This window comes from Nitrosomonas sp., from assembly GCF_019752095.1.
Lineage (GTDB): Bacteria > Pseudomonadota > Gammaproteobacteria > Burkholderiales > Nitrosomonadaceae > Nitrosomonas.
Window position 1 is genome coordinate 1 of record NZ_JAIEMO010000005.1, and the last position, 53117, is coordinate 53117.

48 protein-coding genes and 1 tRNA gene are annotated in these 53117 nt (G+C 43.9%); 15 read left to right on the top strand and 34 right to left on the bottom strand.

The features are described 5' to 3' along the window. Window position 1: 1 nt before the first annotated feature. Both K2Q13_RS02265 and dnaE read right to left on the bottom strand, forming a co-directional pair. A tRNA-Gly gene (locus K2Q13_RS02265) sits at window positions 2-76 on the bottom strand. A gap of 178 nt (window positions 77-254) precedes the next feature. After that, complete coding sequence (dnaE, locus tag K2Q13_RS02270) at window positions 255-3743, bottom strand: DNA polymerase III subunit alpha (protein ID WP_292919035.1); 3489 nt, start codon at window positions 3741-3743, stop codon at window positions 255-257. 62 nt (window positions 3744-3805) lie between these two features. On the opposite strand from dnaE, the gene yegQ reads away from it, so the two are divergent. Next, window positions 3806-5173, top strand: coding sequence for a tRNA 5-hydroxyuridine modification protein YegQ (yegQ, locus tag K2Q13_RS02275; RefSeq protein ID WP_365725068.1), 1368 nt, complete (start codon window positions 3806-3808; stop codon window positions 5171-5173). Here the strand turns inward: yegQ and K2Q13_RS02280 are convergent. Then, a complete protein-coding gene (locus K2Q13_RS02280) occupies window positions 5129-6178 on the bottom strand; it encodes a hydrolase (protein ID WP_292919036.1) in 1050 nt (349 codons plus the stop codon). The genes yegQ and K2Q13_RS02280 overlap by 45 nt on opposite strands. 526 nt (window positions 6179-6704) lie before the next feature. Between K2Q13_RS02280 and K2Q13_RS02285 the strand changes: the two genes are divergently transcribed. Both K2Q13_RS02285 and K2Q13_RS02290 read left to right on the top strand, forming a co-directional pair. Then, window positions 6705-7475 (top strand): MBL fold metallo-hydrolase, encoded by a 771-nt coding sequence (locus K2Q13_RS02285; protein ID WP_292919037.1) that lies wholly within the window; start codon window positions 6705-6707, stop codon window positions 7473-7475. 103 nt (window positions 7476-7578) lie between these two features. Continuing rightward, window positions 7579-8541, top strand: a complete 963-nt coding sequence (locus K2Q13_RS02290) for a helix-turn-helix domain-containing protein (protein WP_292919038.1) — start codon at window positions 7579-7581, stop codon at window positions 8539-8541. Between the two features lie 62 nt (window positions 8542-8603). Here the strand turns inward: K2Q13_RS02290 and K2Q13_RS02295 are convergent, their stop codons facing one another. Next, window positions 8604-9818 (bottom strand): AAA family ATPase, encoded by a 1215-nt coding sequence (locus K2Q13_RS02295; RefSeq protein WP_292919039.1) that lies wholly within the window; start codon window positions 9816-9818, stop codon window positions 8604-8606. Further along, window positions 9818-10528: an OmpA family protein gene (locus tag K2Q13_RS02300; RefSeq protein WP_292919040.1), complete on the bottom strand. Its 711-nt coding sequence runs from the start codon at window positions 10526-10528 to the stop codon at window positions 9818-9820. Before K2Q13_RS02300 ends, K2Q13_RS02295 begins: the two co-directional genes overlap by 1 nt. Before the next feature lie 700 nt (window positions 10529-11228). On the opposite strand from K2Q13_RS02300, the gene K2Q13_RS02305 reads away from it, so the two are divergent. Both K2Q13_RS02305 and K2Q13_RS02310 read left to right on the top strand, forming a co-directional pair. Beyond that, the gene (locus K2Q13_RS02305; protein WP_292919041.1) at window positions 11229-12503 is read left to right on the top strand and encodes a hypothetical protein; all 1275 of its coding nucleotides are present in this window, start codon (window positions 11229-11231) and stop codon (window positions 12501-12503) included. 258 nt (window positions 12504-12761) lie between these two features. Then, window positions 12762-13658, top strand: coding sequence for an SPFH domain-containing protein (locus K2Q13_RS02310; RefSeq protein ID WP_292919042.1), 897 nt, complete (start codon window positions 12762-12764; stop codon window positions 13656-13658). Between the two features lie 87 nt (window positions 13659-13745). On the opposite strand, the gene K2Q13_RS02315 is transcribed toward K2Q13_RS02310, so the two are convergent. The 5 genes from K2Q13_RS02315 to K2Q13_RS02335 form a co-directional block, all read right to left on the bottom strand. Continuing rightward, window positions 13746-15158 carry a dihydrolipoyl dehydrogenase gene (locus tag K2Q13_RS02315; protein WP_292919043.1) on the bottom strand — a complete coding sequence of 471 codons (1413 nt, stop codon included), beginning with the start codon at window positions 15156-15158 and terminating at the stop codon, window positions 13746-13748. A 228-nt stretch (window positions 15159-15386) separates the two neighbouring features. After that, complete coding sequence (gene ggt / locus K2Q13_RS02320; RefSeq protein ID WP_292919044.1) at window positions 15387-17135, bottom strand: gamma-glutamyltransferase; 1749 nt, start codon at window positions 17133-17135, stop codon at window positions 15387-15389. 294 nt (window positions 17136-17429) lie between these two features. Next, complete coding sequence (locus K2Q13_RS02325) at window positions 17430-18920, bottom strand: tyrosinase family protein (RefSeq protein ID WP_292919045.1); 1491 nt, start codon at window positions 18918-18920, stop codon at window positions 17430-17432. A gap of 32 nt (window positions 18921-18952) precedes the next feature. Continuing rightward, on the bottom strand, window positions 18953-19168 hold the full coding sequence (locus K2Q13_RS02330; protein ID WP_292919046.1) for a hypothetical protein: 216 nt from the start codon (window positions 19166-19168) through the stop codon (window positions 18953-18955). A 122-nt stretch (window positions 19169-19290) separates the two neighbouring features. Further along, a complete protein-coding gene (locus K2Q13_RS02335) occupies window positions 19291-19767 on the bottom strand; it encodes a hypothetical protein (protein ID WP_292919047.1) in 477 nt (158 codons plus the stop codon). 273 nt (window positions 19768-20040) lie between these two features. On the opposite strand from K2Q13_RS02335, the gene K2Q13_RS02340 reads away from it, so the two are divergent. Beyond that, window positions 20041-20514 (top strand): BON domain-containing protein, encoded by a 474-nt coding sequence (locus K2Q13_RS02340; protein ID WP_292919048.1) that lies wholly within the window; start codon window positions 20041-20043, stop codon window positions 20512-20514. A 10-nt stretch (window positions 20515-20524) separates the two neighbouring features. Continuing rightward, a complete protein-coding gene (locus K2Q13_RS02345) occupies window positions 20525-21667 on the top strand; it encodes a DUF1207 domain-containing protein (RefSeq protein ID WP_292919049.1) in 1143 nt (380 codons plus the stop codon). Window positions 21668-21856: 189 nt separating this feature from the next. Here the strand turns inward: K2Q13_RS02345 and K2Q13_RS02350 are convergent, their stop codons facing one another. Beyond that, complete coding sequence (locus tag K2Q13_RS02350; RefSeq protein ID WP_292919050.1) at window positions 21857-22822, bottom strand: methyltransferase domain-containing protein; 966 nt, start codon at window positions 22820-22822, stop codon at window positions 21857-21859. Window positions 22823-23371: 549 nt separating this feature from the next. Between K2Q13_RS02350 and K2Q13_RS02355 the strand changes: the two genes are divergently transcribed. Continuing rightward, entirely contained in the window at window positions 23372-24619 is a 1248-nt protein-coding gene (locus tag K2Q13_RS02355; protein ID WP_292919051.1) for a D-alanyl-D-alanine carboxypeptidase, read from the top strand. Between the two features lie 150 nt (window positions 24620-24769). On the opposite strand, the gene K2Q13_RS02360 is transcribed toward K2Q13_RS02355, so the two are convergent. From K2Q13_RS02360 to K2Q13_RS02390, 7 genes are all read right to left on the bottom strand, one after another. Further along, a complete protein-coding gene (locus K2Q13_RS02360) occupies window positions 24770-25441 on the bottom strand; it encodes an ATP-binding cassette domain-containing protein (RefSeq protein WP_292919052.1) in 672 nt (223 codons plus the stop codon). Beyond that, on the bottom strand, window positions 25441-26610 hold the full coding sequence (gene devC / locus K2Q13_RS02365) for an ABC transporter permease DevC (protein ID WP_292919053.1): 1170 nt from the start codon (window positions 26608-26610) through the stop codon (window positions 25441-25443). Before devC ends, K2Q13_RS02360 begins: the two co-directional genes overlap by 1 nt. Beyond that, window positions 26607-27506 carry an efflux RND transporter periplasmic adaptor subunit gene (locus tag K2Q13_RS02370; protein ID WP_292919054.1) on the bottom strand — a complete coding sequence of 300 codons (900 nt, stop codon included), beginning with the start codon at window positions 27504-27506 and terminating at the stop codon, window positions 26607-26609. Before K2Q13_RS02370 ends, devC begins: the two co-directional genes overlap by 4 nt. Before the next feature lie 205 nt (window positions 27507-27711). Continuing rightward, window positions 27712-28377 carry a tRNA (guanosine(46)-N7)-methyltransferase TrmB gene (trmB, locus tag K2Q13_RS02375; RefSeq protein WP_292919055.1) on the bottom strand — a complete coding sequence of 222 codons (666 nt, stop codon included), beginning with the start codon at window positions 28375-28377 and terminating at the stop codon, window positions 27712-27714. Between the two features lie 32 nt (window positions 28378-28409). Then, on the bottom strand, window positions 28410-29234 hold the full coding sequence (locus K2Q13_RS02380; RefSeq protein WP_292919056.1) for a thiazole synthase: 825 nt from the start codon (window positions 29232-29234) through the stop codon (window positions 28410-28412). A 41-nt stretch (window positions 29235-29275) separates the two neighbouring features. Then, on the bottom strand, window positions 29276-29479 hold the full coding sequence (gene thiS / locus K2Q13_RS02385; RefSeq protein WP_292919057.1) for a sulfur carrier protein ThiS: 204 nt from the start codon (window positions 29477-29479) through the stop codon (window positions 29276-29278). A 106-nt stretch (window positions 29480-29585) separates the two neighbouring features. Then, window positions 29586-30533, bottom strand: a complete 948-nt coding sequence (locus K2Q13_RS02390; protein WP_292919058.1) for a LysR family transcriptional regulator — start codon at window positions 30531-30533, stop codon at window positions 29586-29588. 126 nt (window positions 30534-30659) lie between these two features. Here K2Q13_RS02390 and K2Q13_RS02395 point away from each other — a divergent pair, with 126 nt between their 5' ends. Both K2Q13_RS02395 and K2Q13_RS02400 read left to right on the top strand, forming a co-directional pair. Then, window positions 30660-31526: a pirin family protein gene (locus K2Q13_RS02395; protein WP_292919059.1), complete on the top strand. Its 867-nt coding sequence runs from the start codon at window positions 30660-30662 to the stop codon at window positions 31524-31526. 22 nt (window positions 31527-31548) lie between these two features. Continuing rightward, window positions 31549-31929: a DoxX family protein gene (locus tag K2Q13_RS02400; RefSeq protein WP_292919060.1), complete on the top strand. Its 381-nt coding sequence runs from the start codon at window positions 31549-31551 to the stop codon at window positions 31927-31929. A gap of 157 nt (window positions 31930-32086) precedes the next feature. Here the strand turns inward: K2Q13_RS02400 and K2Q13_RS02405 are convergent, their stop codons facing one another. Next, window positions 32087-32410 carry a BON domain-containing protein gene (locus tag K2Q13_RS02405; protein ID WP_292919061.1) on the bottom strand — a complete coding sequence of 108 codons (324 nt, stop codon included), beginning with the start codon at window positions 32408-32410 and terminating at the stop codon, window positions 32087-32089. 295 nt (window positions 32411-32705) lie between these two features. Between K2Q13_RS02405 and K2Q13_RS02410 the strand changes: the two genes are divergently transcribed. After that, a complete protein-coding gene (locus tag K2Q13_RS02410) occupies window positions 32706-33047 on the top strand; it encodes a hypothetical protein (protein ID WP_292919062.1) in 342 nt (113 codons plus the stop codon). 177 nt (window positions 33048-33224) lie between these two features. On the opposite strand, the gene egtB is transcribed toward K2Q13_RS02410, so the two are convergent. The 4 genes from egtB to K2Q13_RS02430 form a co-directional block, all read right to left on the bottom strand. Further along, window positions 33225-34517, bottom strand: a complete 1293-nt coding sequence (egtB, locus tag K2Q13_RS02415; RefSeq protein ID WP_292919063.1) for an ergothioneine biosynthesis protein EgtB — start codon at window positions 34515-34517, stop codon at window positions 33225-33227. 120 nt (window positions 34518-34637) lie between these two features. Then, a complete protein-coding gene (locus K2Q13_RS02420) occupies window positions 34638-34952 on the bottom strand; it encodes a BON domain-containing protein (RefSeq protein ID WP_292919064.1) in 315 nt (104 codons plus the stop codon). Between the two features lie 37 nt (window positions 34953-34989). Next, on the bottom strand, window positions 34990-36942 hold the full coding sequence (locus tag K2Q13_RS02425; RefSeq protein WP_292919065.1) for an AsmA family protein: 1953 nt from the start codon (window positions 36940-36942) through the stop codon (window positions 34990-34992). A gap of 53 nt (window positions 36943-36995) precedes the next feature. Beyond that, entirely contained in the window at window positions 36996-38522 is a 1527-nt protein-coding gene (locus K2Q13_RS02430) for a cytochrome B6 (protein ID WP_292919066.1), read from the bottom strand. 697 nt (window positions 38523-39219) lie between these two features. Between K2Q13_RS02430 and K2Q13_RS02435 the strand changes: the two genes are divergently transcribed. Beyond that, window positions 39220-40071, top strand: a complete 852-nt coding sequence (locus K2Q13_RS02435) for a carotenoid biosynthesis protein (protein WP_292919067.1) — start codon at window positions 39220-39222, stop codon at window positions 40069-40071. Between the two features lie 46 nt (window positions 40072-40117). On the opposite strand, the gene K2Q13_RS02440 is transcribed toward K2Q13_RS02435, so the two are convergent. The 5 genes from K2Q13_RS02440 to K2Q13_RS02460 form a co-directional block, all read right to left on the bottom strand. Continuing rightward, window positions 40118-40555, bottom strand: coding sequence for a hydrogenase maturation protease (locus K2Q13_RS02440; RefSeq protein WP_292919068.1), 438 nt, complete (start codon window positions 40553-40555; stop codon window positions 40118-40120). Further along, window positions 40555-41055, bottom strand: coding sequence for a TPM domain-containing protein (locus tag K2Q13_RS02445; protein ID WP_292919069.1), 501 nt, complete (start codon window positions 41053-41055; stop codon window positions 40555-40557). The genes K2Q13_RS02440 and K2Q13_RS02445 overlap by 1 nt, the downstream gene beginning before the upstream one ends. Then, on the bottom strand, window positions 41056-41964 hold the full coding sequence (locus tag K2Q13_RS02450; RefSeq protein ID WP_292919070.1) for a YgcG family protein: 909 nt from the start codon (window positions 41962-41964) through the stop codon (window positions 41056-41058). It abuts the gene before it with no gap. A gap of 17 nt (window positions 41965-41981) precedes the next feature. Beyond that, complete coding sequence (locus K2Q13_RS02455) at window positions 41982-42590, bottom strand: LemA family protein (RefSeq protein ID WP_292919071.1); 609 nt, start codon at window positions 42588-42590, stop codon at window positions 41982-41984. 249 nt (window positions 42591-42839) lie between these two features. Next, on the bottom strand, window positions 42840-44981 hold the full coding sequence (locus tag K2Q13_RS02460; RefSeq protein ID WP_292919072.1) for a hypothetical protein: 2142 nt from the start codon (window positions 44979-44981) through the stop codon (window positions 42840-42842). Window positions 44982-46204: 1223 nt separating this feature from the next. Between K2Q13_RS02460 and K2Q13_RS02465 the strand changes: the two genes are divergently transcribed. Next, a complete protein-coding gene (locus K2Q13_RS02465; protein ID WP_292919073.1) occupies window positions 46205-46636 on the top strand; it encodes a class I SAM-dependent methyltransferase in 432 nt (143 codons plus the stop codon). Window positions 46637-46647: 11 nt separating this feature from the next. On the opposite strand, the gene K2Q13_RS02470 is transcribed toward K2Q13_RS02465, so the two are convergent. Further along, window positions 46648-47871, bottom strand: coding sequence for an NAD(P)/FAD-dependent oxidoreductase (locus tag K2Q13_RS02470; RefSeq protein ID WP_292919074.1), 1224 nt, complete (start codon window positions 47869-47871; stop codon window positions 46648-46650). Between the two features lie 33 nt (window positions 47872-47904). After that, on the bottom strand, window positions 47905-48093 hold the full coding sequence (locus K2Q13_RS02475) for a twin transmembrane helix small protein (protein WP_292919075.1): 189 nt from the start codon (window positions 48091-48093) through the stop codon (window positions 47905-47907). A 163-nt stretch (window positions 48094-48256) separates the two neighbouring features. Here K2Q13_RS02475 and miaA point away from each other — a divergent pair, with 163 nt between their 5' ends. Together miaA and K2Q13_RS02485 are read left to right on the top strand one after the other, a co-directional pair. Next, window positions 48257-49225, top strand: coding sequence for a tRNA (adenosine(37)-N6)-dimethylallyltransferase MiaA (miaA, locus tag K2Q13_RS02480; protein WP_292919076.1), 969 nt, complete (start codon window positions 48257-48259; stop codon window positions 49223-49225). A gap of 165 nt (window positions 49226-49390) precedes the next feature. Next, window positions 49391-49729, top strand: coding sequence for a BON domain-containing protein (locus K2Q13_RS02485; protein WP_292919077.1), 339 nt, complete (start codon window positions 49391-49393; stop codon window positions 49727-49729). A 56-nt stretch (window positions 49730-49785) separates the two neighbouring features. On the opposite strand, the gene dapD is transcribed toward K2Q13_RS02485, so the two are convergent. The 4 genes from dapD to K2Q13_RS02505 form a co-directional block, all read right to left on the bottom strand. After that, window positions 49786-50607, bottom strand: a complete 822-nt coding sequence (gene dapD, locus K2Q13_RS02490; protein ID WP_292919078.1) for a 2,3,4,5-tetrahydropyridine-2,6-dicarboxylate N-succinyltransferase — start codon at window positions 50605-50607, stop codon at window positions 49786-49788. 32 nt (window positions 50608-50639) lie between these two features. Further along, entirely contained in the window at window positions 50640-51836 is a 1197-nt protein-coding gene (dapC, locus tag K2Q13_RS02495; RefSeq protein ID WP_292919079.1) for a succinyldiaminopimelate transaminase, read from the bottom strand. A 73-nt stretch (window positions 51837-51909) separates the two neighbouring features. After that, on the bottom strand, window positions 51910-52056 hold the full coding sequence (locus K2Q13_RS02500) for a hypothetical protein (protein WP_292919080.1): 147 nt from the start codon (window positions 52054-52056) through the stop codon (window positions 51910-51912). Between the two features lie 153 nt (window positions 52057-52209). After that, window positions 52210-53117, bottom strand: a 908-nt coding sequence (locus K2Q13_RS02505; protein ID WP_292919081.1) for an integrin alpha, incomplete at its 5' end; no start/stop codon positions are given.

The following is a 53117-nucleotide window of genomic DNA, read 5'->3' on the forward strand; positions in this document are numbered from 1 at the left end:
ATGGAGCGGGAAACGAGGCTCGAACTCGCGACCCCAACCTTGGCAAGGTTGTGCTCTACCACTGAGCTATTCCCGCACTATGAAGCTACTGTATGACTTGAAGCACTTCAGAAACAAAGGGTGGATTATAGAGATGCTGCGCGTTTTGTCAAGAAAATGCAGGTGATCGCAATGGGCAAATCGATTGTTTATTATTTTCTACAATGCCAAGCTTGGCACTTGCATAAAATTAACAATCGGTATTTACCTTATCTTCAATAAATAATCTCAATATTTTCGGTTTTGAAATGCGTGTTTAGTAATTGTAGTAAATCATCGTGCAGATAGACTCGCCAATCACTTCCTAACTCCAGTTCGCCGCTGGCTAAACCATTGCAATAGACGACAGTAATCGGACAGAAATTTGCATCGGATTTTTGTATTTGTGTCGAGAACGGAGTCAACAGTTTTTTGAGACTGGATACCTGGTCGAATGTAGAGGGATTGCAGTGAATCTTGATTTGTTTAGCGAAGCGCGAGCGAATTCCAGCGAGATCATACAATTGCTCGGCGCTAATTCTTAATCCATCGTCTTCATCCCCGTTGTAGCCGCGCGTGCTTATTTTTGCTTCCGCAATCAGAAGTTGGTCTTCTTTTAACCAAGAGCGATTGGCGTCGAGCAACTCACTGAAGACCACCAGCTCAACACGTGCTTTGCCATCGTCTAGGTTGATGATTCCCATTTTGCCGCGGCGCGTCATTTGTATGCGAATCGAGTGAATGATTCCGGCGAGTAGTTGTGGCTCGCGCTGCGGATTCAGTCGGTCGAGTCGAGTGCGAATGAAGCGCTTTAATTCCGACGCATAGGTGTCAAATGGATGACCGCTGAAATAATAGCCCAAGCCGATTTTTTCCTGGTGCAGTTTTTCCCGATCAGACCATGGTTCGGTCTGAATCAGTTGCAACTGCATCTGGGAGTCGTTACTCGTTTCGCCGAATAAATTAATTTGATTGGAAGATTGGCTCGTTTGTTCGGCGGATTCGATGGCTAAGCCGACTGAAGCCATCAAACTGGCGCGATTGAGGTTGATAGTATCAAACGCACCGACGCGGATTAGCGATTCCATCACGCGGCGATTGGCGATGCGACGGTCAACACGGTGGCAGAAATCGAATAAATCAGTGAATGGTCCAGCTTGTTTGCGCACCGCGATGATCGAATTGACTGCGGATTCTCCGGTACCCTTGATCGCGCCAAGACCGAAGCGGATGTTTTTACTGTCGATCGGGACAAAACGGTAGTCGGAAAGATTGATATCGGGAGGCAGAATTTTTAATTTGTTGGCAACGCTGTCTTCAACGAAAATGTGCACTTTATCCGTGTCATCCATATCCGCTGACAAGCACGCAGCCATAAATTCAGCCGGATAGTGCGCTTTCAAATAGGCCGTTTGGAAGGCAATGAGCGCATAAGCGGCGGCATGCGATTTGTTGAAACCATAGCCGGCGAATTTTTCCATCAAACCGAATAATTCGGTGGCTTTAACTTCGCTCAAACCGTTATTGACTGCGCCGGATACGAAGATGTCGCGTTGCTGCGCCATTTCCTCGACCTTTTTCTTACCCATCGCACGGCGCAGTAAATCGGCACTGCCAAGACTGTAGCCGCCGATGACCTGCGCAATTTGCATGACTTGTTCCTGATAAATCATGATGCCATAAGTCGGCCCCAGAATCGTTTCTAGGCGCGAATCAAGATATTCAATCTGTTTTCTGCCATGCTTGCGGTCGATAAATTCTGGAATCAGATCCATCGGGCCGGGGCGGTATAAAGCGACCAGTGCGATAATGTCTTCAAAGCGGTCTGGTTTTGCCTTTTGCAGCAGATCGATCATGCCGCGCGACTCAAACTGAAAGATGCCTACCGCATTTCCTTTACGCATCAATGCATAGGTTGCTGCGTCATCCAATGGCAACGTTTCCAGTGAAAAAAGGCGAATATTCGGAGATTCGTCGTCTGGATGTAACTGACGGATATATTCGACGGCACGATCCAAGATTGTCAATGTGCGCAATCCAAGAAAATCAAATTTCACCAAACCGATTTTTTCGACATCATCTTTATCCAGCTGGCTGACAACAGAATCGCCCGATTCCGTGCAGTAAATCGGGCAAAAATCGGTAATCTCGCTCGAGGCGATGAGTACGCCTCCGGCGTGCATGCCGACATTGCGCGTGATGCCTTCGAGACTTTCCGCCAGTTCCAGTAAATTGTGGACATCTTCTTCTTCCTCGGCGCGTTGATTGAGTTGCGGTTCGAGTTGACGCGCTTTTTTTAATGTCATGCCAATTTCGAACGGGACCAGTTTGGCGAGCTGATCGACAAAGTTATACGGTAAATCCATGACCCGACCAATATCGCGAATTACGGCTTTGGCTGCCATCGTGCCAAATGTGGCGATTTGAGAGACTTTTCCAGTTCCGTAGCGCTGTTTGACATACTCGATGACCAATTCGCGTCGATCCTGACAAAAGTCGATATCAAAATCGGGCATTGAAATACGTTCGGGGTTCAGGAAACGTTCAAACAACAGATCATAACGCAATGGATCAAGATCGGTGATTCCCAGAGAATAAGCCACTAATGAGCCCGCTCCGGAACCACGCCCTGGCCCTACCGGGACATTATTATGTTTGGCCCAGTTGATAAAATCGGCCACAATCAGAAAATATCCGGCAAATCCCATCTGGATAATGGTGTTGACCTCAAATGCAAGGCGGGATTGGTACTCGCCCATTTTGCTATGACGTATTTCTGCCTCGGGAAACAAGCTGGTCATGCGCATTATCAGACCTGCTTCAGCCTGGCTGCGCAGATATTGATCCAGGCCTTCGTTGTTAGGCGTAGGAAATAATGGAAGCCGGTTCACACCCAATTCCAATACCAGATTGCAGCGTTTGGCAATTTCGATTGTATTCGCCAGTGCGGCAGGAATATCGGCGAACAGTTGCGCCATTTCAGCTTGAGTTTTAAAGTATTGCTGTTCAGTGAAGCTTCTTGGACGGCGTTTGTCCTCTAAAACATAGCCCTCGGCGATACAGACACGCGCTTCATGCGCCCGATAATCGTCTGCATTGAGAAATTGCACGGCTTGCGTTGCCACGATTGGTAAATTGAATTTCCTGGCTAGCGTTAGCGAGTGCTGAATTAGTCCTGCTTCATTGGCATGCCCATCACGCTGGATTTCAAGATAAAAACGGCTAGGAAACAGATTAGCCCATTTTTGCGTCTGAATTTCAGCTTGCGATACGTTACTTTGTAATAGGGATAACCCGATGTCGCCTAAACGGCCACCCGATAAAGCAATCAATCCTTCCGTGCCCCACTCATTGGAATGCAACCACGATTCCTTGATCTCGGCTCTACCTTGCAACTGGTTTTCCCGGTAAGCGCGTGACAACAGACGGGACAGCAGCAAATAACCGGCGTGTGTTTGGCATAGTAATAGCAGTCGAATCGGCTTACTTCGATCGGATTCATTGGCGATCCAGACATCACACCCGAGGATCGGTTTAATCCCGTTTTTGGATGCAGTTTGGTAAAATTTTACTAATCCGAAAAGATTGCTAAGATCGGTCAATGCCAGGGCTGGCATTTGGTCGGCCACCGCTTTTGTAACGACATCATGAATGCGAATTGTGCTATCCAGAATGGAATATTCGCTGTGCATCCGTAAATGAATAAAAGCTGGTTTGATGGGCATGATGTTACAATTAAGGCCTGTGATAACTTTGTCATTAATACAGTCGAGCGCTATTTTACATTATGTTGAAATCACCTGAACTTTTACTTCCTGCTGGTTCCTTGGACAAAATGCGCATTGCTTATGCGTTTGGCGCCGATGCGGTGTATGCAGGACAGCCGCGTTATTCTTTGCGTGCGCGTAACAATGATTTTGCCTTGGAGCAAATTAAAACTGGGATCACGGAAGCGCATGCTTTAGGGAAGAAGTTTCTGGTAGCCAGCAATGCCATGCCGCATAACGCCAAGATTAAAACTTACCTGGATGATATGGCGCCTATTATTGCAATGAAACCAGACGCGCTGATAATGGCTGATCCCGGACTGATCATGATGGTGCGAGAAAAATGGCCGGATGTGCCGATTCATCTATCAGTACAAGCTAATACGGTCAATTATATGGGCGTTAAGTTTTGGCAGAAAATAGGATTGACGCGGGTGATTTTGTCGCGTGAATTATCGTTGGACGAAGTGGCGCAAATTCGTGATTACTGCCCTGATATGGAACTTGAGGTTTTCGTGCATGGCGCGCTGTGCATTGCGTATTCCGGGCGTTGCTTGCTGTCAGGATATTTTAATCACCGTGATCCGAATCAAGGCACCTGCACGAATTCATGCCGCTGGGATTATAAAGTGAAATCCGCTGAGGAAAATTCTAGCGGTGATATTCAGGAAGTTGGCAAAATTGATTTTGATTTTGGCCAAGCGATGCAACAATCTGAACAATCGAGTATGACGAGTGGATGCAGCTCGATTACGCGCCATCCTGCTGCCGATCAAGTGTATCTGATTGAAGAAAAGGAGCGGCCTGGTCAACTAATGCCGATCATGGAAGACGAGCACGGTACGTATATTATGAATTCCAAAGACTTGCGTGCAGTTGAGCATGTCGAGCGCTTGGTCAAAATTGGCGTTGATTCATTGAAGATCGAAGGGCGCACCAAATCTTTGTATTATGTGGCGCGCACAGCGCAGGTTTATCGCAAGGCGATTGATGATGCTGTAGCGAGCAAACCGTTTGATCCCGCATTATTGGGGGAGCTGGAAGGATTGGCCAACCGTGGCTACACCAGCGGTTTTTATCAGCGCCATAACACGCATGAGACCCAAAATTATTTGCGCGGACATTCTGAATCCAATCGCAGTCAGTATGTTGGCGATATCACTGGTTTTGATACAGCTAGTGGCATGGCTGAAATACTGGTGAAAAACCGTTTTCAGGTGGGTGATCGCCTTGAGATTCTTCACCCCACAGGTAACCAAGTGGTTGAACTGTCACACATGTTGGATTCAGCCGGGCGTCCGGTGCAGGTCGCACCGGGCAGCGGTCATCGGGTCAAAATACCGCTAACCGGGAATGTAGATAACGCTTTCGTCACTCGTTTCTTCTGAAAAATGATGCTGGCACTGATAATAATAGAAACTGAGTATTTTATTGGGTAGCCAATCCAATTTCCCCGGAAACGGGCCTTGCATGAATCCGGCGTGACCGCCTTGTTCGGGAAATTCCAATGTCACAGCCGAAGATACCTCGTTTTGATCCGGTAGCACCGATGCTGGCATGAAAGGATCGTTGCGAGCATTAATCACCAAAGTAGGTACTCTAATATGACGCAGCCATTGTTTGCTGCTGGACTGCTGCCAATAATCGTCAGTATCTCGGAAACCATGTAATGGTGCCGTGACCAAGTTATCAAAATCATAAATTGAAGCGCATTTTTTGAGTGCTTTGGCATCAAATAGATCAGGAAATTGTTCCAATTTATCAAACGCTTTATTTTTTAGGGTATCCAGGAAGTGGCGCGTATAAACTTGATTGAAACCCTTATCCAGAGCCGAACCGGCCGCAGCCAGATCCAGCGGCACAGAGACGGTTGCAGCGCCTGTCACGAGTTCGCGTGCACGTTCGCCTTGCTCGCCCAGCCACTTCAATAGCGCATTGCCACCCAAAGAGACACCCATCACGTAAACTGGGCGCATTGAGTTTGTTGCTTGTGTTTGATGGGTAATACGCCGCATCATCCAGTCGATTTCAGTGGAATCACCGGCGTGGTAGGCACGGGACAACCGGTTTGGCATGCCGGAACAGCCACGAAAATGAATGACGGCGCTGTGCCAGCCGTGGCTTTTTAAGCTGTTGATCATACTTAGAATATAATGACTCGAAGATCCACCCTCAAGACCGTGGAAAAATATGACCAAAGGGGAGTCCGCAGATCCATCGGTCCAATCGACATCCACGAAATCCCCATCATCAAGCTCCCAGCGTTCACGCCGGTATGCAAACACCGGTGCTGGTTTGATAAAGTAAGGATAAAGCGTTTGTATATTTCCACCCGGCAGCCATGACGGCGCTTTGTAGTGCTTTGTGTACAAAGGAATCGTTGTTTTTAACATTGTTATTTTTGCTTGTTGCTCACTTGACTATTGTAATCGATAACGCTATTGGCATGATTGATGCAATATGGAAACAGGCTACAATTTACATTCAACAAGCGATTACTAGTCAATTCAATATGTAGGGTGGCTGCGCCGCCAGTCTGCGCCTCAAGACGATTACTGTTGGCATCATAGCTCCAGAGTTTGAATCCGGTGTTGTCCGATTGGCTGATGATGCGGTCACAAAAAATCAGGATAAATCATTGGTAATATTCTTAATTCGTGACCTGACCCCCATGCTTTAGACCCCATGCTTTATGCTTCTTGTGACCCCGTGCTTCTTCGTTCTTGACAAAATAGGTGTAGCAACGTTGCAAACATAATTCGCAGAACCTACAAACATAGTTATTTCCAGCTCAGATTATTTGCAAGCTGTTACATATATCTTTGGCCCAAATATTTTGATAAATGTCCCGCAGGCCACTGATAATTTTTTATTAGATTCCTCATAATATTTGCACACAAATCTTAAAGGAGCACTGAAATGCAATTCACGCAAATTAGAAATGCCACACTTAAAATTAATTATGGTGGTAAAAAGATACTGATTGATCCTTGGCTCGCAAAAAAAGACGCATTACCTGGGTTTGGGGGAACGATCAACGAGCACATACGCAATCCTACGTCTGAATTACCTATGCCGGTTAATGAAATAATTGATGTGGATGCAGTTATATTAACGCATGATCATCCAGATCATTGGGACGATGCAGCGAAAGAGGCGATTCCTAAAGACATGTTGATTTTTACCCAACATGAAAAAGATGCAAAAGCCGTAAAATCAGCCGGATTTAACAATGTTAAAATATTAAATGAAGTCACTGATTATGAAGGAATTACTCTCATTAAAACTTCGGGACAACACGGCCACCCTAAAGTAGTAGAAGATATGAAAGAGTTGTTAGGTGAAGTAAGCGGAGTCATTTTTAAACATCCCAATGAAAAGACATTCTATATCGCAGGTGATACGGTATGGTGTGGAGAGGTTGAGCAAAGCCTGAAAGAATATCATCCTGATATAGTCGTATTAAATAGCTGTGATGCACAAGTTATCGGTAATGAATCTATTATCATGGGCAAGGAAGATATTTACGAAGTCTATAAATCGGTTCCCGATGCAACTATTATCGCTAGCCATATGGAAGCGGTTAATCATGCTACTTTAACTAGGAAGGAATTGGGTGAATTTCTTAGAGCTAACGAAATGACGGAACGCGTATTAGTACCAGCGGATGGTGAATCGTATACCTTTTGAATTAGATCAGAATAATGCATAAAAGGGGACTGATGCATTATTTTGTATAGATGGTTTCTGAAATCAGTTGAACGAAAAAAGAGTTTAACCGGCGAGGTTATATATGGCTGTTCCTATAGTTGCGGTTGTTGCTTTTAATCACTTCAGTCCTTTTCATTTATCGGTGCCATGCATTATTTTTGGTGATCTTTTGCACGATCAGAAATTGTTTGAACTCAAAATCTATGCAGAGGAGTCTGGACCGATACAATCACATGAGGGATTGAGTGTTCAATCGTCCCTTAGTGTTGAAGAACTGGCGCAAGCTGACATCATTATCGTGCCTTCCTGGCGTGATCCAGCAGAAAAGCCAAACCAAGCAATGCTCGATGCAATGGTTGAAGCTCATGCGCGCGGGAATCAAGTTGTAGGGCTGTGTTTGGGCACTTATGTACTTGCGTATGCAGGATTACTGAAAAACCATAAGGCGGCTACGCATTGGGAGTTTGAGCAGGATTTCATTAGTCGCTTTCCGGATGTAGACTTGGATTGTAATGCGCTATATGTTGATGATGATCGTCTTATTACTTCTGCAGGAACCGCCGCGGGTCTAGACTGTTGTTTATATCTTGTTCGACAGCGTTACGGTAGTGCGATTGCTAATAAGCTAGCCAGGCGCATGGTAATTCCCCCTTATAGAGAAGGCGGGCAGGCTCAATTTATTGAGCGACCTATACCCTTTACAACCAAGGATGCCAGAATCAATACACTTTTGGATTATTTGAGGAATAATCTAAATAAAATACATGGTTTAGACGAACTTGCGGAGCATAGCAAGATGAGTCGTCGAACATTTACACGACAGTTTTACAAGGCAACGGGAATGTCTGTTGGCGGATGGATTTTAAGTGAGCGTCTCCAACGAAGCCAGGAATTATTAGAATCTACTTCGCTAGCAATTGATGCTATTGCAGAGCAGATCGGCTTTCAATCTACTGCGTCCCTCCGTCAACATTTCAAAGATAGATTTAATGTAACTCCAAGTGAATGGCGAAGAACTTTCAGAGGGCATCAAAAACTACGTTGAATGATTAACGCGCACTATTCTGTGAGAAATTACCCCGCTCTGTGTGCGGCGGGGTTCTTTTTTTAGAAACCGAACAAATTTGCAAGGCAGTCTAGCAATCCGTCCGAGTCTGAGCGATGGCAAAAATAAAAAATGCTGATGATGAATGTGATGATCGACAATAGGAGTAAAACGACAGAGAATTTTAAATTCTTTTGTTCATATTTTGCTTTTATTGCATCTGCAATTTCGTCATAGGATTTGTTCGATAGATCTACTTTGGCTCTTGGAATAACAGGAATTTCATTCACGGTTGGATTGTTTTTCTGTTCTGAGTTCTTTGTGCTAGGTGGCGCAGACTGCTCATAACTGGGAGCAGCTTTAGGTGCAGCTGATTCCTGGATTGGTTTATTAGCCGTTTCTAACGATTCCTGTTTTTTTCTTTCTTCATTGTTGAGCATAATGATGTAATGAAACACATCGGTTATCAGTCCCATTCGCTGCGTAGCTTCATAAACATCTTTTGCATCGATTGTAGATTTATTACGTTCATAGGCCACGTTGAACGATCTGTCACACAATGAATTAATGGTTCGCGGTGTTCCACCGGCGTTAAATGCAATTGAGATGGCTTCCCACCCAGTGTCCGAAATTAAATTGGGATTACCTCCAGCAACTTGAATACGATGGGTAATATATTCCAATACGCCATCGGTGGTCATTTTTCCTAACGATTCAAGTGCGGCAATGCGTTGCTTAAATGGAATCATTTCGGGCTTGTTGATTTTCTCCATCAACTCATCCTGACCGAGGAGCAACAACTGAATAAGCTTGATGGATCCTTCTTCAAGATTGTTTAACAAGCGAATGCCATTAAGAACGTCATCTGACATCAAATGGGATTCATCGATGATAACCAGACACTTTTTCCCTTCCGTGTTGATCGTCATCAAAGCATTCCGAATATCCCGCATGACAAAGGTTTTTTCAGAGGATGTCGGATGAAGTCCAAATTCTTGGGCAAGAAATAAATAAAGATCAGTGCTATTGGCAGGGGGTTCAGCCATCCAAATTAATTGAATGCTCTCTGGGAAATCGGCCTTTATCATTTGGCTCAACGTTGTTTTGCCAGAGCCAATGGGACCTGTGACGACGATCAATCCACGACCGCTTTGTAAAGAACCAGAGATTTGCTTGCGAATGCGTGCATGATCTCCATGATCATAGAAAAACAACGGATCCGGTACATTCTCGAAAGGAAGTAATTTGAGGTTAAAGTGCTGGGCATACATATGCATTAGTTTGCTCCCTCCTGAGGCATCAGTTTTACTTCGACTCTACGGTTTTTTGTTCTACCTTCTTCTGTGGCATTCGAAACTATTGGTCGTTTGTCACCATAGCCAATAATAGATATTCGTGTCGTGGGTACGCCATGCAAAATCAGTATATTCGCGATGGCTCGAGCGCGACGCCTGGATAAATCCATATTGTCACTGCTAATCTTTCCGGTAGGAATGTTGTCGGTATGACCTTCAATGAGTATACGATTGTTTGGAAATGCTGATATTTCTTCAATTAACTCTTCAATCGTTGAATAGGAGACATCATGGATAATATCTTGTCCGGAACGAAATGTTTTGCCATCGAATATGGTTAAAGTCCGAGGCTTAACGAGTGTATCGGGAGTAGGTGTGACTTCATTGATTTCTTCCGCTGCTGGAATTGGATTTTCATCCTGTGTGGTTATTGTTTCCACATTCTCAGCAATGACTTTGTTGTCCTCGAATGTGGGCGAATGGGTCAAATTGTCTAGGCCGGGTACTGGAGTAGGTGCGGATAGCGAAGAGGGTTCAGGTGCAGCAGAAGACTCAAGTGAAGGTGGCATTGCTTCCGGCCAATTCCCTTGATAGATTGTATCGTGGATCGGGATTTCCAGCGCTTTAAACGTAACAACAGCCGATAGGCTGAAAAACACAAAAGATAGTCCAATAATAATGAAACGTACCATGATAATGCACTCGATTTAGTATATGTTAATTAAGCAAGTGTAACGGACTTATGCACAAATATTTTAACGTATTGAAGGGTGTCTTGCTTACGGGAATAAAATAAGTTTGGTTAATCATTGATGGATAAAAGCAGTTTAATTCCAACTTAGTTCACTTCAAAATCTGTACAACAAGATGCAGGTTAACATTGTCTCGTACAAACTCGGATTTAAACGTGTTAATAGAGGCAATAAATTATGCCTTTCTATAAGATTATCATATTATCATGGCGTTTATAGAAGGCATCAAGGCATCTATTCCTCAAGATTTAAATTCTTAGTGCTACAGTGTGAGATTTGTCACGCAAGTATCCACAGTAAGATGTTATGGTATGAGATGCCATTTATCATTGTTGTTGCATCACAAAGTTGCAGCATAAATACATAATATGGTTATGCAAAATTGGCGGGGTAGGGGGGAGTGTTATTCTTGTTATTTTTGTTATTAGAGTTTGTCATAACCACTTGTAGCGGGATTAGGTACTTTATTTGTATCGGCGATAATTCATAGGCTGTGGTTTTTCTAGTATCGAGTAGTAAGCGGCGTTATCGCATTAGTTACCAGTATTTTTGTTGTTAACAACATAAAATATCAACAAGTTGCTTGCTTCATGTAATCTAAATCCGAAAGTGTTCTACTACCTATAGGGAGATTAATAATATGACAAAAACTACAACGTCTTTTTCACACTTATTCCAAACAGACATTGGAATTCCAAAGTTATTACTATGGTTGCTTGCGTTTGTATTAATTTTGATCTCGGGTTGCAGTATCGGCGATAAAATCGACAAATTGACAGATAAAGTAAGTGATGTGGCCGGAGATACCGTAGCTACGTTAGATAGCGCGATTGATGCCTTAGACCGGAATTCTGCTTCCTGGCAGTCGGTATTGCAAGATACTACGACAAAGTTGACCGATGAAGCCCAATCCACCGTACGCAACGAGGTTTCGGATCTGCTCAACCGCAGTGTGGCGGCTACAGGAAATGAGTTGCGCTGCAATATAGATTTTATCGGTTCGCGTGTGCGTCAGGCTTTAGCGCGAATTCGCGCACGACTGCTGCATCAAGCGATACCTCCGGTTGAACCAGCATTATGCCACGTGGTGCCTGCAGCTGTGGATATGGCGCTGGATGTAAGCCGTCGTAACAAGCTGGAGTTTTTCGGTTATGATTTTGACACGACAACTATTAAGGTAACATTGCACAATAAGTCAGGCGCAATGGATGTTTCTTCCAAGCTTGATCGATTGACTCACTACCACATGACGCTCAATCTCGGTGCAAATGGGGTCCCAGTATCCAGTGCCAGCGATCGCCTGACTTTGGAATGGGAAAATCGTCCTATTTCCAGTATCGCTGTGATTCAACCGGCTACGCCAGTATGCCGGGAAAAAACAGAAACCTATGCGCGTGATACTTATTTATCTTTTACACCGCCTCATACTCGTGGTGATAAAGAATTTAGTGGGAATGGTCCGGAAGTATGGGCAAATGCACGTTGGAGCAATGAAGGCACGCACGTAAACTTCCGGCTTTGGATGAAGGCTCAGGAAACACGCAGCGATTGGACCACAGCAGAAGGTGAGCGCACTGATACTTACTACACGGCACCACCAGGCTGGCGTATTGATAGTATAGTTAACAGCGCGGAAAGCACAGCGCATTATGTCGATACCGATCATAACGATGATCGTCAAGGTGGTGGTCCGAACGGGCCGGTCAAAGAGTTCAAATTCCGTGGCGATCGCAGTGGTGATGATGCGGGTAGTTATACCGGTGTAGACGTTACCTTTAATCCACTGGTGGTGAAGTTGGTGGAAGTGGCCAATTGTGCTCCGGCATCGGCAATTAAATCATTGCAGATAAAGGATCTGATTGCTCCCTCTACAATCAAGCGTTTGCAGCCCATGATGTTGAAGCTGAAACCTTAGTTAGGTTTTATAGTAGATTTCTGAACCATGCAATGCACCCACAATCTCGAGAACGGGTGCATTGTACTTTCAAGTATTGTCGTTTCTTCTTTGCGAAAGCATTCCGGATTTATTTCTTCTGAAATAAGAGTCTTGCCAGCCGTTGACTGAGTTTGACAGCACAATGCTTCTTCGTTACATTTTGTGTAGAGAGATAACACTCTTGAAGTAAACTTTTACACCATTTAGCTTGTTTGAAAAATACCGAGGGGAAGAGTCTTGAACAAAAAATCAGGCAGTAATGCGATTGGTACTGATGAACTCATCATTTCTGGCTCGAATGGATGGATCATGCTGGTGATTTTATTGATTGGATTCATGCTGGGTGTTTTTCTTGTGGCTACACCTGGAGGTCCGGTTAAAATTTTTGCAGGCGGTTCTTTTCTGGCAATCACGCTATTTTGTGCTAAGGGTTTATTTACACTCGAGCCGAATCAAGCTGCCGTGATGGTTTTTTTCGGTAAATATGCAGGGACAGTTAGCGAAAGTGGTTTTTTCTGGGTCAATCCGTTCTATAACCGAACGCCGGTTTCACTTCGGATCAATAACTGGAATACCCCTGTTTTGAAAGTCAACGATGAGCGTGGCAGTCCGATTGAAATTGCCGCAGTGATAGCTTGGCGGGTACAGGATACGGCGCGTGCAGTTTTCGATGTGGAAAGCACATTCAACTACTTGCAGGTTCAAAGTGAGTCGGCAGTTCGTCAAGTGGCCAGTAGTCATGCATACGACGATACTGAAGGAGAGCAGCGCAAAAGTTTGCGTACTGATTTGGATGCTATTGCAGCATTATTACGCGAATCAATTCAACAGCACGTCGAAGTTGCAGGAATCGCGATTGAAGAAGCCAAGATTGCCCATCTTGCCTATGCCCCCGAGATTGCCAGCGCCATGCTTCGACGGCAGCAGGCGGAGGCCGTAGTAATGGCGCGCCAGAGACTGGTAGATGGCGCAGTGGGTATGGTCGAAGGCGCACTGAAAAATCTGGAAGAGAAGAAGATTGTTTCATTGACATCCGATCAACGTGCCGCGCTGGTAACCAATATGATGACGGTGTTACTATCAGAAACAGGCGCACAGCCAGTTATTCAGATGACACAAGCGCCCTTGCAGTAATGTTTCATTTTTCTAGTAACTTTTTCAAACTGTGTAACGTTGCTGACAATACTATCATACGGCGATCACTACGTTCCTCGCAAGATATCAATCAAGGGCTTCCGAATTAAAGGTGCCGCACATAGACAGATCGAATTTGTTGACAATAGGAAGTTGCGCCGACAGAGTCCGCAACGCTGTGCGCAGACCTTCTTCCAGAACCGGATGATAAAATGGCAAACGCAGTAGCTGCTGTACCGTGAGCGATTGATCAATGGCTAACGCCAGCAGATGTGCCATATGGTCGCCAGCGGGTGCGCACATTTCCGCGCCCAATAGCCGACCACTTTCCGCATCGGCATAAATGCGCTGAATGCCTTTATTTCTCTGGCCGACCCGAGCACGCCCCTGGCGGTCAAAATGCACCTCCCCAATCAAAGTTTTTGCGGGATCGAGCGCCTGAAAGTGGTTGCCTACGATGGCTATGTTTGGATCAGTAAAAATAATGGCTAGTGGTGTCCGGCGTGTAAAACAAAGTGGATCAGAGCGTATGGCATTGAGTCCAGCAATGTATCCTTCATCGGCAGCTTCATGCAGCAACGGTGCCTGGTCATTTGCATCGCCGGCCAAAAATATGGGTAGGTCGGCCACCTGCATAGTGCTTGGATTTACCGATGGCATGCCATGTTGGTCGAGCGGAACGCCTAGTGTTTCTAACCCCAGATTGTCGATATTGGGGCGGCGCCCTAGCGCAGCAAGTACACAATCGACCACCACTTCAGTGCTTCCGGCACGTACCTGCACACCCTTGTGTACGAGGTTCAACTCGGCTTTATTTCCCATGTGCAGAGGAAGTTCTCTTCCTAACAGATCTGTCGCCGTTGTAATGACCTGTGGGTCTGTTAATCCAGCGAATTGATTTCCGCCAAATGCTGTCACCTTAATACCAAGTCGGGAAAGCGCTTGTGCCATCTCAGCGCCGATAGAACCCATTCCTATCACTGCCATATGTGCAGGCAGCGTTTTTTGTTCAAACAAGATATCTGTCGTGAGCAACCTATCACCGAGTGAATTCCATGGTGTTGGGACTATCGGACGCGATCCAGTGGCAATAATAATTTTGTGCGCACGTAATTCCTCACCGTTGACTTCCAATCTATCTGGAGCAAGTAGGCGTGCGCGCCCGGAAATAGCGCGTTTGCCCAGATCATCTGTTGTTTTGACCGTGCTGGCGACAAAGTCATCGCGTAGCCGTCGCACTCGTTGCAGCACAGCAGGGATGTCCATTGTGAGCTGGTCAGAGCCGCGAATGCCGAATTCTTCAAAGGTATTACGACGATGAAAGGCATTAGCCGCCTCGATCAGCGCTTTGGATGGCATACAGCCAACTCGAGCGCAGATAGTGCCCCAGGGCCCATCATTGATAATCACAAAGCGATCAGTGTGTTTTCGTACCTCCCGCAACGCAGATAAGCCTGCGCTACCCGCCCCAACGATGATCACATCCAGTGTTTCATTCATAATTATTGTCTCCGATGATGCGTACAGAAAACCCGAACAATGGGATTAGACTCAATTTATATTTCTTTTCTTAGTGTTCTGAATCATCCTATCAGGGACTCGACATTCAAACAACACACTATTTTGCTCGTATGGCGTTTTGCTGTGGTTGCTCGGGCACTTCACGTTGAGGGAATCGAGCCTGTTTCATCGGCTACTATCTTTGATTTTTTTGTTGTCAGCAGTTAATTAAAAACCACTAATTTCACCCTCACGACGAGGATCTGCACCGCCTTCGAGTCCATTTTTTGCGTCGATAAGAACCACGTGCAAGCCGCTGGTTTGATCTTTTAGCGTAATGTGGTGGCCTTGTCCGCGCAGTCGTGTCAGTGTTGATTCATCGGCGCGACCGCGTTCCATCTCCACACCATATCCCATGGCAACAAGATGTCCGTCGGCAATGGCTTCGGCTGCAGGTAATTTCTTGGCCAAAATGCGATAAAGACTGCCAGCAACATAATTGATAATCCTTGTACCGCCGGGGCTGCCAATCGCCAATAGCGCTCTGCCATCTTTAAAAACAATCGTTGGTGCCATTGATGAACGCGGGCGCTTACCAGGCTGAACGCGATTAGCGATCAGCGATCCATCGATAGTCTTTGGCGTAAAGGAGAAATCAGTAAGCTGATTGTTCAATAAAAAGCCGCCGACCATGATTCGCGAACCGAAGGCGGTTTCAATACTGCTGGTCATACTCACCACATTACCTTCGGTGTCGACAATGCTCAGATGCGTGGTGGAAGGAAGTTCTGGTGAATTGCTGCTAAGGCGAGGTTCGGCGCCTGGCGGTAAGCCGGCATTCACGGTGCCAAGTATCGTGTTGTTACTGATCAACTTCGCGCGTTGCTGAAGATAATCGCGATTGATCATGCCTTGCGTAGGTACACTGACAAAAGCAGGATCTCCCACATAGGCGTTACGGTCAGCAAATGCCAGCTTGGAGGCCTCAATAAAGCCGTGCTGCCAGTCGGCACGTTCGCCATAGTGGATTTCGTAAGCCTCCAACAGACCAAGAATCGCCAGTACCGTGATACCTCCGGAAGATGGCGGTGGGGCGCCGCAAATACGGTACATCTGGAACTGCCCGCAAACGGCCTCGCGCTTTTCCGGTTGATACGCGGCCATATCCGAGAAACTGAGGTGACCGGCTCGGTTGGGATCATGATTCACCGCCTGGACGATCTGTTTAGCCAACTCGCCCCGATAAAAATCGGCGGCACCAAGGGTGGCAAGCCGTCGTAGCGTTTGTGCGTAGGCCGGATTTTTCAGCAGACTCCCTTCAGCCTTGGGTTGCCAATCTGTTTCAGTCTGGCTGTAAAAATAATTACGGATTTGCGGATTCACCGCCACTTTAGGCATGCGGCTGAGCAAAATATGCAATCGTTCAGAAATGGCAAAACCTTGTTCCGCTAGGGCTATAGCGGGCTGGAATAAATCTGCCCATGGCAGCTTGCCATGCTCCTTGTGGCTGGCCTCCAGCATTGCTAAAACACCAGGCACACCTACCGAATGACCGCCAATAACAGCACTAAAGAAATCCATTGGCTCGCCATCGGCATTCAAGTAATGAGCCTCTGACACTGATGCAGGCGCAGTTTCCCGGCCATCCCAGGCGACCAGTTCGCCATCTCTTGCTCGCCAATGCAGCATAAATGCACCTCCGCCAATTCCCGAGGACTGTGGTTCGACAAGACCCAGCACCAATTGCGCGGCAATGGTGGCATCAACCGCGGAGCCGCCCTGGCGTAGAATCTTAGCAGCAGCCCGGCTGGCGTGTGGATTGGCAGTGACAGCCATCGCTTTACTGTAGTTGCCCGACTTGATCGCGCCAAAGCCACTGGCAGCCTCGGGCGCAATGATGGGGTCGCTGGCATGAGCTAATACGCCGTAAAGACACAGAACAGAAAAATACAGCGGTTTTATACCCAACCAGCGCATTCCATTTCTCCGGAAAGATCAAACGCGTAGAGTGCCACTTCCTGCTACGAGAAGTAAAGTGAGGTAAGCTGAATTGAAAGAATTAGACACGATTGATAATTAAAGTTTACTCAAAACTTCTGAATACATTGATGTCTGTTGGTGTCAGTTTTTGAATGAAAAACTGCAAACTAATCTACGATATAGAATTGCTTCTGCAATATGCTTCAATACAAGCAGATTTAATCTGCTTGTATTGAATTGTGATTTTACCGCAATCCAGATCCCCAATATTCTTACTTGTCTATTTGAGTATCAACCTCGAGTTACGCGGATGGTATAGGGTCCTGTGCCAATAGGCGAATAGTGTCTTACACGGACGAAATATTCTCCAGGTGCGAGCTGGCTACGGATCAGAGCATTGAAGGAAACTCCTTCATCGTCATCGCTGGCAATTACCGGTATCTGGCTATTCGGCCCATGCAAACTCATAAAGGTATCCGTCGTTCCACTCGTCTGGATGGTGTAGATGGCATCAGTAGTTATATTAAATCGGTACACATCGCTTTCGTTTGCTGCAGAAATAGTCGCATTGATACTTGCGCCATCCACAACGAGCTCGGGGATAGGGATTGGAGCGGGGTCGGGGCTAGAACTATCGGATCGAACGGCAACTGCATAATTTCCTGTTGTGCTCGGACTATAAAGTCGAATACGCAGAAAGTAGGTTCCTGCCGAGAGATTCCGTGTAATTTGTGAATTAAAATTTTCACCTGCATCATCGTCAGATGTTACTTCAATATTCGGATCATTGGGGCCAAAGAGCGTCATAAAAGTATCGGATGCCCCGGTGGTGTACATGGTGTGAGGGCCGAAGGATGGGATTTCGAACCGGAAGACGTCAGTTTCTCCCGGTGTTCCGATATCAGCCGGTGTTGGATTAGCTCCGACAACAATGAGCGGCATTTGTGGCTGAGGCTGAGGAGCGACGCCGTCATATACAATACCCAAGACTGCACTGTTTAAAACATCGATAGGTCGCGATCCGATTGGCCCTGAAGGAGTATTATTCATTGGGTCGGTCAAATTCTGTCCAAAAGGACCGCCGTTTGCTGGCAGATAGCCTTGATTCGGGAAGCGTATTTGCCATTCATGCCAGATCTTATCCACCATACAATGATGCATAAAGAACACCGGATCATTCGGAGAGGTCATCGGCAGCATAGAGCCACCGACCCAGACATGCCCACGATTGTGAAGATTAGGGCCGATCCATCCTTCCACTTGATTACGGAAGCTTGGATTGCTGTTTATGTTCCATGAAGGCATATCATAAGGCGTGACAGCCATGACTTGATCAATTTCAGTTTGAGTGGGTAAGGTTGGCGATCCATTTTGACCAAAAGCACGCATGAGTGGACCAGCCGGCAATCCGCTGGAATTGATGACTGTCCATTGGCCGGTGCGGAATGGCCCGGTCTGAACGACTCCGCCTGCATCTCCATTTCCCCCCAGTAGGTCGTCGTCCCACATGGAGGCATTAGCTCCTCCCGAGGGCCAATTCCAGTAGGGTATCCCGAGATTTGAATTACCTGAGACGCGCTGAAGTTCTAACTCGAGATCAAAAATAAAACGGCGGTGCCAGGGCAGGAAGGCAGGACATCGATGAATAGCGCTCATAATTGCGTTTGCATGCCTGAGAACAAATTGATCATAGATGCCTTCTGCTTTTAAAGCTTGAATGGCGGTAACGAATTCTGTTCGTTCGGCAGTAGTCAGGGTATTTGCATCTTTTCTGATAGCCATGAGAATTTCCTCCTTCTCTCAGTCTGTTTGAGTTACTCTTTTACATGGGAAAATTCGACAGTATGTTGGACGATTGCCCGAGCCAGTTCCAATAACGAATCATATTGGGTATAGGGCAGATATTTTGAAGAAAACTTGTTTTTTGCCCGATCATGCTGGTAATCAATTTCCTTTCCATTGATGAACAGGTTGATATCATCTTTTATCTCGATTTCGCAATCTTCAAAGGTTTCTTTATAATTTGCCATGTTGTGAACTCCTTATTTTGGATAATGAAAATTTATCTGTCCTTTATAAAAAAAGAATTTTTACTGTGTTAACCCCTACATTTTTTGAAAAGTCCTTTAATAAATAGTATCGTCTTCCTTCGTTATTCAGTCACCTCGCACTGCAGTTTCGAAGTGGATATATCTTCGGTATGACGCCCGCGTCCATGAGTCACAGTAGATAGGTCAACAAAGTATCCATCCAGCTTATCGTAATTTAAATTTGCAAACCCCAGCGTCCTCGGAAAATCTGAAATCGCACCTTTCGATTCTTTTGTCGTAGTAGCCAAGAGTTCTAAGCTTATAGTTCCTTTAGAATAGGATGCCTCATATTTTCCTGATTTTGTTATATTCTCAACCATAAAGCATCCCTCATAACGAGCCTTCAGTTTAAAAGTGCCTGCTTTCGAAATGACCAGCATTCCAGAATGAAGCGTCGGTATCCCTGTGCAATTATTTGTATTAGCTGAGCTAATGTTACAATTCATGTTTTTTAAATTGAAAGATTCCTGTGACATTGCCGCAGGATTTTCCTGAATGAATATCGAGATACCCATGAGAATCATAGCAATTGGTTTCATGGCACCTTTCCTAAGATCTGGACATTTGATTACCGATCCTGAAACTCATTTTCCTCTTTGCTTTTAGATTTGACAACACTAGGCTTACAAGTGCTGTATAAATTAAAAAATTATAGACTGATCATTATTACTGATGCTTATGTGCGACAGCGAACAGATCACTGTTAATTCGCTCGTTAGAATTCAAATTAATATGTGCTTGATAAACTACCTATAATTTCAATAGAATATAAATTCAGCTGGTAGGCTGAAATAAAAAATTAAGGAGAATTTATGATAATTGCAGATAAACGCAAACAAAACATTTTAATTAAGAGAATTATTATGACCGCTGGTTTGGTTGCTCTTTTTGGTTTGGCAGGTTGCCAGCAAGAGGGAACAGTGGAGAAAATGGGAGAAAATATTGATCGCTCAGTTGAAAATGCCGAACAAAAAATGGAGCAAATTACAGAGCAAGTCGGTAAAGAGGTTAGCGAAGCACGTAATTCGATAGCGGATCAGGTCGAAGAAAGTATTCAGTACCTTGATGACTCGGTTATTACTTCAAATGTGCAGGCAGCAATTGTGAATGATCCATTGCTTGAGCTATCCGACATTATAGTGACCACAGTTAATGGCACGGTGCAACTGAGTGGCATGGTTGATTCCCAGGAGCTGATTGATAGGGCAGAAGAAGTGGCTTATTCCCAGAAAGATGTGAAGTCTGTAGAAAACAATCTGATTGTCAAAGTCGCTTTGCCTGAATAAAGCAACAATAATGATTTTTTTGCGATTCATCGCCTTGGTTGGGATTATGCTGTCTAATGCAGCTGTAGCACAGACAACACCTCCGAATGACGCCTATATTGCTGGCTACGCAACCAGTATGTTACGGTATAAATTGAATTTGGATATTTCATCTCTTACTGTGCAAAATGGAGTCATCATTTTGCCGGAAGATAGTTTAAATATTTCTGATCAATTACGCGTGGTGCAGATGCTATCGGAAATTCCCGGAGTTAATCAGGTTAAAATAGCCCAAATTACAACGGAACTACCAATTGCTACGGCTCCTTCACAGCCCATCCAGCAATTCGCTGACCAAACGGTAGCGATAACGAACACTGATCCCACATTGTTGCCGACAGGCTTGTTGCCTAGTGGTCATTTATTTAAACCATTATTGGCGGATCCTCGCTGGGCTCATTTTTCGGCTTCTTACCGTCATTTCGTAAATGATAATTTTGAGGGAAGAGACATCGGTGCAGTTAGCTTTGGTGAAACGATACCATTTTATCGCGGGAATTTTGGACGTTCACTGGTTCAGTGGGAAGCCGGGCTTCAGGCTGGAGTTTTTAGTGATTTTAATTTAGGCGCTCCATCTGCAGATCTCATTAATACAGATTTTATTGCCTCAGCATATTCAAGCGTACGTGCAAAGCAATTTTCAGCGTTTGGTCGGATTTATCATCAAAGCTCGCATCTGGGTGACGAATTCTTGCTGCGCCAATTAAACTCTGAATTTGAACGCATTAATTTAAGTTATGAGGGTGCTGATCTCAGGTTATCCTATGAATTTCCTTATGGAGTACGCTTATATGGTGGAGGCGGTGGTTTATTTCATAAAGAGCCATCCTCGCTCAAAGTGTGGATGACACAATATGGCATTGAGTTTCGTAGCCCTTGGCGCCTGGATTTTGCACCTGTTCGTCCTATCATTGCAGCTGACTTCAAGAATTTTCAGGAAAATAACTGGAACACTGATGTTTCAGCGAGGGTGGGCGTTGAATTCGATAATTTACAAGTGCTCGGTCGGAAATTACAGATACTCCTGGAATACTTTAATGGTAATTCCCCAAGTGGGCAGTTTCTAAGAAATAATGTGGAATACATTGGGGTAGGGGCACATTATCATTTCTGATTTGTATCGAGGTGTTAATAAGAATCCTATCAAAATGCCATAATTACTTAAATAGCAATTGTGATTGCCTTGGAAAGCTGCAATTGTTCTCAATCTGCACTAATCCTCAAGTCTGTTCTAATACACTACGAATAATCCATGAGCCGCATTTGCGGCTCATGGATTATTTGCGCGCGATGTGCTCACTGATTATAGGCCACTGGCTTGACTGGGAATAGTTGACTGAAAATCTGATGAATAATTTAAAGCTTCGAGCGCTAATTGTGAAACTGGGGTCTGCTTACTTACCAGGCTAATTTCCAGTGAATCAGACAACGCATTCAGGGGAGCTCCGCCCTGATAACGGAAACGAATAGAAATCAGGTCGCCAGCGGATACCGAAAGTGGTTTGGGTAATGGAAGAATGATGTATTGGGTGTGCCAATCGATGGTGCTGCCCGTAAGCATATTAATGGCCAGTATATTTTTAGTAATGAGCCGTAACGCATTGAGTTGACCATTCTGAGCAAGGGTGATCTCTCCATCCCAATGACAAGTTTGATCAAATGGTTCAGCATAAGCCAGTAATTGAAATACTTCAGGGTCTGCGAGGCTTTTGCTTCTTTCCTGTATTGCGCAGGGATCTTGAAATAATATCGTGGGCGCGTTGAAACCTTCAAAATGGAAGTTTTGTTCTATCGGTTGAATAGCCTGAATACTGGCTTCTGGCACGAAGATAGGTAATGTGCTACCAAATTTTTCTAAGTAACGCTTTTTAAATGAATCAATTACAGGCATCTGTTTCTCGCGTAATAAGCCCGTGTGCAGCATTTCGCAGATAACGACATCGACAGGTTCCGGCGGCAAGTAATGCAGCGCATCAGCTTGGATCACTTCGACTTTGTCTCCGTTTGTGTTTTGCGCAAGAAGGCTGCGGGCAGCATCTGCCAGTTCTGGATTGCGTTCTACGCAAAAAACCTTCTGTGCTTTCTGAGCAGCAAAAAAGGATTGCACGCCAGTTCCGCCACCAAGCTCCAGAACCTTTGCGCCGGGTTTGACTACCAAATTAATCGCCTCTTTAAAGCCTTTCATTCGGATATTGTCGTTTAGCATATTATGATGGTAATGCAATGGAATGAATTGGCCGAGTTCCAAGCTCTCAAATTTATTTTGCATAAAGATTCCTGAGTTTTAGCGTTATCGGTTGAAAATGAGTTGCCGGAAAGTGATAGCAATGATCATGCCAATCTATGGCAAGCTATATGCTGACTGCAGAAGAGTCTTTTTGTTTTGTTTTTTATATCGGTTGAACGGCAAGGCCGGCAAATTTTGCCGTTTGCGATAGAGTTTTTTATTTCTGGAAGATAGGAGAGCGCGTGATAAATTGCGATCAATTGAAATTTTGATATTCTCGAGAATCGCCAGAAAACAGGAAATAAAGCTTGTAGTCGTGTGACTATTTTTATCTAGCTGAATCTGGGTTGATAAAATGCTTTGTAGATAAGGGGGAAATATGCTATTTATTGTTCACTTTGAGAAAAAATAATGGCTTTACAATACGAATATATTAAGAAAAATAACTGAACTTATTTTTCTGTTAACTATATAAGCATTGACGATTGTAAATATAACTACAGAAATGATGAAAAAAACTGATGAGAAATACAAGAAGGGAAGAAAATATCATTGCATGTTGGTCGCCATCAATCCAAAAAGGGTGATTTTATGTTGACTTTGAAACGCGATATCACTGCAGGGATGTATGTTTTTGTTGTATTTTTGTTGTTGCTAATTCTGTCAGGTTCCGCACTGGCTAATCCTCGTTATTCATCTATTGTCATTGATGCTGATACGGGTGCGGTGCTGCATGAATCCAGCGCTGATGCGAGTCGTTATCCGGCTTCTTTGACAAAGATGATGACGCTTTACATGTTGTTTGAAGCAATGGAACAACGCAAGATGACAGTGGATACGCGCATGCCAGTATCAACTCATGCAGCGGGAATGCCACAAACTAATATTGGACTCCGCACAGGGGATAGCATTAGTGTGCGTGAAGCAATTCCTGCGTTGATAGTACGTTCGGCCAACGATGTGGCGGCAGTGGTCGCGGAGGCGCTTGGCAAAACTGAAGCCAATTTTGGCCGTATGATGACCGATAAGGCACGTAAACTGGGTATGCGTTCAACCACATTCCGCAATGCTTCCGGTTTGCCGAATAGCGAGCAAAAAACTACAGCGCGCGATATGGTGATCCTATCAACCCGGCTGATGAAGGATTTTCCTAAGTATTATCATTATTTTTCTACACAATCATTCAGTTATAAAAGTATTACTTATAACAGTCACAATCGTATGGTGCGAAACACCGCAGGTGTGGATGGCTTGAAAACTGGCTTTATCCGCGCTTCTGGATTTAATGTGGCCACTTCTGCCAGACGTGGCAATCGTCGTGTAGTTGCCGTGGTGATGGGAGGAAACACTGCCGCCACTCGCGATCAACACATGGCACGGTTAATCGACCGCAGTTTTAATCAAGGAAACCACTTAGCCCAGGTGGAGAAAAATAACAAAAACATCAGTGACGTAGCGGTCACAGTCGCAAAAGCGAATGCGCCTACTCCTGCATTGAAGCCATATCCAGAGCAACAGAAAGTGCCTGAACCTATCGTTAAACACTATGTTTTCCCACCGGTAGCCAGCGCACAACCGGTGCAACCGCAAAAAGTTGCATTGCAGACGAATGGCGATTGGGCTGTGCAAGTTGGTTCTTATCATGAACCCGATCGAGCTCGTGCGCATGCTCAAGCGGTTGCCCGCTGGATACCAGGCGAAATAGCGGTATCCGAAGTGGAAATCAGTAACCGCAGACTGTATCGGGCGAGACTGGTGGGATTGCAGGAAGATCAAGCGCGCAGCGCATGCCAAAGTTTAACGCGACAAGGAATCGGATGCTTGGTGGTGCGCTCTTGATCTAGTAGTGAATCGCAGCTTTAGTCAAATCATTCGGAATGAAAAATTTAAATCAATCAGCGCATTAATCTTAGATTTTTTATTAGGAAGCTACTTTAAGTCTAGACCATTAGAATGAGTCGTTAAGAATAATATTTGGTAACTTTCCTTCTACTTAATCATCCCATCTTCTAATTCGACCACTCGATCAGCAATATCCAGAATGCGGTAATCGTGCGTCACCAACAAAATGGTGGTTTGTGATTCCTTGGCTAAGCGTTTCACGAGGCTGACGGCTTCGTAGCCGCTTTGCTTATCCAATGAAGCTGTGGGTTCATCAGCTAGGATAATTTTAGGTTGTCCGACCAGTGCTCTGGCGATGGAAACGCGCTGTCGCTGCCCACCGTAAAGCTGATCTGGTTTGTAATTCAGCCGATCGCTAAGTCCCACGGCGATCAGCATTTCTGCAGCTCGGTCATATCTTTGCTGTTCAGTCATCGTGGTGTTAATCTCTAAGGTCATGCAGACGTTTTGCAACGCAGTAAGGGATTTAAGCAAATTGTGCTGCTGAAAAATGTAGCCAATCTGTTGGCGAGTTTTTACTTTAATCTGTTCATTGCTATTAATAAACTGGTGCCCCAGCACCTTCACACTACCGTGTAAAGCCTGACGCAGGCCACCGATAATGGTAAGAAAGGTTGTTTTGCCCGAACCGGAAGGCCCGGTTATCAGAACTATTTCACCTTCTTCAAGCGAAATTGTCACGTCCTTTAGCACCGGCTGCGTTAAAGCACCACTACCAAAACTAAAATTTAGATGATCAACTTCAATGACGTTTGACATCAGAACATGTCGGCTGGATCGGCGTCTTTTAACTTGCGTATGGCGAGTAACCCAGCCATAAAGCACATAGAAAGGATAAACATAAACACGGTGATGACTTTACTGATAAGCATCGGCATAGGCATGTACATTTGTGATTCCGCCAAGTTGTATAATCCCAGAGAAAGCAGATAACCGGGAATAAATCCCAACACTGCCAGAAAGGATGCTGAAGCAAATACCACACGGACAAAATAACCCTGTTCGTATCCCATGGCTTTCAATGTGGCAAACTCATTGCGATGATTGGCAATGTCGGTAAAAAGAATCTGATAGACAATGACCAAGCCAACAACCCAGCCCATAACGGTACCAAAACCAAAAATGAACCCTATCGGCGCCGTATTGGCCCAGTAATCCTTCTCGTGACGCAACAATTCTTCATAAGTAAACACATTGACGAATTCATTGAGATGGCTTTTAAGCTCGGCTTGTACATGTTCGACCGATGCTCCAGGATTTAGCCTAATCATTCCCATGTCGATATCATCGAGATTTCTTCTGGGAAAAATACGCATGAAATTCAAGTCGCTGGTTATCACGTTACCATCGGCGGCAAAAGACACGCCCAGCTGGAACAATCCGATAATAGTGACTTTATAGTCATTGATTTCTGTCATATTCCGGCCTGCTTCCAACAACTGACGGACCGGCCCGAATTCAGGGCGCGAGTATTCGTCGAATAGTACCGTATCTTTCAGTCTTAATTCGACATGCCTGTTTCTGGCCGAATCGACATTGAATATCAGGGAATCCGGATCGAAGCCATAGACCATCAAGGTTCGCTTAGCCTGAGTTTGAATATTTTTAAGCGGCGCGAGCCCCAGATACAACGGATAAGCTTCAGCAACTGCAGGGTTTCCCAGTACACGCATAAGTTCACTGCGTTTAAATTGAATGGGGCGCCACATGGCTTCGCTTTGCTTGTGCATCAAAAACAAATCGCCATCCAGTTTTAATGGAGCAGAAGCTGCGCTGGCGTATAACGTATCTTTGAATCCCAGTTGCATGAACACCAGTACGCAAGCAAACAATACACCGCAAATAGCCGCTACCAGTTTAGTTCGATCAAAAACAAGCTGCCGCCAAGCCAGGCGGGCGGGAAAATACAGCCAGCCAAACCGGTTCACGGAATTATCCGCACCTTAACTTGGCGAAAAATTTGGTGCCGTAAGTCAGCCGCCGCTTCAGGTTCCAAGGTAAGCCGCACTTCGATAATGCGATTGTCCCGGTCCGCCAATGGATCGGTATCGTTCAAATCATTCTTCCTGACTTGGAAACCCAGTTCCCTGACCTGTGCGTTGTAACTTCGTTTGAAACCGGTAGCTGTGATACATCCTTGCTGACCTATTTCCACTTGTGGCAATTCTGATTCATAGACTTCTGCAACCACATCGAGCTGGGATAAATCTGCCATTTCCAACAGTCCGTTATCACCGATTCGCTCGCCAGGTCGAGTGAATATTTTCATGATCGTGCCGGTGATCGGTGCGTAGATCAGCGTATTTTCCAGCTCTGCTTGAGCAACATTCAGTTCGGATTGCGCACGTGCAATTTCAGCCGATAATCGTTTAAGGTTCGCCGCAGATTGCTCAAATGCCAGCTGTTTAGCATCCGCAAGGGAGATGCTGACCGCAGAGCTTAATTCAAGTGATTGATGACGTACATGTTCTCTTTTGTTAAAAGCTAGCGTGGTCTGCTCCAGGTCTCGTTGCGCTTCGAATACCTTGATTCGCATTTTAGCTGCTTCAACTTCAGCTTTTCTCTTAACGTGTTCCGAGAGAATGGCTAATTTCTCTCCTGCTTTGGCTGAGTTGGTTTCCTGAAAAAACAGTCGTTCCACGCGAGCTCCTTCGGGGCCCGCATTATGAGACACTTTTATTATCCGTGAGCGCGGCTCTATTCGACCCAATGCACCAATTCCCTGTTGTGCATCTAACCGACAGGACATTTCGCCAAGTGCGCTGGAGCACATAACAGCGAATATGCCCATGCTGAAAAGTAAAGAACTGGTTTTAGAGACCATGAACATTTCTCAGATAAAAATATTAGATGGTGATTTTCATTGTTTTTGCCATGTCGCGTGTACATAGTCATAGAACATCAGCAGAATTGCTATTTTGGTAAGCATCTATTGTAGCTGATGCTAAGGCATATTTTCGTGGGTTAACTTTCTGCCTAAGAACAAAAATCGCACAGGATATATTCTACTGAATGCTGCAATAGGGAATTCAGCTTTTCAGAAATATCAAATCCCAAACGCCATACCCGAGTTTGAGTCCTCTTTGTTCGAACTTAGTCAGTGGCCGGTATTCCGGGCGTGGTGCATAATCAGTTGCGGTATTGATGAGCTGTGGTTCCTGGTCCAAGACGTGCAGAATTTGTACGGCGTAATCTTCCCAATCGGTGGCTACATGAATATATCCTCCTGATTTCAAATGTGCACTTAGACGGGAGACCAGAGCAGGCTGGATTAATCTTCGCTTATGATGTCTGGCTTTTGGCCAGGGATCGGGAAAAAAGATGTGAATGCCATCTAAGCATTCGGCGTGGAGCATGTGTTGAAAAACTTCTACGGCATCATGCTGAATGATGCGTAAGTTTGTCAATTCTAGTTGTTCGATTTGATTCAGCAGACTACCTACACCAGGCGTATGCACTTCAATGCCGAGATAATCATTTTTAGGGTGCGCCTGTGCAATCGTTGCGGTGCTTTCTCCCATGCCGAATCCAATTTCCAAAACTTTAGGCGATTGGCGGCCAAAAATATGGTTCAGATCCAATAAGTTTTCGCTGAATGGAATGCCATACCGCGGCAGCAATGTCTCACATGCGCGACGTTGTGCATTAGATAAGCGTCCTTGACGAAGAACAAAGCTGCGAATGGTTTGTTGCATAGGCTGATGGATTGGCGGCAGCGGGTCTTAGATTAGCGGGGTTTGTTGCTTGCCGATCTTTTTGTGATTTTTTCTGTTTGAGCGATGACGCCTTCCGGGGGCGAACTGGGACTGGCGCTGTAGAGTTTTTTTGCCATGCGTCCGGCCAGATAAGCTTCGCGTCCGGCTTCAACAGCTTTGCGCATGGCGGATGCCATTAATATCGGGCTTTTGGCTGCGGCAATGGCTGTGTTCATCAGCACGCCATCGCAACCGAGTTCCATCGCAATCGTGGCATCGGATGCTGTGCCGACACCGGCATCGACCAACACCGGGATTTTTGCATTGTCGATGATAATCTGCAGATTCCACGGATTCAGAATGCCCATGCCGGAGCCAATTAATGAAGCCAGCGGCATCACGGCGACGCAACCCATGTCCTCCAATTGTTTGGCAATGATCGGATCATCCGAGGTATACACCATCACCTGGAAATCTTCCTTGATCAGGATTTCTGCGGCTTTGAGAGTTTCCACCATGTTCGGATACAGTGTTTTCGGATCGCCCAGCACTTCCAGTTTGACCAGGCTGTGACCATCCAGTAATTCACGCGCCAGACGCAGTGTACGCACTGCATCATCAAGGGTATAACAGCCCGCCGTGTTGGGTAATAAAGTGTATTGGGAGGGGGGCAAAACTTCCAGCAGATTCGGTTCGTTAGCATTTTGCCCGATATTCGTGCGCCGGATCGCGACCGTGATGATTTCTGCGCCGCTGGCTTCAACGGCTGCGCGCGTTTCGTTGAAGTCTTTGTATTTGCCTGTGCCAACTAGTAAGCGGGAGGTGTACGTTTTACCGGCAATAACTAAGTTATCCATGAAATTCTTTTTGTATTAAAGGTTATTTGTAAAAATGATGTCTAACCGCCACCGACAGCCACAACCACCTCCAACTGATCACCATGAATCAGCAGTTGTTCAGAGAATTGACTGCGCGGAATAATTTCGCCATTGCGCTCAATAGCAATGCGTTTACCGTGCAATGCAAGATGGTCAACCAGCTGCGTTACGTTAATCGGTGATTCAAATTGTTGCGGTTGTCCATTAATGGTGAGCTGTATCATTGAAGATGAACTGTGATTGATTAGTGTATTGAGTTGAAGAAATCGATTTTCTTGTTGGTGTTAATTTTATCATGCAAGAATAGGTAATCTGGGTAAATTATAGGTCTTACTTAATAGAATTTTCAGATGCGTTGTTTAAATTCTTCAAACACAAATCCCAATAGGGTAATCCTTCAAATCGCTTGATTAAAAATTCTACAAACGCTCTAACTCGCTGAGAAAGATGGCGAGTTTGTGGGTAAATAGCATAGGCGGCGAGTGGTGAAGGTTTGTACTCAGTCAATAGTGGTTTCAACGCACCGCTTTCAATTTCTTTATGCAAGATAAATGTGGGCATTAGTATGATACCCAAGCCGTCAACAGCAGCATCGCGAAGAAATTCACCATTGCTGGCTTTTAAGTAGGGCATTATTTTGGTTTTGACCAGCTGACCTTGGGTATCGTACAAGTTCCAGTTTTCGAAATTACTGATCAAGTTGTAAACCAGACATCGGTGACTAATAAGTTCTTCCGGCGATTGTGGTTCACCCATGTGTTCGAGATATGCCGGGCTCGCGCACATAATGGCTTGAATAGGAGCAAGACGGCGCGCGATCAGACTGGAGTCTGATAAGCTGGCAATGCGAATAGCCAGATCAAAGCCTTCGGTCAATATATCGACCTGTCGATCATTAAAATCCAAATCAAATGTAATTTCCGGGTGGGCTTGCACAAACTCGTTGATAGCAGGCCCCAAGTGCATCAACCCAAAACTCAACGGTAGAGCAATTTTTAGGCTGCCTCTTAAAGCGCCGTAAAATTGCGAAGTGGCATATTCGGCTTCGAGAATGTCTGCAAGTATACGTACGGATTGTTGATAAAAAGCACGCCCGCTATCGGTCAAATTCATTTGCCGCGTTGTGCGATGAAACAATTCCACACCGAGGTGTTCCTCAAGTTCTTTTAAACGTCGGCTAACCATTGACTTTGCCACATCCATGCGATCTGCAGCAGCGCTAATGCTGCCGGCTTCAACAACGCGCACAAACGCATTCATATTTTCAAATCGATTCATTTCTAATTGATTGTTGCTGATACAGGAACAGTAATTTCTAATTATGACTATTTATTCTTATTACAGCAACGATGATAATGCTCCCTGAGCTATGACCTAACAATTTTTACCGAAAAGGAGAAAATAATGGATGCAATCATGAATTCTTCACGAATAATCCCGGCAGTGGCCGTGCCGGAAGGTGCCGGTGTTACCGTGTACCGCACGATCGGCACTCCAGTGCTGCGCGATTACGATCCGTTCCTGCTCCTGGATCATATCAGCAGTAATAATCCGGATGATTACAGTGCCGGATTCCCGGCTCATCCGCATCGCGGGTTCACTACATTTACGTATATTATTAATGGCCATATGGCACATCAGGATAATATGGGCAATAGTGGTGACTTGGGACCCGGTACTGCCCAGTGGATGAAAGCTGCCAGTGGCGTTATCCATTCCGAAATGCCAAAGCAAGAAAATGGTTTGTTGCGCGGATTTCAATTGTGGATCAACCTGCCTGCAGCCAATAAAATGGATCATCCTGAATATCAGGAATATTCCGCAGAAGCTTTTCCTGTCGTGGAGAACCCCGATTATACGCTGAAAGTTTTGATCGGACGCTTTGCCGATACACAAGCGCCGATTGTGGATAACCTCACGGAGGTGACTTATTTTGACGTACAAGTAAAACCTGGAAAGGGTTTTCAGCATCACTTGCCAATCGACAATAATAGTTTGCTTTATGTATTTGAAGGAGACGGGAAGCTCAATGAACAAATTGTACCGCTGCATTCCCTTGTTACCCTGAATACTGATGATCATTCATTTAACTTTATTGCAGGAAAAAAAGGGGCGCGATTGATCGTCATCAGCGGTAAACCGATTCATGAGCCGATTGCCCGATATGGCCCGTTTGTGATGAATACCCGGGAGCAAATTGATCAGGCAATGCAAGATTTTCAAACGAATAATTTTGTGCGTGATCGTGCCTGGATCAAGCGCGATCATTGAAATCAATAACAAGGAGATACAAATGGATAAAATCAGTCAATTAGTTGCGCGAATATTCCTTGGACAGATCTTTTTGATTTCTGGCCTGCTCAAGATCAGTGGATACGAAGGCACGCAAGGCTATATGGATGCGATGGGGGTACCGGGCATGTTATTGCCGCTGGTGATAGCTCTTGAAGTATTGGGTGGCTTAGCCATTGTGCTGGGCTGGCAAACTAAGCTGGCATCGATGATATTGGCTGCGTTTACTCTCGTGGCTGCGGTAATTTTTCACAATAACATTTCCGATCAAATCCAGATGATCATGTTTATGAAAAACATTGCTATAACTGGCGGACTCATGTTGCTGATGGTTCATGGTGCAGGTGCGTATAGCGTTGATAGTCGCCGAATTAAATCATAGATGATGGGGGCTATTTCAATAAAGGGTTTTCGTGATCTGCTCAGGGAGTATTTTTTGGAAGAAATCGACTGCTTTAAGCTCTAATGTGATGAATTTAAAATCTCACACTGACGAATTTGGTTTTACTGCATTGACTAGCCGTCAATGCAGTAATTACTTATTTAACGCTCATATTGTTCTCAACGGCGGTCACGCCACTAACCCTGCGTGTAATCTCAACTGCCCGGTCGATGTCGGCTTGGCTGCTAACTGAACCACTCAGATTAACAACACCTTTCGTAGTCTCTACACTGATTTCAAAGGTCTTTAGTGTGGGTTCATTAAAAATTTCCGCTTTGACTTTTGTTGTAATGACGGTGTCATCAATATATTCTCCGGCTTCACTCGCGGCTTCACCTGCATGAGCGAAGTTAGCGCTTAAGAAAAGAACCATTAATATAGATAAAATAAAAGTCAAGAAACGGTTGTTGAGTTGTGTCATGATAAAATTCTCCTAAATAAATTAACAAAGACAAATATTCCCAGGCATTTTAAATTCAAACGCTTAGTGGATATCCTAACTAAACGATTTATTAAGTTTTTCTTAATTTTACTTAACAATCGCAGTTAAATTATTGCAGGAATTGTTCATTGTGAATGTGCGCTAACCCACTTACTGGCGTAGCTAAATCCAGCTTCCTAATCATGCTTTAATTTTGTGCGGTGGCGCACAGACGAGGATGATATTTAACCTGCATCATTATTCCTCCTATTAACAGAACGGAAGGATTAATATCATGATTAAAGGAAAGAAAACAGCATTGATATTTATTATGAGTGCAATTTTTATGTTAGTGAGCACGGTTGTGTCGTCCCAATCTCCTCATTCACAAAACAGTATTAATAATGACAGAGATTCAGCAGGAAGTTCGCAATCCGATTCTCTTTCACGTGATCTCTCACGTGATGGTTCCCAGGTGAATCCTAATAGCCCTGCTATGGTTAACCCAAACGATCCTACAGGAGTAAACTCGAATATACCTATGTCGCCTGGAGTTCCTCCAACTAGTGCGCCGGGAACGAATGCAAATGTTCCCTCAGGCACAAGTCCAAGTAACCCTTCTGGATCGGGCTATTAAATCATGTCACAAAAATAGTTAACTAAGAAGGGGGCTCGCTTCATTCGACAGTTATATCCTTAATGTTTGCTGCTTAGCTTTGATAAGTATTGGACTGCTCGAATTTACGGGGCCTCTTCAGTATCAAGGTCCTAGACTAAATATGAATAACAATCAAAAAATCTATTCTATTTATACCTATTCATTACGTGCTAAACGAATGCCGGAAAACTGCCAGCGTGCTTCAGCAGGAAGAAAGTTACGCATGCTCGAACGGATGCGCTTTTTCGGTGTGATACAAGAACCGCCACGCAAGACATATTGATTTACCATAGACTCGCTATTATATTCACCTACGGCTATATCCCAAATGTCAGATTTAGGTTTGTCAGTGTTGGATTTTTTTGGATTATAGCCAGGATAAGGTGAGTAGCTAGATTGTGTCCATTCCCAGACGGTACCATAAAGCGCGTTAATATTAACGCTCGTATTAATGGTAGTATGACGAGGATGGAAATAATTGTTATCGGCAAAGTCTCCATCAATTTCTTGCTTGGATGCTGCATTTTCCCATTCCGCTTCGGTTGGTAAGCGTGCATCACGCCATTGTGCAAAAGCACTCGCTTCATAATACGACAGATGAGTTACTGCAAGCTCCAAATCCAATGGAACGAGTCCGTGGAGGGTAAACTCTTTCCACTCTCCTTCTTCGTGCCGCCAGTAAAGTGGATGACGACAATCGACTGATTTGATCCATTTCCAACCTTCCGAAAACCAAAAGCAAGGATCGTTGTAGCCATCTTCCTCAATAAATTGCATATATTCCCTATTCGTGGCTAAACGTGACGCCAATTGATAGGGGTAAAGATACTGCTTGTGACGTGGCGACTCATTGTCATAGCTAAATCCTTTTCCCTCATAACCTATTTCTATTAGGCCCCCTTCAAAATTACGCCACTCTAATGGATCTGCCATGTTTGAGGTTGTTATTTGCAAGTTGTTTTTAGGTTGATAAATTGGATTCAATGGGTTTTTTGATAAAAGGTGCTTGAGATCTGCCAGCATAAGTTCTTGGTGTTGAAATTCATGTTGAATCCCAAGGGTGGTTATCATTTGTAACATATTATCTTCTGTCAGTTTTCTCAACAGATTGTTTATGCGCTCATCGATGTTCTGGCAATAATCACGTGTTGTCTTCAAGGAAGGCCGAGTAAAAAAAACACGTTTTGGGTCTGGATGAGGCACATTTGATTCGTTGTAGGAGCTAAACATGGTGAGAAATTCTTGCTGAAAGGGTTTGAATGGTTTTTCGTAATGTTGGAGGACAAAAGCTTCAAAGAACCATGTGACATGACCAAGATGCCATTTTATCGAACTCGCATCCGGTAAGGATTGAACACAGCAGTCCTCTTCAAATAATGGCTCAACTAGATCCAAAGTGCGATTGCGGGCCATAGAATATTCTTTAATTAGAGTATTGATATTTATCATTATTTAATTTCTCGAAAAGGGCGATTACTATTTTTTTATAATTAATTATAATTAATTATAGTTAATGGCGGTATTGAAAAAATTCATGAGTTTTTACATTTTTTAGATAGCTATCTGCGTTCATTTAACTTTAATTTCGTTATTAACCTGTTTTACATTAGGAACTTGTTGAGCAACCGAAGTGGCTAATTGCCGTTGAGACTCAGTTTCGACAAACCCACTTATGACCACCAATCCATTTGCTGCTTCCACATGTATGGCAGCGGCCTTAAGCTCTTTTGTTTCAATCAGTTTTGCTTTTACTCTCATGGCTAAAATTATATCTTGTTGCGGAGCTTCTTCTACCGTATCAGGGTTAAAACTCGCACAACCACCTATGCTAAATATAATAAACAGAGATCCAATCATCCAAGTGCGAAGCATTTTGTAGGTCATTTGCTTTCTCATATTGTTTCCAGAAAAACCATTAGCACTACTGGCGTGCTTTATTAACTGCATCCACAAGACCTGCACAACGTATATTTTGACTATCTGTCTTTTTTTCTTCTTGATCTTGCTGGAGAAATGAATATAAGCTTACGATGGGCGCTGAAGGTAACAGCGCAAGTGAAGCTGCACCCCTTAATATCGCCGAAGCGCCTGGAGTAAAAGTGGGCTTCTTGAAAGTACCTTCTATATGAAGTGGTGCGCGAGCCGAGAAAACACTTAAGTCCTTCGGTTTGGGATCAATAATCAAATTTAGCTTTTCCTTGTTAAAATCAATGGTTCCTTTACTTAAAAAAATTGTATCCTGCGTATCTACAATAAAATTATCCATATTCAAAACCCCATTATTGATTGGAAAATCCAGAAAAGCACAATTGATATTAGGTTCGTTGTCTTTATCAAATAACGATACCAACGCCTCGCCAATATCAAGTCCGGCTAATTCGACCAACAGATTATCCAATTGCCCACCGGTCATCAGCATCAACAATCCGCCATCAGCTGATGCTAACATTTCTGCAATGGCATCTCCTTTGAACCAGAACATAACTTGACCTCCCACTAATCCAGCGCTTTCATCAGCAATTTCAAAACGACGTAATATTTCTCCTAATTGTACGTAACGTATTTCAGCCTCGATTTTGCTTTTAACGGGTTTCGAACTTGTGTTTAATTCAAAACGTGCTCGGATATTTCCATTAGCGACGCCAAAATCCAGAGGTGCAAGCTTGAGATTGCCGTTATCAATGATCACCTGCATGAAGAGATCATCCACTGGTAGTTTTGATTTAACTCGTTTGCTGCGTAAAGAGATGTCGGCATTGATAGTCTGTAGTTCCTTAAAAACGATAGGATCGCTGGGTAGAATGAACGGACTCGTAGTTTCTCGTTTTACTTTTTTCTGCTGAGTTAAAGATGCAGTTTCCTCAAGCCCCGTATCGGGCGAAAGACCAATTAATGGTCCAAGATCATCCAAGTCTATTTTTTCTGATTTTAGATCGGCCATTATAAAAGGCACTGCTTCGCCTAGCTTCACACTGATTGTTCCGGCAAGATCACTATCACCCACACGGCCATTCAAATTTCTAATTTGCCACAAATTTTCATGATGCGACAAATCACCTTTCAGCCGATAAGGGGGTAAGCTAGGCATGGGTAATCTCAGGATTTGTGATAATTGATCTGGGTTAGAGCCTTGCATTAAAAATTGCAAATCAAGGCCTTTGAGCTGCAGAGGTTGTATCAGTGTGCCTTCCACTTTGATGCTGGTTTCCCCGGATTGCAAACTTAAGGTCAGTGGGTAGGGTATTTCAGCTTCCCTCAAAGCAACTAAAGGACCCGCATTTAAATTTACTAGTAATGGATGCCCATTCAGCTTTCCCTGGGCTTGCAATTCCGTGAGCTCTTCATCGCGAGCTGCACTCATAATTGTTGCGAAAGTCGTGGTAATTTCTGTATCAGTTGTTAAATCCTTGTAGTTAAGGTGACCTTCTACAATCCGTAAACGCTCAATGAGGGGCATTTCTGTTTTACTCTTAGGATCATTTGCAGCAATCTGCAAATTCCAGTTTCGCTCCCCTTTGGATGATTTCTGTAAAATAATATGCGGCTTGGTAAGGGTAATCTCGGGAAATAGCATGCGCCCTTTGAGAAGCTCAATCAAATCGATGCGCATGTCCAGTGCGGCAAGTTCCACCATGTTGGGTTGCTCGCTCCAGTCGGCATTTTGGAACTGTATTTGCTCCATTCTAATCAGTGGCGTTAAAGACCAGTCGATTGCAAAATTACCTTTAATAGTAAGATTACGGCCCGTCTTATCACTAATTTGTTGTGTCACAATCTCTCGTGCCCAATTCAAATTTGGTGATGAAATTAGCAATACGATTAAGAGAAATAACATTGCAAGGAGAGAAACTCCAAACCATTTCATGGCAATCATTTTTTTACCTATTTCATTACATAAATTGCTGGTAAAACCAGAGAAAACTCAGGTTAGAGTTGTTTCATGTATGCGACAAGATCGGATTTCTCTTCGTCCGTTAATTTAAGTTGTAATACCAAGTTGAAAAATTCGACCGTATCTTCCAGGGTAAGCAGACGACCATCGTGTAGATAAGGAGGGCTGTCTTTAATACCACGAAGTGTAAAAGTTTTTATTGGTCCATCGCCCGGTTCGTTCAAGAAGCGTTCAAGTTTCAGGTCATGCATTTGATTGTCGAGGAATGCAGGCGGTTGATGGCAATTTCCGCATTGCCCTTTACCCAAAAAGATACTTTCACCCCGAATCTCTTTTTCAGTCGCTTTTGAGGAATCCAGTCGGCCTTGGCTATCTAATTTTGGAGCGGGCGGAAAATCCAACATGTTTTGAAACTGTGCCATATGACTCACATGGATCCGATCAATCATCGGGAATCCTTTTTTCATTGCATGTATTGGGTCGCCATTGAAATAAGCAGTGCGGAATTCAAATTCTGTGAAGTCCTCAATCGAACGCAAGCTGCGTTTTGATCCATGAATCTGCTGACTGTATACTCCGCGCAAACTGGTGGTATCCAAGCGAGCTCGGCGTTCCTGAGGACGCATATCAGGGCTTAAATGAAATTGTCCCGTTGTGTGACCATTAACATGACAATCAAAACAGGTCACGCCAAGACTGGGTTGAGCGCTTTTACGATCATCTGTCGGATTGAATTCTTCCTGCGGTAGTGGTGTTAGCAGCATCTGCAATCCAGTAAGCTGAACCGGGGTCAATATATCTTTGAATAAACGATAAAAGTTATTGATGGAAACAACCTCCCCGCGAGAAACATCCCCTAATTCAGGCCTGTTCTGAAGGAAAATAGCAGGGGGGAACTCCGGCAAAAAAGCTTCCGGCAAATCAAACTCTACGTCGAACCTTTCTAACCTAGGAAACATCGAGATCTGCATAAGAGGAAAGACCTGACCGCCAGTTACCTGTTTGGGATGTGGTAATGCAGGGTAAGGAAATAGATTATTTTTGCGAATTTCTTCAGGTGACATTGCAGCAAGTTTTTGCCAGCTCATTTTGTCTTTCAATACAGCAGTTGGGCCGACCGCAATGGGTTTGCCACGAGTCATGGTTACCTCTGCGTCGAAACGTGGGGTAAGATCGTAGCGACTCTGTAATAACTCCTGTTGAGTTCTACTAATCTTTGGCCGCTCTGCCATATCAGATTTCATCGTTTCTTCAAAAGCTTGCTGTGGTTTTTTTGCATTGAGCGAATCTCGGTAAAAATCAAATCCGAGTATTTTTCCATTATCGGGTTGTTGTTGAAATGTATCAGAGGAAGGTAGAGCGCTCGAAGCATCGAAAATATTAGAGTGATCATGCTTACTTTTTTTCTGCTCTGGTCTTGGGTTATTAGTCTGTGCATTCATAATCGCATCATTTTCTTTCACTATCAGAACATTATCGTTTTGACTGATGGCATTATTAATTCCTATGCCAAGGCCGCTCACTCCCAGTAAAGTTAAAAATAAAATTTTTCTTTTCTCCATATGAATCTCTCCACTATCAAGTCATTAAGTAAACGAGAAATAATCCTGATGCAAGACAAAACCTAAATTAATTCTGGGTTTTATTCTTTCATTCTGCAGAAAATCTATCTGTACGAAACCGCACACTGGATTGGTTTTTCATGAAAAGGATTGCGTGAGAATTGTTGAGAAGATACGCATGAATCTGAATCTTTTCATGTCTCGTTACGCTGTGCTACGCTGAGTATTCAATAGTTACTCGTCAAATTACTTGGTTGAATTACATCGATAAAGAATTGGAGTGAACACCCAGTGCGCAGATAGGAGGGTTAGGGGAGATGCGCACTGGGTGTCCGGATCCAGTCATCCGGCTAGACGATATGAGATTCGTCCTGACTGGTGCGGTCGACTCATTAAAAAGAAGTATGAGCGCTAGGATCATTTTAGACCATCCTGATTTTCTTTCTGTGCGCTCTCTAACATACAGTTCATACGGCTTCAAATGAGTTTGCTATGATGGCAGATAAAACGATTAATAGGCTTAAACCAAGATTTTCCATTTAAAAACTTTCAAACAAAATTTATTATAATAATTTATTGAATATAATAGAATTTCTATAAATCATCATCATGTCTGTTCGCAATTCTTTATTCCTAATTATTTGTTAACAAGATCGGATGATTTTCACAAATAAGCTCATTTACCTAGGAATTGTTTATGCTTGATATCGCTATTGACACTATAGTCATGCGTCCTTATGTTTTTGCTTTTTTTGCGGCATTTTTGCTGGTTTGTGTCCCACATGTGGGTTGGCGCAAGACCTTGATATTTACCATTTCTGGCTATCTGATTGCTTTTGCGTCGGAGAAGCTTTCCATTACCACTGGGTTTCCGTACGGTTGGTATTATTATATTGATGATACCAGTCATCAGGAGCTATGGGTTTGGGGGGTGCCTTTTTTTGATTCGCTCTCGTATGTTTTTCTAACTTATTGCAGCTATACGATGGCATTGTTTATCCTGTCACCTTTAGCGACGAAAGGCGCAGATCTGGTTACGCTGGAAACGCGCGCGATCCGGCATTCATGGGCTGTTTTAGTGCTAGGTGCTTTTCTGCAGACATTTTTAGATATCATCATTGATCCGGTGGCGTTGCAGGGCAATCGCTGGTTTCTTGGGCAGATATATGGCTACTATGAAGCCGGACTGCATTTTGGTGTGCCGATTTCAAACTATGCCGGTTGGTTGCTGACAAGTTTCTTGCTAGTGGCTGCTTTTCAGCAGATTGATCGGAGGCGCGAGGAGAAAATACCGAAAGGGGTGTTTGCCATGCCATTCCGTTCTCTGCTCGGCCCGGTGCTTTATTTGTCGGTACTCATCTTCAATTGGGTGATTACACTGTGGATAGGCGAGCATCTGATTGCACTGACCGGCGTGTTGATATTTACGCTGCCAATTGTTATGGTGACCGTTCAGGCCGTGTTACGGGTTAATCGTTACCGTAAAGAGGAATTACAAGAACATTTAGAAGATTATCCTTGGTCACCTTTGAACAATATCGAAAAATAAAAAGGTGCTGGATACCCTCTGTAATAGGGATTCACGATCGAGTTCATTAAGTATATTGTGAATGCCAATGCTGAATTTTTGAGATAGCTGCTTGCAGGTTTATTTTTGCCTGAATGCTTAGTTTCTCTCCCAATGCAAATTGATAGCCACGAATGCGGAGTAAAAAAGAAGTCGGGGCAGTGCGCTGGTATATTTGCTGATATGTAAATAATAGTGCAGATGGTGTAAGTGCGTGACTGGTATAACTGGCGTCTTTTTCGGCATGAATCGGTAAAAATTCGTAAGGTTCAGCGCATGACATGTCTGCATCAATAAATACGATCTGATCAAATTCAAGTAAATCAATCGTGTGCTCGATCAACAATTGCATGTCAATGAGGCACTGGGTATTTGTTAGCCTCAGCTGATTGATCTGTTCGATCAATAAAGGACCCAGCGCGTCATCGCCACGTCCGGGATTTCCATACCCAAATAACAAAATCATCACAGTATCGTAGGTTTATTAGTAAGTTCATTTTTGTCTTTATTGGGATCATAAGGAAAGTGCGTTTCTAAATGCTGACTAATGGCATGGATACCTTGAATGAGACCAGCCTCAAATTGTTGCTGACTGAATGCAGATTCCATAATATGGCAAATATTTCCCCATTCTTTGTTGGAAACCTTGGCATGCATGCCTTGATCCACAATGATTTCTACATCACGGTCAGCCAGCAGCAAGTATATGAGTACGCCATTATTCTGTTCGGTATCCCATACTCGCAATCGCGAAAAAACTTCAAGTGCGCGCTCTCGTGCAGTTTGATTTTTAATCAGGGCTAGAGTATTAAGTGCACATTCCACAGCAATGCATATTTCACCACTATGACTCGTTTCTGATTGCTGAATTACTTGTTCAATAGCCGTCAGCGTAGCGGCAGGCAATGCGCGTCGAAGCAACCATTGTCCAGCAGATAAATGACGTACGATACGTGTTAAATTCATTTACCACCTCCCAGAGGCGCCACCACCACCAAAGCTACCGCCACCTCCACTGAATCCTCCGCCACCAGAACCGCCGCCTCTAAAGCCAGAATTTGACCAATTACCTCGCCCATTGCGGTAAATTCCTGGGTTGATGTGAATGAAAAGATTCAGAATGAATACGACAACAGCGATGAGAATAGCGATCGCTATCGAAGAGAATATTGACCAGCCGACAAACCCTAGACCCATGCCAGTTACGGTGGCCCCAGCTATACGCCCCAGGTGTACCTGCAATATTCTCCCAATAACCGTGGAAAAGATAAGGATAATGATTAAGCTCTCAATATTTGTCTGTGTATTGGGTGAGTTACTGGTTTGCGTGGTGCTGGGGAGTGGCAGTGTTTCACCGTTGATCAGACCTACGATTGCTTCAATCCCTGCCTGAATGCCTTCGGCAAACTGCCCCTGTTTAAATCGAGGTGTAATAATTTCCGTGATAATTCGTTTCGCGGTAGCATCCGGTAGTATGCCTTCCAAGCCATAACCGACTTCAATACGAAGCATTCTGTCGTTTTTAGCAATCAGCAGCAAGACACCATCATCAATACCTTTACGTCCTATTTTCCATGCTTCAACAACCTGCATAGCGTATTGCTCAATAGCGTAGGGTTGAGTGGTCGGGACAATTAATATGGCAATTTGACTGCCTTTCATTTTTTCAAATGCCGCTAATTGATGTTCCAATTGGGTGATTTCGTGAGTAGAGAGAGTTCCGGTTAAATCAGTTACATGGGATTTAAGGGACGGAATGGCGATTTCTGCTCTGACTGAAGTGATTGCCAATAAAATTGCAAGTAGGGTAACAATTCCAAAAAATATATTCTTGATTTTGAGAGATGATTCTTCGCTGCTTGATGTAGGTTTCATGAAGATAGTAACTGGGTTTATTTATCTTTTAATCTCGGTGTATCAAAATCAATTTTTGGCGCAATAGATATTTCGTCTTCATTTTCCACAGTGAAGCCGGGTTTTGTTTGAAATCCAAATAGCATGGCTGTGAGATTGCTGGGGAAAGACCGGACGATAGTATTGTATTCTTGAACTGCTTTAATATATCGATTGCGTGCTACAGTGATACGATTTTCGGTGCCTTCCAGTTGTGCTTGTAAATCACGAAAATTGGCATCTGATTTTAACTCGGGATAATTCTCGACGACGGCCAGCAACCTTGAAAGAGAACTGGACAATTCGCTTTGCGCATTCTGGAATTTAGTCAATGTTTCAGGGTCGTTGACTAGCTCTGGAGTTGCTTGAATACTGCCAATTTTGGAACGAGCATTGGTAACTCCGAGCAATACATCTTTTTCTTGGGCAGCGAATCCTTTGACGGTATTAACTAAATTGGGTATTAAATCTGTACGTCGCTTATATTGATTCAGCACTTCTGCCCAACTGGCCTTAATTTGCTCATCGGTCGATTGAAGCGTATTGTAGCCGCAGCCACTTAAAACAAGAACGCAGAGAATTGTCGCTACTAACTGCCTATTGCGCATAAATTTCTCCAGAAAATTGCATAACCATGAATTATGGCTTTGTTGATATTTTGTAATATTCAATGAAATTTTCTTTCCATCTTGGGTAGATGGTGAATGATAAAACGGAATTGACCGATGAACAATGGAAGATTTTGTTAGCAGTTGCTGATGTCTGTTATTGCAGTTTCAGTGGCCAATGCAAAATTCCGGATAAATAAAAACCGCTCGATCTTGATCGAGCGGTTTTTATTTGCAATCATCAATACTTTAATTATCAGGATATCCTGCTACTGCCCAAGTTAAACCACCATCCACTGATTTATAAATATTTTTTCTTGCTGCGCCTACAATCGTCGAATCCAATTCATAGGTAGGCGATATCTTGAATTCAATGAATTCAATATTTTCAGTTGCAATCAGCGATGCGGTTGTATTCAGCGAAGATGTTACTGCGCCTGCTCCATCCAGATTTGCGCTAAACAGTCCTTTGCCACGGACATTGACAAAGATGGTTCGGTCGACGCCGAAGTTTGGGGAAAATTCTACTTGTAATATAACGGCATTTGATCCAACTGAAGTGTCAGTTTCTTTTGTCCAGGTGGTGCCTCCATCAGTTGAGCGGTAAATGCCACTGGTTGTGCCAACAAGCACAAGATTATCGATGGCAAATTGCGGGGATATCGCAACCCACATATATCTTTGCCCAGCCCACCCGGTTTGGATGATCGAACTAGCACCGACGCGCAAGAAAGTGTCTCCGCCATCCTGTGTCCGCCATACTTCTCCCGCGCGATTGGTGGCAAATGCAATGCGGTCGTTAGCATAATTAGGCGACACAGCTACACTTGTAATAGGATGGTTTGTTGGCATCCCCCGTTGCAATATCCAAGTTTTCCCAGCATCTTTGGTCTGCAGTAATCCATGGAGTCTTGAGCCGAGGTAAATTTCCTTATCGGTTGCAAAGTTTGGCGATGCTGCTAGGGCCGTGAGAGAAACGAGATCCTTTCGAATTTCAAGAAATCTAGGAATAAATCTAACGGTAAAACTGTCTCCGAAGTTGGTGGATGATCCCACGTATCCATTAGTCGCAGTAACGATTGTTTGAGTGCCATTTGCATTCTTCACGATCTGCGAATCGAAGAAATTCATTTTTCGCCCTGTCGGATTGGGCCAGCCACTGGTAGACCAGGTTGTACCGCTATCGGCAGAAATAGCGATGCCTCTTCCAACATACGTTGTGGCAATCATCTTTTGATCAGTGTTAAAACTCGAAGAGAGCGCAAGCCCTGTCAGTACGCCAATTCGTGTTTGACTTTGCTTCCATGTACTGCCACCGTTTTTCGAGATAAAAATCCCATCGAATACCGGTAAAAATACGGTTTGATCCGTCGCGTATGTTCTGGATACTTGCAAGTCAGTCATTTCATTGAGTAATGATGTTTGAACAGTAACTACAGCGCCTGAATTAAACAGTTCCCAATTATCGCCACTGTCGGTAGATTTAAATACCGCTTGAGTCAGACTGGTGCTAAATACTGTGCGGTCAATCGCATAGTTTGGTGAAACCGCTATATTATTGATCGCTTCGTTAGGTAAGTTAGTACCTTTGCTGACAAAGGTATTTCCTCCATCGCTGCTATAAAAAATTCCAAAGCTTGGGGTCGCTAAGAATATTTCCGATGCGCCTCCTGGTGCGATGGCCATATCGTAGATGATGGTTCCTGTTGGATTCCCCAATTCGGTCCAGTCAATGCCACCGTTGGTGGATTTTCGTAAGTATCCAGCATCGCTTGCAATTATTAGAGTGTTATCGGTAGCAAAGTCAGGTGAGATTGCGATAGCGGTTACTTTATTGGTTTTATCGAGTACCTGAGTCCATTGCGCATCTGTATTGGAGCGACGGAAAAGGGCTCCATTACCTTCATTAAAGAAAACTACATAACCACTGCTAGTTTCAGCGACCTCCATTTTTTTTATGATTTTGTTTGAAACGGCAAGACCTGTATTATAGGGTTCCCACGAATCGCCACGATTGGTTGAGCGATAAACACCACCTTTGCCTTTGAGGCCCGCAAACACAGTTTGATCGGTAGCAAATTTTGGAGAAACGCGAAGAACACTGTATTCAAGCGGATGGTCCAAACCATTCGCTAGATTAATCCAATTCGCACCCCCGTCGGTTGAGCGCATAACTTGATCGTAATACCAACCGGTAAATGCGCCATCGCTAACTAAGAACATTGTTTTGTCGTTGGCATAATCGGGTGATGCGGCAAATGCAATTACCATGTCATGAGGTGTATGTGCATGCACATTAACACCAGTAATGCCAATTGATAAGAAAAACGCAGTAATCACGGCAATTCGCCGCATGAAATTGATTCGAATTTCGTTTACATTGACTAACATGTTTAATCCTTCAAATTTTAGTTGTTTTTTGATTACTAACTCTGTCTGCTACGTGAAATTTTTGCTACGAATTTATTGAAAAGTACTGAATTTCTGTGTAACGATTGATTTTGCCAACTGGAGGCTAATATAGTAGAAATACTTCCTTAAACCAATAGGTCATTATTACTTTTTTTCTAGTACATATATACTACGAGGTTATTGTAAAACCTGGAAAATTTTGCTGTAGTAGCAGGGAACTTACTGATGTAACTGGCTACTCATATTCCCATAAAAAGTGAAGTTTCACATCTTCATGGATATTTTTCCATAGCACAGTATTCGGGCAGAATGGTTTCTTTATAATTTATCCAAGAAATTATCTGTTTTTCTTGAAATAAAGCACCCCGCCGCAAGCAGCGAGGTATTAAAAGCGCGCTTCAGACTGCTGGTTTTCAACCAGCCTTCGCCCCAAGGGGCAAGGAATTAAACCCGGAAGAGATTAACTTTTGATTATTAACGAATATAATTCGTATAAATCTTTTCTATCTGTTTCGCAGCCATTATAGCGATTTAATATCCGCTTACTCCTGGTAAATTATTTTTTCATTTCACCGAAAATAACGCTTTGATAAACAGCATATATTTGCTTTTCTATTTTACTGAAGGGTCTTGTCCTACCTTGCAATAGTTGAGAATTTCCGCTCCAAAATAATTTGGACGGAATTGGGTATTTAATCTGATATTATGACTAGGAAAAATCCTATGATAGCCGATAATGTTATCCGTGGCGTAGGAGTCTTTTTATCTGTCAAATGTGTTCGATGGATTTATAGGTAAAAATTGAGGTGCCAGACATAAGATACTTTGCCGTGCATCACAAACTTTGTTCATGCGTCGATGTAATCCAGGCAAAAAAAGATTTTTGTGCGGCTCAGTCATCTGAAAATTGCTGGCAAGAGATGGGAATGACTAAATTGCTTGAGTACGCTGAAGTTTGTAGAACTAATCCTTGGTTTAACTTTCCTGTTTTAGTAGGAATCGATAGTGGCATGCACATTTAATCTGAAAATATTTAGCATTTAGAAAACAAAATGAGAAACTTACTCAGAAAGATTTATTCGATACTAAAAAAACGTGCATCATACTTATTTTATCTGATCGAATACAAACGGGCCGCAAATGCTGTGCGCAGAACAAGTAGTGATCCTAACTCGATCTATGAAAAGATATTTGAGGAATTCATGCAAAGCTGCGGGAATAAGCCATGTCTTCAAATAGGGGTAAAAAATAGATTAGGAAAAAAATATGGGCCCAATTGGGTAAGTGTTGACAAATACGATATGCGCGATTTTATTGACTATCATTATGATATTCATGACCTGCCCTTCGAAGATAACAGTTTTGATGCAGTGGTCTGTATATCGATTTTAGAGCATGTTCCTTACCCGTTGAAAGCAATTCAGGAATTCAAAAGAATCTTAAAGCCGGGTGGGAAAATATGGGTTCAATTGCCATGGCTTTGCCCTTATCATGCGGTTCCAAAAGACTACTGGCGCGTTAGTCCAGATGGATTAAGAGTCTGGATGGAGGATTTCAAAGAGGTTTCTTGCGGAACTTATATGTGGCGCAAGACCTATTTTTCAATTGCAACTTATTTTTATGGAGAAAAATAGAATAGTAAGACTCAGACAACTTGCCCTGCAGCATAACCTGATGACCAAGCCCATTGGAAATTAAATCCTCCTAAATGACCCGTAACATCTACAACCTCTCCAATAAAGAACAGACCCGTTGTGTGCTTGGATTCCATTGTTTTGGATGATAACTCAACAGTATCGACGCCACCGAGCGTTACTTCCGCCTTCTTGTAGCCGATCGTGCCGCTCGGCATAACCTGCCAGTTGTGGAGTTTATCTGCGATCAAGAGCAATTCATTTTCCCGGTAGTTACCGATAGGTTTTGCAGTGATAGCTAGCTCGGCTAGCAGGGATGCGCACCAGACCTGCACGAAACGTTTAGGGAGATAATGGGCTAGCAGATTCGGTAGAAGCATAGTGCTCCGACGATAAAGAGAAAAAATTTGTTGTGCATTCTGTTGTGGTAACAAGTTGATGTATAAGGACTCTCCTGATTGCCAATAGGATGATATCTGCAGTATAGCGGGGCCGCTTAATCCACGATGGGTGAATAAAATATCCTCACGGAACGAAGTTCCGTTACAACTAACCTCAGCATCTATTGCCACGCCTGAAATTTCCTTAAAGCCAGAAAATTTATCTGCAGCAAAGGTTAAGCCCACCAAACCAGGTCGTAACGATGTTACGCGAACGCCAAACTGATTGGCAACTTGATAGCCAAATGCGCTTGCGCCAATTTGTGGAATTGATAAACCGCCTGTAGCAATTACCAATGATTTAGCTTCTATAATATTGCGCTCAGTTATCAATCTAAAATTTGATCCAATATCTTGATTCTCATCGTTCGCTAGGCCCTCTATTTTTTGAATAGCAGAGGCTAGTTGCCAATCTACATTTACTGCACTGCACTCGCTATGCAACATGTTAATAATTTGTTGCGAGCTACCCTCACAAAATAACTGCCCCAACTTTTTTTCGTGATAACGGATACCATGCTTCTCAATCAGAGAAATAAAATCCTGTGGCGTGAAACGAGCCAATGCGGAACGGCAAAAATGTGGGTTTCCAGAAATGAAGTTTTCCGCTGAGGTATGGCAATTGGTAAAGTTGCAACGACCACCGCCAGAAATACGGATTTTTTCCGCTAACTTAAATGTATGGTCAATGAGTATCACGCTGCGGCCTCGCTTACCTGCCTCAATTGCGCACATCATGCCTGCAGCACCTGCTCCAACGATAACTACATCTTTATACAGCTTAGGCAAGCTCATGTATTACACCGTGAGCGCTTCTGAACAAAAAAATTATTCAGTCATCATATCTAAGCGAGTTGCTATCATCAGTACAATAAATAAAAAAAGAGATAAACCAATCCGTATGCTTAATGATCTAACCATACGTGTTGAATTACCTTTATCTTTATACATGTAATACAGTGCTGATCCTAGGCTATATAATATAAGGAGAAATACTACGGCGGCGAAAATTTTCAATGGCTTAATCCTAACAAAATTTGAATTTGCCAAATTTTAGCCGAGTTTTTCTGATTATCCAATGACTATTTAATGATAAAAACTCCAGAAATTTAGTATTAAATTAATCAATTGCTTCTATTCCACTTCATTTTAACTTCTTTTCATCGGTCAATACTGTGCAATGCAAAATCCGATTTGCTTACCAACTGCTATTTTTTTAATGGGCCCCACAGCAAGTGGCAAAAGCCAAATTGCCTTAGATATAGCAAAAGAACTCCCAATCGAAATTATCAGTGTGGATTCGGCTCAGGTATACCGCTACATGAATATCGGGACGGCCAAACCCGAGCAAGAAATTCTGACTCATACTCCGCATCATCTTATTAATCTCATTGATCCTGATCAGACTTATTCAGCAGCGCAATTTCGCAAAGATGCTTTAAACATCATGCAGGACATCTCTTCGCGCAACAAAATTCCGCTACTGGTGGGCGGTACGATGCTTTATTTCAGAGTATTACAAGATGGTCTATCCGTATTGCCAGCTGCAGACCAAGATATGCGATTGCAGTTGGAACATTTGGCGAAGAAACTTGGTTGGCCTGCAATGCATCAAAAATTATCAGAATTGGATCCAACGATTGCTGCGCGTATCAAACCAACAGATAGCCAGCGCATCCAACGTGCCCTGGAAGTATGTTATTTGACTCAACAACCGATGTCAGAAATTCTGAAGACCTCACAACCAGCAGACTTTCCCTATCGTAAAGTAAGTATTGCACTCATTCCTAGTGAACGCAGCCAATTGCATTCTCGTATTACTGAGCGCTTTGGAAACATGTTAAACGCCGGATTGATCGATGAAGTTCAATCCATACGTCAGAGATTTTCGTCATTGAATATGGAATCGCCATCAATGCGATGTGTCGGCTATCGTCAGGTCTGTCTTTATTTGGACAACAAAATCAGCCGTGATGAAATGCATGACATGGGAATTGCTGCAACGCGCCAGCTGGCTAAACGACAGCTAACTTGGTTGCGCGGTATAAGAGTTAGCAATGAAATATATGAGCTTGATTGCTTGTCTAGTGACTCAAGTACTCGAGTACACAATTTAATCCGAGCTGTGACCGAGACCTGCGCAGACTGAATGCCAAATTCTTACTGTTGATATATTTTGAGTCTGCCAGCTTGTTTATTTCCTGTCGATAGCGTTATGATTCCATACACGCTCAATAGAATAATTGAATTTTTATCAGCGTATAAGAAAAATTACGAAACACCTGCAGAACAATCATTGATAGGAAAAACAATCATGCAGATTTTTTTAAAATTATTTACTTCAGTCTTGTTGCTGATAGGCATCTTTCTTTTGGCAGGCTGCGAAAACTACGCAGAAAAAACCCATCCGTCCTGGGTTACACCACCACCTGGTATGGTTTATGATGATTCGACCATTTTTGCCCGTGTTACCCTGGCAATTCAATCTGATCCTGTTCTGCAGGACACCAGCATTGAAATCAAAGTTAACGAGGGTCATGTGACGTTAACGGGTGTCGCTCGTAATGAAGATCAAATTACCCGCACCAATATGCATACCTGGATCGTGGATGGAGTAAAGAATGTTGACAACCAAGTTATCGTAAAAAAATAAAGTATAAAAATCCCCGCAATAGGGGATTTTTATCTAATTTACTGTGAATGTCTTGATCAGATTCCTCGCAAAAGCTCATTAATACCCGTTTTTGAACGGGTTTTAGCATCCACTTGTTTTACGATTACGGCGCAGTACAAACTGTATTTTCCATTTTCAGCCGGCAAATTACCCGATACTACAACTGATCCGGGAGGAATGCGACCGTAACTTACTTCGCCGGTTTCACGGTTATAAATTTTCGTGCTTTGACCAATATATACACCCATCGATATTACAGAGTTCTCACCGACAATCACACCTTCCACAATCTCCGAGCGTGCGCCAATAAAGCAATTATCTTCGATGATAGTTGGATTGGCTTGCACCGGCTCCAATACGCCGCCAATGCCAACACCACCCGATAGATGCACATTTTTGCCAATTTGCGCACATGAGCCAACGGTAGCCCACGTATCAACCATCGTGCCATCGTCCACATACGCGCCTATATTGACATAAGATGGCATCAACACGACGTTGTTGGCAATAAAAGAACCTTTGCGTACTGCGGCAGGCGGAACTACACGAAAACCGCCATCACGAAAATCCCTGGAGCTGTAATCTGCGAACTTGGATGGTACTTTATCAAAATAATTGGAAAAACCGCCTTTGATAAAACTGTTATCCTCAATTCGGAATGATAGTAGCACTGCTTTCTTGATCCACTGATGAGTTACCCAATCGCCATCGATTTTCTCAGCTACGCGCAATTTTCCGTTATCCAGCATTGCCAGAACTTGTGTAACGGCTTCCTTCAAACTGGCATCGACATTACGTGGCGTAATTTCAGCGCGGCGCTCAAAAGCTTCTTCAATGATGGTTTTTATTTCACTCATGATTTTCCTTAGTAATTTAAATTCAGCTCGACTTAACTCAACTGAGTCACGAGGCTTTTAATTCTTTGCATGGCTTCGTTACATTCCTGTGCAGACGGTACTAATGCAACCCGAATATAATTTCTTCCCGGATTGCTGCCTTGTGCATCACGCGCAAGATAACTGCCTGGCAGCACCGTCACATTATAATCTTGATACAACCGTTTGGTGAATTCGGTATCGTCGATAGGTGTTTTAATCCACAAATAAAAACCCGCATCCGGCATTTGCACTGTTATTGCATCCGACAGCAGTACCATCGCATCGGAGAATTTTTGCGCATACAAACGGCGATTTTCCACCACATGTTTTTCATCATTCCAAGCCGCTGCGCTGGCGGCTTGAGCCACCGGGTTCATGGCGCTACCATGATAAGTCCGGTACAACAGAAATTTTTTCAATATCGCGGCATCACCGGCTACGAAACCGGAGCGCATTCCTGGCACATTCGAGCGTTTCGATAAGCTATTAAATACCACCAAGCGTGGAAAATCTGCGCGCCCCAATTGATTTGCGGCATCCATCGCACCTAATGGTGGCTTTATTTCATCGAAATGAATTTCAGAATAACATTCATCTGCGGCCACCACAAAACCATAGCGATCTGATAGTGCAAATAATTCCCGCCATTCTTCCAGCGTCATCACACCACCTGTTGGATTATTGGGTGAGCAGACATAAATCAGCTGCGTACGCGACCATACGTCATTGCTCAATTGTGAAAAATCCAATCTAAAATGATTTTCGGGTAATGTATTAATAAAATATGGCGTTGCCCCCGCTAATAATGCCGCGCCTTCGTAAATCTGATAAAACGGATTGGGGCATACCACTACCGGGAAACTAGCACTAGAATCGATTACTGTCTGCGCAAAAGAGAACAGCGCCTCACGACTGCCGTTAACAGGAATAATCTCAGTATCGGGATTAATTTTTGATAAATTAAAACGCCGTTTTATCCATGCAGCAATGCTATTGCGTAGTATCGGTAATCCCAATGTAGTGGGGTATGTCGACAAACCATCGAGATTATGTGCTATTGCTTGGCGGATAAAATCAGGTGTTGCATGTTTGGGTTCGCCAATCTGAAGATCAATCGGACTCAATGCAGCGTTACGTGTTATTCCCTCAATTAATATCCGTAGTTTTTGAAATGGATAGGGTTGCAGCTGATTCAGATTTGGGTTCATGTCATTTGGAAAGAATACTCAGTCAATAATTTTATACTGATCATCCCATTATTAGGTCGTTAATGCGTGCGGATTATAAAACGTGCGTGTGAGAATAACCAACTAAAATTAATTTGTCCGGCTGTGTTTCAGGTTGCGCAACGGGTGTATAACCCTGCCATTTCAGTGCAGCATATTTGCGATTCCCGATTATCAGCATACGGGAAATAGCGGTATCCATTCAAGCGATCCAGAAAAACCAAGCAAGAATCGCCATAAATCCACTCGGGTGAAAGAACAAAATAAAAACGCTTCTTCACCACAAGCGGTTTTTTATCGAACTATTATGGATCAGCTTCCCGATACCAATTCCCCCGTTATTGTAAATGGCTTGTCAGCTTATTGGGAAATCCGTCGTTACATCCACTCCGATCAGTAGCACCGCCTCACCTTGCGTATAGGCATGAAAGTTGCCGTGAACACCGCCATCGATCCAGCCGCTGCTCAGTCCTACCACGCTGTCTCCGGTGTTGCCTTTAATTTTTAGCATATTCGTCTCTTCCGACAGATCGCTGACATCCTGCGCGGTCAAGGTCAGCTTGTTGTCGCCAACACCGTATAAAGCGATAGTCTCAATCCCGCGAATCTTATCGATGACGCTGGACAGATCCAGATTAAAATCGCTGCCGGCCAGTCCTAGCGTATCGATACCCGAACCGCCATCAACAAACTGGAAGTCATCACCCAATATGCGGATGTAATCGTTACCGTCGCCAGCATCGAACGAATCCGCCCCGCCACGGCCGATCAAGCGATCGTTGCCAGCTTCACCCTTAAAGCTTTCCGCCACTTTGGTTCCAGTGAAATTATCGTCTCCAGGTGTACCCTGGAAGTCCGCATCGCCAACGGTAAAATCGCTGCGGCCAAAGATTACGTAGCTGGAGCCGGAATCGATACCATTCGAATCAGCATAAGGAGCACTGACCATCAAATCATCGAAACCATCGCCATTAACGTCCCCGGCGCTGCTGACCGACCGACCTGATCGATCATTTTCTGCTTCACCATCCAGACGAAAACCATTATTGCTATCGAGGTCGGATAAATCCATCGTCGCATCAAAGCCGGATGCCTTGCCAAACACTACGTAGCTGGAACCGGAACCATAACCACTCAGATCAGCACCAGAAGCACCGACAATCAAATCATCAAAGCCATCACCGTTGACGTCTCCCGCACTACTCACAGATCCGCCTGATCGATCATTTTCTGCTTCACCTTCCAGACGAAATCCATTACTGC

Coding starts and splice junctions, on each gene's coding strand:
- K2Q13_RS02335 (WP_292919047.1), bottom strand. CDS start 19,767: ATGAAACCAATTGCTATGATTCTCATGGGTATCTCGATATTCATTCAG.
- K2Q13_RS02485 (WP_292919077.1), top strand. CDS start 49,391: ATGCAGATTTTTTTAAAATTATTTACTTCAGTCTTGTTGCTGATAGGC.
- K2Q13_RS02400 (WP_292919060.1), top strand. CDS start 31,549: ATGGATAAAATCAGTCAATTAGTTGCGCGAATATTCCTTGGACAGATC.
- K2Q13_RS02305 (WP_292919041.1), top strand. CDS start 11,229: ATGACAAAAACTACAACGTCTTTTTCACACTTATTCCAAACAGACATT.
- K2Q13_RS02325 (WP_292919045.1), bottom strand. CDS start 18,920: ATGGCTATCAGAAAAGATGCAAATACCCTGACTACTGCCGAACGAACA.
- K2Q13_RS02330 (WP_292919046.1), bottom strand. CDS start 19,168: ATGGCAAATTATAAAGAAACCTTTGAAGATTGCGAAATCGAGATAAAA.
- K2Q13_RS02295 (WP_292919039.1), bottom strand. CDS start 9,818: ATGCATATGTATGCCCAGCACTTTAACCTCAAATTACTTCCTTTCGAG.
- K2Q13_RS02280 (WP_292919036.1), bottom strand. CDS start 6,178: ATGTTAAAAACAACGATTCCTTTGTACACAAAGCACTACAAAGCGCCG.
- trmB (WP_292919055.1), bottom strand. CDS start 28,377: ATGCAACAAACCATTCGCAGCTTTGTTCTTCGTCAAGGACGCTTATCT.
- K2Q13_RS02380 (WP_292919056.1), bottom strand. CDS start 29,234: ATGGATAACTTAGTTATTGCCGGTAAAACGTACACCTCCCGCTTACTA.
- K2Q13_RS02425 (WP_292919065.1), bottom strand. CDS start 36,942: ATGATTGCCATGAAATGGTTTGGAGTTTCTCTCCTTGCAATGTTATTT.
- K2Q13_RS02420 (WP_292919064.1), bottom strand. CDS start 34,952: ATGACCTACAAAATGCTTCGCACTTGGATGATTGGATCTCTGTTTATT.
- K2Q13_RS02360 (WP_292919052.1), bottom strand. CDS start 25,441: ATGTCAAACGTCATTGAAGTTGATCATCTAAATTTTAGTTTTGGTAGT.
- egtB (WP_292919063.1), bottom strand. CDS start 34,517: ATGATAAATATCAATACTCTAATTAAAGAATATTCTATGGCCCGCAAT.
- dapC (WP_292919079.1), bottom strand. CDS start 51,836: ATGAACCCAAATCTGAATCAGCTGCAACCCTATCCATTTCAAAAACTA.
- K2Q13_RS02355 (WP_292919051.1), top strand. CDS start 23,372: ATGTTGACTTTGAAACGCGATATCACTGCAGGGATGTATGTTTTTGTT.
- K2Q13_RS02430 (WP_292919066.1), bottom strand. CDS start 38,522: ATGGAGAAAAGAAAAATTTTATTTTTAACTTTACTGGGAGTGAGCGGC.
- K2Q13_RS02290 (WP_292919038.1), top strand. CDS start 7,579: ATGGCTGTTCCTATAGTTGCGGTTGTTGCTTTTAATCACTTCAGTCCT.
- K2Q13_RS02440 (WP_292919068.1), bottom strand. CDS start 40,555: ATGATTTTGTTATTTGGGTATGGAAATCCCGGACGTGGCGATGACGCG.
- K2Q13_RS02500 (WP_292919080.1), bottom strand. CDS start 52,056: ATGGATACCGCTATTTCCCGTATGCTGATAATCGGGAATCGCAAATAT.
- K2Q13_RS02395 (WP_292919059.1), top strand. CDS start 30,660: ATGGATGCAATCATGAATTCTTCACGAATAATCCCGGCAGTGGCCGTG.
- K2Q13_RS02445 (WP_292919069.1), bottom strand. CDS start 41,055: ATGAATTTAACACGTATCGTACGTCATTTATCTGCTGGACAATGGTTG.
- K2Q13_RS02435 (WP_292919067.1), top strand. CDS start 39,220: ATGCTTGATATCGCTATTGACACTATAGTCATGCGTCCTTATGTTTTT.
- K2Q13_RS02460 (WP_292919072.1), bottom strand. CDS start 44,981: ATGTTAGTCAATGTAAACGAAATTCGAATCAATTTCATGCGGCGAATT.
- K2Q13_RS02285 (WP_292919037.1), top strand. CDS start 6,705: ATGCAATTCACGCAAATTAGAAATGCCACACTTAAAATTAATTATGGT.
- K2Q13_RS02315 (WP_292919043.1), bottom strand. CDS start 15,158: ATGAATGAAACACTGGATGTGATCATCGTTGGGGCGGGTAGCGCAGGC.
- K2Q13_RS02410 (WP_292919062.1), top strand. CDS start 32,706: ATGATTAAAGGAAAGAAAACAGCATTGATATTTATTATGAGTGCAATT.
- K2Q13_RS02350 (WP_292919050.1), bottom strand. CDS start 22,822: ATGCAAAATAAATTTGAGAGCTTGGAACTCGGCCAATTCATTCCATTG.
- miaA (WP_292919076.1), top strand. CDS start 48,257: ATGCAAAATCCGATTTGCTTACCAACTGCTATTTTTTTAATGGGCCCC.
- K2Q13_RS02470 (WP_292919074.1), bottom strand. CDS start 47,871: ATGAGCTTGCCTAAGCTGTATAAAGATGTAGTTATCGTTGGAGCAGGT.
- K2Q13_RS02455 (WP_292919071.1), bottom strand. CDS start 42,590: ATGCGCAATAGGCAGTTAGTAGCGACAATTCTCTGCGTTCTTGTTTTA.
- K2Q13_RS02340 (WP_292919048.1), top strand. CDS start 20,041: ATGATAATTGCAGATAAACGCAAACAAAACATTTTAATTAAGAGAATT.
- thiS (WP_292919057.1), bottom strand. CDS start 29,479: ATGATACAGCTCACCATTAATGGACAACCGCAACAATTTGAATCACCG.
- K2Q13_RS02390 (WP_292919058.1), bottom strand. CDS start 30,533: ATGAATCGATTTGAAAATATGAATGCGTTTGTGCGCGTTGTTGAAGCC.
- K2Q13_RS02300 (WP_292919040.1), bottom strand. CDS start 10,528: ATGGTACGTTTCATTATTATTGGACTATCTTTTGTGTTTTTCAGCCTA.
- yegQ (WP_365725068.1), top strand. CDS start 3,806: ATGTTGAAATCACCTGAACTTTTACTTCCTGCTGGTTCCTTGGACAAA.
- dnaE (WP_292919035.1), bottom strand. CDS start 3,743: ATGCCCATCAAACCAGCTTTTATTCATTTACGGATGCACAGCGAATAT.
- ggt (WP_292919044.1), bottom strand. CDS start 17,135: ATGCGCTGGTTGGGTATAAAACCGCTGTATTTTTCTGTTCTGTGTCTT.
- K2Q13_RS02450 (WP_292919070.1), bottom strand. CDS start 41,964: ATGAAACCTACATCAAGCAGCGAAGAATCATCTCTCAAAATCAAGAAT.
- dapD (WP_292919078.1), bottom strand. CDS start 50,607: ATGAGTGAAATAAAAACCATCATTGAAGAAGCTTTTGAGCGCCGCGCT.
- K2Q13_RS02405 (WP_292919061.1), bottom strand. CDS start 32,410: ATGACACAACTCAACAACCGTTTCTTGACTTTTATTTTATCTATATTA.
- K2Q13_RS02345 (WP_292919049.1), top strand. CDS start 20,525: ATGATTTTTTTGCGATTCATCGCCTTGGTTGGGATTATGCTGTCTAAT.
- K2Q13_RS02465 (WP_292919073.1), top strand. CDS start 46,205: ATGCAAAGCTGCGGGAATAAGCCATGTCTTCAAATAGGGGTAAAAAAT.
- K2Q13_RS02370 (WP_292919054.1), bottom strand. CDS start 27,506: ATGGTCTCTAAAACCAGTTCTTTACTTTTCAGCATGGGCATATTCGCT.